The sequence below is a fragment of the Bdellovibrio sp. BCCA genome, assembly GCF_037996825.1.
Classification (GTDB): Bacteria; Bdellovibrionota; Bdellovibrionia; order Bdellovibrionales; family Bdellovibrionaceae; genus Bdellovibrio.
This window is the reverse complement of sequence record NZ_JBBNAC010000002.1, coordinates 1-54,660: the sequence shown is the minus strand read 5'-3', so window position 1 is coordinate 54,660 and position 54,660 is coordinate 1. Positions and strand designations below refer to the sequence as shown.

The following is a 54,660-nucleotide window of genomic DNA, read 5'->3' as shown; positions in this document are numbered from 1 at the left end:
GAAGTCATGAATTTTCACGATCATTGCGATAAAAGAGGGGGTGATTTTCATATTATTACTCTTTTGGTGTCTGTTGTTTAGACTTATATAGGAACTTGACACTTTCCTTCGCTCGCGCTAGCGCCTGTCTAATTCCATGTTGCTGCTCAAGGATCTGATCTGCAAGATGGGATGCATTCTTTCTCGAAGTATCAACGGGCACCACGAGAAGAATTTGTTCGTATGTCGTGCACGGCGGAGGAGTTACTGGGCATTCTTCTGTCATCTCCTCATAGAGAAATAGTTTACCGTCAGTGATACGCGCTTTTACGCCGAAAGCTTGTTCTACTGAGAGGGTAGAAATCGCCATCTGTTTTTGATACGGATCGTGAACAAATTCTTTATATAAAGAAACCGCAACTATTGTTGCGATAAAACACACACTTAAAATTTGTGAAATGGTTAAATTTCGCATAATCACCTCGATAGCGGGCTCTCAGTATTGTTTTTGTTTCTAGATAATTCAGAAAGAATTTCTGCCTTCGACGCTCGGATCTGCTCAGATAAATTTAAAATGTTTTCTTTAGAAGAATCGACCGCTACTCTTAAAAGAATTTTCTTTTTTTTCGGACATTCTCCACCTCCGATTTTCACACACGGAGTTGATTCGATTTGGTATAGAATCATTTGCCCTTCGGAAATGCTCGTTTTTACACCAAATGTTTCCTCGGCAACCTTTTCAGCTTCAGACAGCAAAAGGTTTTGGCGATGATTTTCTGTATAGATAAGACTTATTTCCTTTGAATAGATCACAATCAAAGAAAGAAGAAGTAAGACGAAACCGACTCTAGTTATCATTCGTAAACAATCAATCATGGATGCTCCTAGTTTATAGTTGCCTTGAGTGGACGCTTGCCGCGCCTTACAAGATTAGGGACAATCAATTCTCCGATCATCCCTGTGTGTCTGTTGGGTTTTCTGCCCTTGGGAGGGGAGTCACCCACGCTATCACCGTACAGGGCCCAGGCTATCTAGGCCTACCCAGTCGCTATCTCGAGCAACTGAGGTCCGGTGAGTACCACACCGCTATCCACTCAAAGCTAAAGCGTCTCACGACGCGTACTTGAGTTTTTCAGGAGCCTTTTGCGGAACCCCTGAAGTGGGTATAGAGGGTCAATAGCCCACTCTACCGACTCCGGCATTCTGCTCTCGCATAGGCATTCGGAGCGCACGTTGCATGGTCCGATTCTGAGCTCAGCATCCAGTTGCTGGCTATTTCCCGCGAGAACCAGAGTCTTGCCAACTTTCCGCATGGCAACCTCGTAGAAAGCGCACAGCATTGGATGCGCTACGGTCGGGTGATCTTTTCCGACACTCGTAATTTAAATTCTATCTCACGATTACCTATTTTACCATCTTTACCAGTTTATTGGTCAATTTGATACAATCTACATTTGCTGCTTGAAGTACCTGCTCGCAGGGGTAGGTATAAAGACCACTTTAGGTCCAGAAATCGCATTTCTCATTACGTCGATGTCTGCTTGTCGCAGAGCCATTCCCCCGACTACATCCAAATCTGGAAAGACTGAACAAAATTCTTGCCCTTCCTCAAACGAACACAGTTCCACTGACGCGGACATCGTTCCAAATAACGACGATTTAACCTTTACGAGAGCATGGTCGGCTTCAGGAAGGAAAAGCATGATTTGATCTTGTATTGCTCTCTCGCTGTCGGAGTGGATCCCGACATCATGGCGACCGAAAGTGTAAGTTAGGCTTGCATAACTCACAGCTGAAGAAACCATTGCAAAAATTACGGCAAACATTTTCATATTAGACTCCTTTGTTAATATTCACACTTCAAAGATTGAGTGGAGATGGAATCCAGAACGACCCTGTTGCTTCCACTACTTAGACGACTGTTCATCACCGAGGTCGAGGCGGCGCTGTGGTCAAGACCGAGAACGTGGCCAAGTTCATGAAGCATCAGGGCTTCGATGTTGACCATGCTCCAAATTCCTGGTGTTGCTGGACGAGTGATCTCATTGAATTTCCAATAAAACCCGTAGTGTGAACCGTTAATTGCAATGTCCGTTTCGTTCATTGCATCTCCGACCCAAGATAGTCGCGTTTCGCCTTGAATTATCATCTTACTTTCTGGCCAATCTGTTTTATAATAGATCACATTGACCATGTCTCGGTTGTAGTTATTTACACCGCCATATCTGGGAGACTCAACAATCTGAATGACTTGGCGGCCAGCGGCCACATTCCAACTTTCAGCGGCAGCCTTAATGGCAGGAATCATTTCTTCAGGAACCGAAGAATGAAGGAATATCTTAACTGGAGAGTTTCCTTTCCAAGATATTCTTTCGCCATAGACATTCTGTCTATACCCGCAAGGCTCTTCTCGCTGATGTGTCGGCATACAAGCCTGAACAAGCATTGAAATAAGCAACAAGATCAAGAACTTCACAAGGAAACTCCGGTCTTGGAAATCTTTGAAACGCTTCGATAGTCTTTCTGAAAATTGTCTTCTGAGACGCTGCGGAAAGTATCGTCCGGAAACTTAACTATCCAATCGCCGGGATTGACCTTTACTAGACCCTCTGGCGTTTGCATGTGTCTACCCTGGCGACCAAGAAAGGTAACGGCTTCACAATACGGAAGGCCCCAATCGTCTTCCATGTACATACATGAAATTTCATCAACGAACTGAGCTGCCTGAACGACCACTTCATTCTTATAAAGAAATTCCACACATACTCCTTGTTGACTATTTAATTTTATACCGCATTTACCGTGTTTCCCATGTTTACCTTGGTAGCCGATCAAGATGAGACATTTCTGTGATCTACATGGACCTCCATAGACTTGTGGAGGCTATTTTTCGAGACATTGCCAACCATCGGGAGTGTTATCCATTCGTATGCGGCAATCCAAAGGAGAAAATTTATTCTGTCAAAATGATCGCATTCATAATGTATTCAAATTGACAGAATATTATGAAAGATTCTCGGAGAGATTTTTTTAGAAAGATCTTAAGAAACGTGGTTGTATTTCATCCACGCCTTGAGCGTCGGGAGATTCAACTTCAAATCTTGAGCAATCTCTTTTGGCGCTTTACCTTCGGCGAGCATCTGCTTCACCATCAATTTTCTCTGTTCAGACTCTTCGCTCGTTGGTCGCTTACTGATCCTCTTAAGGATTTCTGGATAGTGCCGATTCAAATACCTGCCAAGTGAGTGCTCGTTTACACCCATTAATTTTGCCATATCGCGAAGGCTCTGTGATCTACTTGCAAATGAAATGATCGCGCTCTCATCTCCATACTTTCTTTGAGCAGGAGTCCTAGCTTTTAATCCGAGTTGCTTCAAAGATTTGGTAACAAAAGTATGCTTACAAGCCGTTTCCTGCGCGATCTCAGTGACTGTACGGCCTTTCCTACATAGGTCAGCGATCATCTCAAGTTTATTGGATCTGTTCGCGCTAACCCCTCCGCTGTCTCTTGATAGACCGTACATCTGAATAATCTGTTGTACCCTTTGGCGAGACACTCCGTACTCTTGGCCGATAGCCTCAAGGGTCATGCCACTTCGAAACTTTGCGACTATATCTTCATTTCTTTTTGAGCATTTAGACATACAATCACTCCTCAACTATTCAACAAAGACTGTTGTTCCTGGGATTACTTGATCGTCATCTGTTACCACGACGCTCGCATCATCGCGCGGCTTGATCTTGATGATGTATTCATCACCACGACAGATCGGGAAGAGAATCTTGTCTTCATTTGAAGATAGGTACTCCCCGTCCCAGAACCACTTTTCAGGATAGTCCTTCTTGACGTAATGACCGACATTTGGCTTTAAAGTCTTAAGAAGGGCTTTTCTGCCAATGTTGCTTTTGGGTATGTGCCTAGCAAGATCGGGATCAAGTTTGATCACTTCGCCATAGATGTCTGGGAAGACTTCCTTCAAGTGCGTCACAATCTTAGGAACTTCCTCCTTCTGGTAGGAAGCTATTTCACCACCAAAAAGCGCTTCTGGCCTTCTCTTCAGAAGGAAAAGAAGATTTTTCGCCGTGAAGTTGTCTTTGTGAATGAATTCGTCACGATGGATAAATTCCACGGTGTTCGAGAATGCATTAAAAAGAGAGTATGGCATGTAAACCCAGTCACCCACGATAACCATTCTGGGCCTTGCGCCCTTGAGTGATTCTTTGAATTTCGCAGATATTTCCTCTTTTTTATTTATCCATGAATAAAAGTCTTTTGATCTGGAGGTGTATCCGTATTCTTTTTTCTCGCGTCCGTATGGACAATGTTTTCCATTCAAAGAAGGGCATCTAAGAATACACTCACCACTTTTGAAAACTTCGCAATTCTCAGAATTAGTGCAATAGACCTCGGTGTGGACTGATTTTGCGTTCTTGCTTTGCTTAAACGGCGAACGAAGTGGATTGAATGTCTGAGCATAAATCATTTTACTATCCGACACATGAACTCCAATCTGTAAACCTTGTCTGAAAATTTACGAAACTACTTCTTATTCAACTTGTAAGTGTTGTCACTATTCATGTTCTTTGAATCTGGTTTCTCCAAAAACTCCCCAATAACCGTCCAACCTTCATCCATCAACTGCTTAAGCTGTGAATATGAAATTTCGTATGCATCTTTTGGTTGATAAGTGCTGGAATCTCCAAAGCCTCCAATGGTGTAACTCGCTTGCTTTAATGACAAAGCCTTGCTGATTTCCGAAACCTTCTCTGGGGTATTCATGTACTGGATTTCCAACTTATCCTTGGAAGGTTGTATGTAGTATCCGGAAACAAAACCGTAGTTGTCGTAGTAGCTGATAGTGATAGATTTTTGATTGATCTTGATTTTAAAATCCAAATACTCCTGTGTTTTCGGATTATCTCTCACAAGATCATATACATTTTTAATTGCAAGACTCTTAGTTCTTCCTACTTGCACAGCCTCAGTTTCAAAATGCCCTGGTTTATTCTCAATAAATTCCAAGACAGCGGATGCTTTAAACCCAACTTCTTTAGCAACAGCGCTGACAGTTACAGGCTTACCTGGAGAAAGCTTTTGAAGATACAACTTAGCTTTTCCGAGTCTCGCGACTGAAAGTGCAAGAATGTTGTTTTGCCCTTTTTGTTCCATACCGATAACAAAAACTTCGTATTCAGCTTTACCCTCTTCGCCCCAGGATTTTTCTATTTTTGGATATGCGACGGTTTCTTGGCCTTTGTAACATTCGTAAATCACCTTTTGCGCCACCTCAGCGGAGTCCGTTGTCCAAACTGGCATTCCTGATGTCACATCAGTCATTTCTTCAACGAAAAAAACAGGTCGCTCATAAGTCATGTATGCGGGACCAAAGGTTTCAAGTTCGTAGTTCAAAACCATAACGACTTTCGTCTGTTTGTTTCTGATTCCGAATCTCATAGGCACCTCTTTCGCTAGAGACCTCAGAATAACACAAAGCTTCATTAAAATGTATTAACTTACTGTTTTTGCGTCGTTTTTTACCAAAAGTATACATTTTACAAAAATTTGTTACCAAATGAGGCATTTTAATGTCTTATCATTTACATACGGCGTCATTGTTGATATAAATTACTGATAGCGAGGAGAACTATATGAATAGCTTCTTTAAAGCCAAAAACAAGCTCGAGGCTACTTCACAAATTTGGGAAAGAATCGCGATGGTTCCTGATGAGCTCAAGGGCGCCGTTCTTGACGCGATCATGGCCTATTCAAAGAATAGTAGAACACTCAAAAAGTACCCCATGTCGATCAAATGTCATTATGAAAAACCAAGCTTCGCCTTGAGCGATGGGGATCTTCTTTATGGATTCGCCCTAAAGAAACTTGGTGCCCTCTCTGTATCAACAGAAAGAGTTTATTGTGGAAGTTCAGACACAGTCCTCTGGCACCAGGCGGAACAACTCTCTGAGGGACAGCGAGCTCCCGCAGGTCAGGTAGGCGTATTTGTAGTTGAATGCGGATCCGGAGGAAGTGGTAATCGTCCTTGGATGGTTGAATTGTGGATTGGTCAAAATCAACAAATTTCAAACTCAACAATTGCCATATCAGATGTCAATGCCACGAAATCTTAATGAGTAACTCCAATCAACAATTCTAAGGAGATCCTATGGGCCTACCTTCAAAAATCACACTGATCCGTCACGGTGAATCTGAAGCAAATATCTTTAATAGGTTGTTGGATTCAGGAAAGATCAAATCGGCTCCGGACTTCGTAAAAAGAACTCCAGATCGAGAGGTTAAATTAACCCCGGTAGGAGTCAAACAGGCCAAAGAAACGGGCCTTGCGCTTAAACGTGATCAGCAAGCAGACATTGACCGTCTATCTTTTGATTACATTGTTTGCTCAGATCATACAAGAGCTAAGGAAACGATGGGGCACATCCTTATTGAAGCGGGAATGACGTCAGCAGAAGTATCAATAGATCCACTGATTGGCGAGCGTAATTGGGGCGACGTTCTTGAGCTATCAAGCGAACAGCGGGCTCATGTTAAGAAAATGAGAAAAATCGATCCATATAACTCATGTATGCCAAATGGCGAACACATTCTGATCACTAAGCTTCGCGCTAGAACCCTCATTGAGAGACTTGTTAGGGGCGGATACGAGAACGTATTGATAGTTTCCCATGGAGAGTTTATTGAATCTTTCATTTCTGAGATTTGTAAGATGAGGACTGAGAAATTTAAAGAGTTCTTCCATGACTCACAGGTTGGAGACATAAAGAACTGCCAGGTGATCACCGTTCTCTCGGAAGGTGGCAAGGCTAAAAAGATCCACTCTCGCAACTTCTTCTATGGAATAGATCATGGGGAGATAGGCATTCCAAAGGAGAAAATGACACCAAGTGATTTACTTGCCGAAACAGCGAAAGTGCAGGGCTTCTTGGACAAGATTCCTGAAGCCAACCAAGAGGAAGAAGCTTAAGGGAGTTTTTTATCTTCGGAAAGGGCCTTTTCGGCCCTTTTTATATCTCCCTTGCACGCGTCTTTCTCAAATACTTCAGCGCGAGTAAGCGTCTGTTTAGCTTCAAGGACTGCGAGGCGTTTTTTTGTTTTTTCGAGAAAATGCTTAATGATTTCTTTTTCTGAACTACTCAAACTTCCCTCCTTTGCTTAGCGACTCTTCCGTCTTTACCTCATTAATTATTTCTTCACATTCGCCTTTCAGCTTTGACACCATCGAAATATGATTTCCAGCTGTCGTACTAATGTGCAGAGAATACATTCTATGAGAATGATCAAGGGCGCGTCGCAATCTTTCAATCTGAACATCCTTAGAGAATTCGGGATCTGAAATGTTGCTCCCCCAATGCTTCAAAGTATGCGGACCATCCTTCCCGATGTCCTGGGCATCAATATGACACTGAATCAATCGATCAATTCGGTCTTTCTGATGAATTTTGTATTTTGAAGGAAGTGCGGTGTCCTTTAGTGAAAATCGATCATTCAGCTCATCCATAGTCCACACTCTCGCACAACGAATGTCACATGTGTACCCGGAGTCGTTATTCGCCCACCAAAGCAGAGAGTTCCCTACAGTATCCCTTGTGTCCTGAAGATAAAAGAGCTGGCCCTTAACTTCAGATGATTTCTTGTGGTCACCAAATGGAGATCCAACAATTTCCATAATTTCAAAATGGTCCTTTGGGTTTCGGCTGTACTGGGTTATATCAAGGTCTTTGATTATCAATTCTGCTCTTTGGGCCACCAATAGGAGACAGGAATTGGTCTGCTTTACAAGTTCTATCAAAAGCCTCAAAGATCTTTCTGTGCCCGTGTCTCCACAGAACAATTGAGATTCTTCAAGAACATATAGAGTGCACGTTTTAGACAGTTTTTGTTCTATGTCGGAAATGATCATTTCAAGTACGGAAGCTGGATCCATGTCTTCTTTCAGGAACTCACGGCCAGTCAGAAATTTCATTTCCCCCTGAATGCCTCTATACTCTCCTGCTCCCTTATAAAGGTCCACTATCACTACTTGTGACTTCATCAATCTAATAAATTCTCCAACCAAGCTTGCGCTAAAACGAGACTTGCCAGATCCGGGTTTTCCATGAACAAGAAGCACCTTTTCTTGGATTAATACCTGAAGTGCTGTTGTGACATTGGCGTCTGAAAGATGTTTCATGCGATCTCCTTTGATTCACGTAAAAAATCTGAAATTATAGGCATTACCAGAATAACAACCATTCTGGCGTGAACTGATGTCGGAGCTCCATTAAGTCGATCAACAAAGTGCTTCCAAGCTAGTTCTAGCTTTACTTCAGCGTTTTTGGCGAAGTTTTTTCCTGAAACATTTAGAGAAAAGACATCTCGCATTTCTTCAAATTCTTTTGTTCGGGACTTGAAGGCTTCAGTATTCCTACAAACCTGCGCAAGTTCATGAACAAGCACTTCGCTTCCTGAGAGGCATTTACTTGTAGATGTATCTTTTGCACAGACTTCATCTAAGAACTTAGTCACCAATTCATTAAACTCCATAACTATCTTTCTTCCATGAATTGGTGAGTTTCTTTGATGAGATCAGCGGCCATTTCATGATTTCCAGCAACCAAAACCAATTCATTTCGATGAAGTTGATCTAATGAGGCAACCTTCAGCGCAATTAAGATTCTACGCTTCTTCGCGCCATACTTTTCGATGATAGAACTAACATCGACATACTTATCAATGGCATTTCGCCGTTTTATGTCGTTGAGTATGACTTCAATAGCTTCGTTGTCATACATTTTAAAAATCGAGATCGGAACTGCCAGTGGCCATCCGATCAATTGAACCACCATGAGACTAAGTTCTTTTATAGCCTCAAAGGGTCTTTCGAATAGAGGGGCAACCATTTCCTGGATAAGCATTACATACGCGATTAACAATTCAATTGGATGTGCAATCAAAACGACCAGGAGAGGAGAAACCTTTTTGTGAATTAAGGTATCAGAGTAATCATACTTCGCGTTTTTGAACTTCACCGACACCATCTTTGATAACAAATACGATAGGCCCAACCCCAAAGCAAAATATCCCAAGATCGCATACTGAAAACCATAAATTTCAAAAACCTCAGATGCTCTATTAAAAAAATCCATCAAATCTCCTATTTGATTTCGCTTAACTTAAAGCAAACACCTAATAATCTGATATGAGTTCCGCTGTTAAGTTATAGAGTCAGCAATTCCTCATTTAATTGAATCTTGTTGTCCCTTGTCTTGACGATCAAACCAAGCGTGTTGAGCTTTGAAATAGCTGTGGCAAAACCTCCGCCTTTTGATTCGTAACCAGTCTCTGTGCCCAAATCTTCTTTGGTGTATGCCTGATCGGGATTATTTAGTAAGAACTCGTAAATTACGCGCGGAGCCCTATCAAGTCTTTCGAGCCACCCTTCAAGCGCTGCCCTTCCGGTCTTTATTGAAAGGTTATTGTCAGTACAGTATTGCAAACCTTCCTCGGTGATTTGCAGAGCATTCGGCCCACCCTGTAAATATCCAGCAGTTCTTAACTCGCTGACCGCTGTAGCAAAACCTCCGCCTTTATGGGCGTAGTTCGTAAGAGCGCCAACTTTATCCTTTGCGAAAGATTTGTCTGGTCTCATTGCAAGGAACGCTAAGATGTCACGAGGTGCCTTACCGAATTTTCTGTCACCGACGACCACCTTAGAATTCTTCTTATTTTTAGGGATATCATATCCTATTGCACTTCTGGGGACGACGGATCCGATTTCAATACTTCCCAGCTGCTTTGTTGCATTAACGTCTACTGAAACATTCCCAGTGAACCCACCAAGCACCTTAGCGAGATCAGTTTTCAATTTTGAGAACTCTTTCTTATATTTCTCCGAATATGCTTTATCGAACTCTTTGCGAACCCTTTGTTCGATGGTGTCCTGAATTTTCTGAAACTCTTCTTTTGAAACTGAAGCTTGTTTCTGAATTGTCTGTGGTGATTTTTCAAGCTCGCGAATCTTTTGTTTCAAAGATTGTATTTCCGCAGTCATAGCTTCTTTATCGCGAAGATCTTTCGTCGCTTCAGCTGGCAGATTTGCGAGTCTGGAAAGCATTTCCTTAACCTTAGCAGTAGGTTTTGCTACAACAGAAGATCTTTTCGCCTGTTTTCCGTGTCTGGTCACTACCGGATCAATTTTAACTTTCATGATGTCATCTGTAAGGGCAGTTCCATAAGCAAAAAACTCCCCATCTTTCAAGTTACGAAGACTTATTTCTTTTTCTCTTGAATTGAAACCAAGTTCGTCGGAAGCTCTTTTTCTATCGATATCCAGAACTGTTCTTCCGATAAGTTTATTCTGGCATTCTGCAACTACGTTTTTCGATAGTTTAGAAATTCTTTGCGTGCCAAATACGCCACAGAATCCTCTTTTGCGACCAAGTGAGGCGAGTTCTTCAACTGCCTCCTTGCACAATAACGCCTCTTTGCCAACTTTGGCCTCTGGGGCAAATTCATGAGCCTCATCAATGACGACAATAACATCTCGCCAAAGATCTTTCTTTGAAGAGATCATTGAGTTAAGAAAATGATAGATGTATTGCATCTTTTCCGGCTTTTTGAACTCAGATAAATCGATTATCAATGAGAACCCGTGTTCAAGAGCCTTCTTTGCTAAAATCTCAGCAGACTTGATATCGGCAGGGATATCGCCATCTGGTCCAGATAAAACAAAGTCATATTTCTCACGAAGAGTTCCGAATTCGCCCTCGCGGTCAAATGCAATTACCTGGTACTTATAATCAGATGCTACTTCAACTAAGCGCCGAATGGTGTATGACTTTCCTCCGCCGGAAACAGCCTGAATGACCAGTTTTGAAGTGATCAGCTTCTGTAGATCAACTGCATACTCTTTTCCCGTTTCGACGTTCATTCCAATTTTAGCTTTCATTCAATTCTCCTAAGACGCTTTTTTATTCATAACCTGACTACCGAGTGGCAATTGGGGCAGCGTTTCAGTTAATATTTCCACTGTAGGTGTTGGCTCTCTGTATTCTTGAGACGGATATCTCATGTCCATAGCATTTGAAAGACGAGGCTTGGCGGCCATTTCCTTCGCGCTCCGCTCTGTTATATCCACTTTCGCTTCGCTTACCACTGACTCCCTAGGGATTTCTGATCCCCATTGTGACAATGGAAGATTTCTAAATTTCCAAACAAGATCATGCTTCCCGTTAGATCCAAATAATCTTGCGAGCTCAGAAATGTAGATTTTTGCTGTCGCAACGGACAATCCAGCCTTTTCAGCGATTTCCTTGTATTCAAGCCCCAGAATGGCTAATTTAAATACTTCCCGCTTTCCATGGCCTAGCGACATGAATTTCCTTTTAATCTCAAGAATCTCATCGGCTGGATATTCTGGCGGCTCAGCAAATTTACCAAGAAACTCAGCGCGGCCCTGTACATTTAATTTTTTGTAGATATTCGCAATGTGAAATTTTACGGTCTTCTCTGAAATATACAAAGAATTGGAAATTTGGTTGATTGTCTGCCCTCTCTGTAAACGCTCCATCACTTCAGATTCCCGTGTGGATAGGTCGGAGCTATTGGAGTTCTCCGAGCTTTGCGTCGCGGGGCTTACTTTATATTGAACCTTCGCTGCTACCTTCTTTTCCGATTCATTCAAAAGATCAGAAAGTCTCTTAAGATCTATAGGCATACGGAAGAATTCTTCAAACGAAGACCTTCCCTTTATATTCAACCTTTTCATCAACGCACATTCATAGACATAAAGTGTCGCTAAACCAATATTCATTGTTGAAGCAAGCTCATTCTTTCTCATATTTGAGAAGTAGCCGAAGCAAATTTTCAAATCTCTGTTTGTCAGTTTTGCTGTTTCAATAACCTCAATAGCATCCACTTTGATAAGTTCTGATGATAGAGACGAAATTGGACCTCTTTCGGGAATTGAATTGATTTGGCTTAAATTCAAACCAAGGACTATCGCAATTTCGTTTAGATTCTTTGCTGCTAGTTCCACCGATTTTTTAATCGCGGTCATTGCAGTGGGATTTTCAACTCGTTGACGGAGATCGGCGATAATTCCATCTTTTTCTAAAAGTTGTCTCTCTAAAGCAAGAATCCTTTCAGCACGAACGGAAAGCTCAAGTGAAATTTCATAATTAGCCCGATTTGCTTTTTCCATAAGGTCATTATCAAGGATGTTTGACTTACTTGATTCATTGTTGTCGCTCATACACTCTCCGTGAGATTTATATCCCTTCCACTCTACCATGTTAATTTGGTTTATTATGGTAAAACTGGTATTTCGTTTCAATGCGATACGCAGGTGTATTTACTATTGATGTTCTTTCTGAATAAGATCGACTAATCTTGAAGCCAAAGAAGATGTATTTTACCCTTAATCTTTCATCTTTTGAATGGCCTTTAAACATTTCGGGCAGTCAACCGCCGACTCTTCGTATGACGAGAATCCATTTGAGCGCTGACCAGGCTTTTTGCCACATAAAGCCTTTCCAAAAGTTCCGCCGATCACCGCATGAACCAGTGTTCCCCTATCACCTTCAGTGCCAGACAGGCATCTGCCAGTGAGGCGTCGAAATTTGATCTCTGGTCTCGACTCGCCACTCATGAAGCGTCCTTTGTTTAATTTCTAAGACAGGATACGAAATATTCGTATATCTTTCAATTTAAATGTCTGTTATAGCGACGTTTTTCAGTATAATGAAACATTTTTATAGCATTTTGTTTCGAAATGACATAATTAACTATAATACTACGACATTATGTAATATTTTGTTACTATGTCCGTAACCAAGGAGAACATATGAACGGGACAAAGTCCTCGACCGAATACTCGGTATCTCAGATCAAAAAGCATAAAGCCTATACTGATGCCAAAGTGAAGTGCTCTAGAAATCTCACTGGGGATTATGCTCACCAGGTTGTTCGATATGCGCTACTTGGCCTGCAAGCCAAACTTGGAACCAAGGCCGTGGGGCTATTGGCACGAGAGGTTCCCGGAATTCAAGACCTCGTTGTCGTTCCTCAAGAATACATCGACTCAGCCGCTTAAAAACTCACACCTCTTTTACCAGGAGAAGTCATGAGCAAGAATAAAGAATCAAATTTCCGGCCCGATGAGTCTCGCCGTGTTTCTATGGGAGTTAGAAGCTTTTCTGATATTTGCAACTCAGGTCTTGATTTCAATGCCTCATATCAGCGAGGCGATGTGTGGGACATGGAAAATCGCGTGAAATTTCTTGATGCCATTTTTGCTGAGATTGATACCGGGTCGGTGCTGCTTGCTGAAATCCCTGCCGAAGTTTCAGTTAAAACTGGGATAGATTACGAGGTAGTAGACGGAAAGCAGCGCCTTTCAACGATTCAAGACTATTTGAAAGATCAATTCGAGTACCGTGGCTATAAATTTTCCGAACTTTCTCGCCAAGACCAAATCTTCTTGCGAAGAAGCACTGTTCGCGTCGGTGTTCTCCCAGAAGATTCAACCAAAAAAGAACGAGCTCAAGCTTTTCTTGCAACTAACGACACAGGTGTGCCTCAATCAAGAGAGCACCTGAATATGGTTCGTAAAATGGTTGAAGAGATGGATTGATGACCATGTCAAAGCCAAATGATCTTAAAAAACCAGATCCAAAACTGAAAGAACTCATTGATAATTATAACCGAGCAAGCAAGACTTATTTTGCTCATCATAATGCGTTTATCATCAAATACAGAGAGCTTGCTGAGTATCATGACGATGCAAATAGGTCTAAGCTGCAAAATGCCGTGGACTCCGGAGTAATTTCATCAGAGATTGCAAAAGATTTGACAGACAAAAGTATTCATCTTTGGGTCGCTCCGGAGATGGTTCAAAAACTTGAACAGTTTGGTGTTCGACTTCACTCTAGAGATATTAGTAGAAGTTTCGTTAAGAATCTTCCTGAACAAAGTATGGCTTTCTTTCAAGAGGATGTATCGAACGAAGTTAAAACCCACGCTCTTTTTCTATGGATGCGCAAAGATAAGATTAGTTTCAATGAGCAAGACGTTTACTTTTTCCAGCCCCCGCAAATGCTTGTTGGAGACTATAAGGCGCCGACACTTCTTGAAGGCGTTGACACCCGGTCCGCTGGTTTTAAGTCAGTGATTAAGCCACCAGAGGGCTTAGAACACGATGAAATCAGTAATTGGATTTCTGCAAAAATAAAAGATCCTCAGTATGTCACTCTGTATCGAGTAAAAACAGACCGTCTACTTCATAATCCGTGGACTCCAAACCTTCATGAACTTAACAAGGTATTTCAATTTACTGATGGGTCAACGATTGATGGCGGATCTTTAGAGAATATTGAGGTTGCTTTCTTTAAGGTTGAAAAATAGGAGCAGGGCCATGAATGACAAAAAGCTAATTATCGCCGAAACGAACACTTCTCAGTGGAACTATCATTTACGAGAAATTAAACCCGGCGAAGAGAGGTATTCAGGTGGAGCTGGGAATTCTTTGTGCGGAAGAAGTCTTGGATGGGACACGCACATTCCATTGTCATCTTGGGGATTGAAGGGTAATGTACCATCATCGTATTGCAAGAAGTGTCGTGAAATCGCGACGCAAAAGGGATATTTGGTCGGGGGAGAAAATGAAACAGATCAACAAAAAATCAGCAAGTAGAAACACATCAAGCCCCTTTGCTGAATTTTTCGAGGAGCTGCCGCGCGGAAGTGGCGAGACCACTTTGGCGACCATTATCCCGGCAAAATTTGAGGATTTTCTTGTCGTTCTCTCTTTATCAGAAGATATCCCAAAAGCTCGAAGAGCCTTCTTTATTCTTTTAGCATGTGTCGGCCCTACTCTTGAAGAAATTCAAATGGTATCGAAAAGTAGTCTAAAATGGACTGAATCAGGCAATACAAAGTCCCTGATTGTAACGATTGGAAAAGGGGCCAATCAACGTACTGGAATTGTTAATCCAGTAGTTCAAGATTTCATTTGGGATACGTTGAATCAACTGGTTGGCAAGCGCCCACTCAAATGGACACGAAGAACAACAAATTCTTTCCTGGATCTTTACTTCAACATCGAAGGAGTGAAGACAATGAGCTTTAGAGAGTCCGGAATGAGATATTTAGTGTCAGTGAAAAGCTTTGACGCTCTGACTGCCGGAAAGTTAATGGGCATGAGCGCTGAACAGTCCTTAAAGCACGCCAAAGAGAGTGATATTGATACACTCGCTGCCAGATTTACCTACTAAGTCCTTATCGTAAAAACATTCCTAAAAAGTGCCATATCAGCATCGCTTGTAATGGCTCAAAGTGATTCAAATTTACATCTTTACCGTATTTTTCATGTTTACCATGTTATAATTAGGATGCGACCATAGCTCAACAGGATAGAGCTTCGGTTTCCTAAACCGCAGATTCCGGTTCAAGTCCGGATGGTCGCACCAAATTTAATGAGGGAATCATGAAGCGCACTCAAGTCATATTTTGGTTCATGAACACCATTTCTGTTCTTATGATGGTCGCGCTTGCGATTTCTCTAAAATTTGCTTTTGAAGAAGGATACGCCCGTACATCAACGAACAAAGGCGAGGCTTTCTGTGCGAAATAAACTATCCATCTTCGATTACGAACTATCTCAGGAAGGCGAAGAGCTCATTCGAACTTCAAATGCTATGTTTGCCTCTTCTGTAGTTTTTGGTTTTCACCTGATTCTCGTGTCCTTGCTAGTAAGCGACACCTCCAACATCGTACCAATTACGCTGGCTGTTTTGACTTCGGTAAGCTACATGAGCGCTATTTCGATCAGTGGATACGTGACAAAAACGCAGTACGTGCGTGTTCCAACGGTAAAGATCGGCGACTTCATCAAGTCCAAATACGCAGGCACCATTACCACCGACGAAGAACACACACGTTTCCGCGTAAAAGAAATTGATATCGAAAGCCAAGGAATCACCGTTCAAAATTTTCTTATTACAACCAGGTTGTCCTTTGACAGAGCAGAGCAACATTTCTTGAAGGAGTCCGCATGATTAAGTCTGCCGAAGAAGGATCAATCCTCATCACCTACGGTAAGGTTGGCAAAGACATTAGTCCTTTAACAATCCTCAATCTGCTTTTCGTTACCTATGCAGTCTGTTGTTTCAAGATGTACAACGACTCACATCCACAGAGCCCAGAATTAACGATCATTCTCGCAATCGTAGCTTGGACTTATCCGCTGGTCCTTCTTGGTGCAATTTATCTGAGTCAGAGAAAAGTACTGTCGGTAAAACCAACTGATGTTGTCTGCCTTATCGACTACCAACTTAAAACAGTAACGGACTATGTGATTGTTGATGTTGACAAGAACGAGCAGCTTGTCACCCTTTACCGTCAAGACAGAGGGACCTACGAAGAAATCACCTATGGCCGATTGATACGTAAGTACCGGAAGTATCCAGGGAAGAAAAGGAAAGTTGCATGAGTGAGACGACACAACAACCCGCAAGTAAATCCGTCGAAATACCAACTAAGTTCAATTTTGAATACGCCTTCCGAAACACTGATTTTGGATCAAAAAACTATCCGGTTATCGTCTACAAAGGCCTATTGAAAGTTGCGTGCGGATACGGAAATGGTTCAACCCTCCACAGTATCTTAATGGAGCTGGGATATGCTGAGGATCCTGATCGTGACCACAAACTTGTTCTAACATACGAAGGGCGCATGGCTCTTTATGAACTGAGTGAGATCCTCATTAAGGTTTAGCATGGAATTACTTTCAAAACTCAAAATTCCATACATCAAAGCTCTCCAATTTTGGCTCGCACAGGTTGCTGCCTTGAGTATTTTAACTGTGGGATTTAGTAGTCAATTGATCCATAGCCTAACTTACGAATTGCTTTTGTTCGTGATTTTTGCTTCCTCCATTGTTCCATCACTAATTAAGTGCTTTGCATTTATGACGAGGGTCTGCTTGGAACTTCTTATGTACAATCGTCTAAATATCGAGGCACATGGACTATTTAGATTCGCTATTAAAGCAACACTTGTCACAGCTATCGATATTTATAACTGCTTCATCGTGCTGATTACTTTTATGGTTACACTGAGCATCTTCTTGGCCTTCACTCTGCCAAACATGACTCTATCAAATTCGATTGTAATACCAACCATGGTGATAGGTATTGTCATTGGATATCAGATTGTAAAACTTCAATACTACGTTGGTAGCAAAATGTACTTACTGATAGCACATCGATTATTTAGAAAGAATTAATTTAGCTCAATTTCGGGGACATCCCCATTGAGCAGAAGTAACGGAGAGAGCGCGACTCATGAGCCAATGCGTAGTTAAAAGCTAACCTTCCGGCGAAAAGCAAAGGACGCAGCAATTCAAGGGTCTTGAGACGATGACAAAGCGTGGAGCGACGGCTCCAATCCGACGGGAAACGCTTGAGCCACACGTCTGACAGCACAGGAAAGGGGGAAAGTCTTTTGTGGCTCCCCCATTATTGGAGGATCATTGAAGAACTCTGACAAGAAACTTTCACGCTCAGAACTTGAAGCAGAACTGCGAAGTCAACGAGCTGTAAATCAGATCCTAACATCAGCTCTTGTAAATTCATCCCGAAAGTGCGCTGAACTTAGTGAAGTCACTAAGGATCCACTTGCATATGTTGAAAAAGAAATTTGCCGCCTTAAAAAATACCAAGATGCAAGATTCAAAGTTCTTAACTCAATCCTAGAAGAGAGCAGAAAAGCAAAAGTTAATAAAGAAATCTTTACAGATGAACTAGATAAAGCATCTAAATCTCAATCGAGCGATTTCAAAATGATATCGGCGGAATATTGGAAGCATGTTCATCAAACTGAAGAAGATCCAATGGCCTGCTGGAGGCCTGAAATTGACTACGTCACCGGATTTCTTATTTGGTTTTTCGGAAGGCCCAAAGAAGTAAGTCAACTAGGCAACCCACAGGAAGACTTGGATTCCGTCATGATGGAAGTACGCCAGGAGTCAAATGAGAGGCTTATTAAAGGATTAGAAAGAACCATAGAACTAATCAATGAAGCCCTCATGAAAAAGACTCTTAAGGAAGAAATTGATACGGCCAAGATCTGGAAATTGACACAGGCTTTAAAATTAACTCAAGACCCAGATTGGTACTGGAAAGAAAGACCAACATCTGAACGCCCTTTCGGCACCTTGAAATCTTGGGGCGATATCAGGGCTGAACTTGGCAGATATCTTAAAGGTGGCAATAAGTGATTTACGTTCTATTTGTAATGGTTATGTTCGACGAAATTCATTCCGGGGGACTTGGAACATTTCAGTATGAGTTTTCTGATAAAACCCAGTGTGAAAATTCCCTGACAGTTATGAAACGGCGATTTGAAAACTCCCTTAAAGCCACTGACGTTAAAGTGATCGGATACTGTCAGGAAGTTCGCAAAACGAAAACGACACAGAAACCTTAACTGTCTATAAGGAGCCCAATATGGATGTAACACATGACGGAAGCAAATTCGATGGACCTGAAGGTATATATTCTTGCGACGAACTTGGGGCGATTCTTATCCTTTCAAATAGGCAACTTCAGATGGCAGAACATCCATACAAACCTAATTCAGTCATTAGTTTTTAAACCTACACAGTGGCGCACAATGGGAATATTGATACCAATTGGACCGTTGAAAATGATTTGAACTTAGAATTTATTGCAGCCATCGAAGATGAAATGAATCCCCATGAAATTATCGATGCCGTTGATCCGAATGTTAAGCTCTATTCACCGGAAGAAGTTATAAACCTCGAACTAGAGCTGGAGCTAAAAGAAGAGAGGAAGGATGAATAGCCAACTTTCTAAATTTATTAAGAGCTTATCTAAAAAAGACAGCAAGAGTTTGAGTCAAAAGACATTGAAAGCAACAGAAGAACTTGGTGAGCTTGCTAAGGCAATTCTGCCGTATGAAAATGCTCACTCAACCAATCATCGTTTTACGTCAAAGGAAAAGATACTCGAAGAGATCGCCGACACTATGTTATGTCTGCTTTCAATCGGCCACGACATAGGAGCGAAAGACTCTGAACTCGAAGAAATGTTGTGGAAGAAAGCGGAATATTGGGGAGCACTACAAAAAAGAGAGTATAAGAATGCATTTCCGCTACCGTATGAGATTCACATTACGGTCGAGAATGTTGAAGCCACATCTTTCACGGATGCTTGTGAAAAGATTGGTGTAAAAGCAATTACTTTGGATCTTCAAGACAAATCTGGAAAACTGGTTCTTAAAGATGCGCAAACATCATCAAAGTTTGTGGGCGATAATCACGGTGCATATATGGAGACCGAGCGTATCGCAAGAGATTTAACTCTCATGGGATATTCGGTTGTGCGTAAAAAAATAGAAACAGTGCCGTGGCATCCAGCTGCACCATCAACAGAAGGTGGTAACTCCAAGATCAGAAAAGATGGCTATTTCGAGAGTCATATCGAAGTAATCTTGAACGACACTGATGAAGAAAGACAAAAACTTATTAAAATCATCGATCCATTTCATGGGCACCTTTCTCGCAACTCCAGAAAAGTATTGGAATGTGGTCGGAATAAATTGATGATCACCGTTCGAGACAACAACACCTTTTCTGAGCCGTTCCAGAATAAAATTGATGATCTGTACAATCAATTGCAATCCAAGGGATATGAGTTAGGAGAAAAAATTATAGAATTTTCAATTTATGATACCAAAGTATCTCACGATGCGAGCTGGTTAGCAGGCAACCCTAAGGCGGCATGAAAGTACAAATATGACCAAACAAAATTCCAAATCGAAGAACTCGAGAACGATAAACTACCGGAACTATCAAATCAATGTGTTGCGAGAAAAAAGTCTTGGAGGCATAGAAATGATCTTTTGGTCTATCTTTAGAAATAAAACAGGCACTGAGTGTGCAAGCAGTTTCGAAGATAGTGATGAAACTGTTGACTCCATGATTGATCATTTGAAGGCACGAGTGGATGAGAAAACATCCAGAATGGCAAGGTAATCTGTCAAATCGGCCACATATATAATGTGGCCTTTCTGTTAGATTTATCTGAGAACTTTTATGGTTTCTTTGTCACCGAAGAAGGTGACAGCAAGATCGGCCTCAATCGTATCCCTTAACCAAACCGTGCGATTATCCCCATCCAGAGAGGCCATACTCCCTTCTGGATTGTTTAATATGAGTCTTAGCGCCTGATTGTTGATCTCATCCATAAGGAGCCTTTTTAACGCGGCCTGATCACTCATGGTATCAATTGGCACTTCAAGCCTGCCCAGGCCCGTTAAGAGATGAATTTTGCCATTCTGGCATTCAACTGTGACATTTTGATCTACTACCGTAACCACATTTCCTTTTTTGACCCCTACGTTCAAAAATAGCCTGACTCTTATATCGAGAACGGCACTGTTCCGAATGCTTGCACAGTATGCTGATTGTTTGAATTGCTTTAGTTTCTCGCTACTGCCTATGGAGCCCTCGGGGAACACATTGTAGGTGGCAAGCCATACGAGGATTGCCGTTAATGCCAAAGATGAAATTACACGATTCATAAAAAGCCTCCAGGCCGCAAAAGCGGCCATTCATGGTCTTAATCGTGAAAGGGGAAATTTCAGTAATGATTTCTTTAGTATTACCACTTTGGCAAATTGTCGGCTCCTCGTACCTTAACTACTTGGGAGATATTCATGCTTTGAAGATCCTGGGAAGTCTCCAATTTAGTTGTAACAGAAAGGGTGAGTTTCCTACCACTGAAGACAATGTCGAGATCCTGTTTTAACTCTTCATTGATTTCTTTTCCTTCTTTACGAAACTTTTCAACCGATAGAACAATTTTATACCAAAACATGGAGGCCGTAGCCCAATTGGTTCCGTGAAGAAGATCATCTATAAGTCCAGTGTAACCATTGTTTCTATTACCCTCCTCTCGCAAAGATACCGATGATAACTTTAAACCATCCAATTGTTTGACCGCCTTGTCGATCTCAGCATCATTTTCAATTACAATTCGATTTATGATCGTCTGTTTTGTACCTTTCACTTTATCGACTTGATGATCTTTGACCGTTGCTTTGAAGATGAATTCATATCCAATCTCATGGTCAAAATTTGATGGGAATGCTACATACTGGTTTCCATCAGCGTCAGCCATAACATAGACGGTCGTCATGCCGTCAGCTGTCCATCTATTATATCCACCAAAGGTTCTTCGATCTAGGATGGTTACTCGGCGAACTATCCTTTCTCCCTTTGAGCCTTGGAACTCTGAAGGCTTGGTTTCTCCGGAGGCATTTTTAAGTTGAAATTCAATCTTGATCATCTCCGCCTTGCAAACCTCTAAAGCAAAAGCACATAGATACCCAATTTTACTTCCACCAATGTACTCTGAGCCAACAGCAACCCTGATGTTATTCGCATATGATGGATCACTTACTTTCTCAAGGTATTTAGACACCTGAGAGTGCGCTTTGTGGGCGATATTCCTGTGTCTGGGCTCGATATTAATCGCTGGCTGATTGGCGTCGGGGGCCTCAAATAGCGCATGGCGAACCATATTCACGGTAGAAATACCAGCTAAAGAAATTTCCGCCGATTTTTGTGAGATGTAGCCGTGTTGCTCAATGAATGAAATGGCAGCAGCCAATGCTTCAGCCGTTTGAACTAGCTGCGGAACATAGTCGAACTCCAGATCCATTGAAAAAGAGGATTTTAGAACGTCGAAGTCAGAGCAGAATTGAAGGATGGATTTCAGTGTTTTCTTTGGGAGGAATTCTTCAAGGCAACTCTTGCCAACCGAGATCAGCTTCGAGTTAGGCTTATGGTATAAAATGAAGATCTCATCACGCCTTCTCTTAGTTCCACAGTGGTCACATTTAAAATCGTGAGATTCCCACTTCGGATCATAAGAATACTTTCCGTCCACATGAGTGACATATAGCCCTTGTGAAATCTTGTCCTCCGGTCGCGTGATCATTGCAACCATCTCGTAGTCTGGAATTGCAGGCATTGTTCCTTTTATGACAATATCGACTGCCCGGAATTCGCGATCTTTATTTACCCCATCAACCACGAACGTGTGTCGCTTCATGTACACAGGAGAAATTGCCTCGATAACAATTGGATCTAGTTCAAGCTTGTTCTTTTTAATTAATTTGTTTAAATCGGAAATTTTTTCTTCTACGCGCGGGAGTTGATCGAGGTAAGCCCAAATCGTCATGGCTTTCGTAACCCCATCTTTGGTTTCAGTTACAGATTCCGCGATCACATTTGATTTTTTCAACATATTCTCTCCCGCTCTATTCACTCCGAACTCTTCTATTTGAGCTCACAAGTTTGTAAATAGGTGCGGCCTAAAAACCCAGGTCATGATATCTCAAATAATGACGGTTTTGGCGCTTATCTCAAAATTGAGCGTATCAGATTTTCACGATATCATGGTAATCGTGGTAAACATGGTATATTCGCCATATACTGATAGTGTCTGGAGGTCATAATGGAACTTGTTTTCGCCACAATGATCCAAGTAGCTATCTCTCTGGTTCTGTTCAGTCTTTATTATTTCCGTCATGGTTCTGACGCGAAAAACCTAAAAGTAATGGCCTGCTGCGCCCTTGTCTTTACACTATCCACACCGATGCTGCATAAAATGATCGTTGGACAGATTGCTGGGGAGATCTCCTCCTACGTGGCTTCTGGAGCACTTATGCTCATGATTTCAATGTCCTTTATGAAAAAGAAAGCGGCCCAAGAGAATATCATGAACCGCTTTCGAAAAGCACACATTGAACTGGATGCTCTACGCAGAGCTAATTGAATTACTTCTTTCTAGCATGAAGAGGTCAAGGGCTGCTTTCTCGTAGATTGAAAGATTTTCCTTTTGCTTCAACTTTTGTTTTGCCTGAATGAGAATAGTTTTAGCACCACCATGTTGAAGGACCTCAATTCTCTTTCTGGATTCTGTTGAGAAATACGGAATAAGCTGCTTTCTAAGCCGCTGCTCTATTGTGTCAAACTCCATATCTGGCGTCTTCTTTAGTTGTAGACCAATTTGCACGTCCTTCAGGATTAATGATTGTTCAGACTCTTCATTAAGTTCCTGACCTACATCTGGAACTGCGACAATGGAAACAATTGCTGCCGCTAAAATACTTTCCAATCGAATTCTTTGAAGTACTGTATCTTGCATAAAACCTCCTACCCTGCTTCCCGCTGTTTGCGCTTTTCGGTCGCTGACCGAACAACTTCAACATCAAGGGCAATTTTACAGTCCAAAAACATTTCCAAAGCGACTGAATATTCAGCTAAATCTGACAATAGAGCATGAGAAATATTCCTAGCAATTGGATCTGAAAACTGATTCGTAATGTGCGTCTGACCTTCACCAAAACAATTAAAGACGCCGGGTAGATGATTGGTGAGCATATCTGCATAAGTTTTTAATCCTTGAATTTCATCATCTCCACTCAGGACCGAAATCTCTGCAACGTGTTTTCGAGCGCTATCCATGTATCGCTTAATGATTTCATTAGTTGCATTAAGTACCTTTTGAACACCCGATGAAATTCGATCAGAAACCTGCTTTACTTCGACATCATTAGACTTGTTGGCAATCTTTTCAATCATCGAGAAATTTGATATAGCTCGATCTTTCTTCTTTGCCATTTCTTCAATGCGCTCGTGCGCCTCTGCAAGAATTTCTTTAATAGATACATCACGACCCCTACATATGACTCTTTTGTTCACATCTAAGGTGAGTAACTCAATTGATGCACGAAGGTCCTTAGTATTAACTCCGAGATTCTTTAACATGAATTCCCTCTTTTTCTGGCCTTCCTGGCCTACAGGAACCTAAATGGCTACGAGCTGAAAAATGAGTACAAAAGGGGGAGATCATCCCCCCTCTTTGGAGATTATGAAGCCTTCTTGTCGTCTTTAGTCTCGTTCTTTAAGATCTCAAGATGAGCCTCTTCAATTACTCTGATCAATGTCGACGTATCGATCAATTCCTTAGCTTCGACGTGCTTAGATCCAAGTTTCGAAGAGATTCGTACCTGTTCAATGTCCGGCTTCTCCTCCTTCTTGACCGCGAGCTCAACTAAAATTCTCGCATTTTCAATGGAAGGTGAATCTTCACACAAGGCAACCAGGACGGTTTTTCCCAAGAATGATTCATCGTAATATGAACCGACGGTGTCAACACACCAGCCGTGTTCACTTCCTAAAGCAATAAGATCAGCTTTATTCTTAGGGAAGAACAGAGAAAGTCTCTTTGGTTCGTTTATGAACCGTTTGCCTGCCTCTGTTAGCTTGAGAGTCTCGCACTCTTCGGACTTACCGTCGAAATTAAGGATCGAGACCTTCTCCTTCTTAGTGAGGTCGCTGTACTTCTCTAAGCCAGTTGGGTCTAAAGGATCGCCGGACAACGAGCCCGCAATATCATATAGTCCATCATGAAGATCATAGATATCTGCCTTACCAAGAGTGATTTCCATCTTCTTACTCAAGCTTACCAAAAGTTGAGAAAGGGGCTTTTTAGCTTCGTCGTTAGTCTCATTTTGAAGACTTCGTCCCAAATCAACAATTTTAGCAGATGCCTTCAAATACAGAGCTACCGTATCGCGAATCTGGCTTTCACCGCCAAGGGAACCCAAGAGCTTAAGCAAGTGACTGCGTTTTAAGTGCTTTCTTAGTTGCTGGACAAAATCTCCAGAAGAAGACACAAGTAAAGAGACTCCTGAGATTTCGACCCCCTTAAACCATTCAGTGAAACTCAACTCCCCGCTAATATCTGTGTCGAATACTTCCGACATCTCAAGTTTCGTACCAAGAATTTCACTCAGAGCACGGCTCTTTCTAAGGATAGTGTTACCATCCATTGCGATAATCGAGTTGATGGATTTGAAAGTCTTAGGGTTGGACTTTACAGATTCCGGAACTTCTATGACTTTTGCCAACGTATCCAGAGTCATACCAGAACTTTCAACAAAGTCTTCATATGAGCCGACACTTTCAATGTTGTCTAGGTTCATTTTTCTGAGATTGATTGCTTTAAACCTAGGATCAACTACTTCCACGAGTGTAACGAACTCTGACCGAAGATTTCTTCCAGGGACCTTGATATCTTTAATAATTCCACCTTTAAGAACAATTCCCTCTAGGCCACAATCATCAATAAAGTTTTTGAGAACTGCTAAATCAACTCCAGAAGCCTTGTGAATGAATTCAATTCTTTGAATCATTGGGTGATCAAGTTTAACCTTGAATTCAACTCCCTTTTTGTAGATTTCGATCATTCTTTCCGTAACTGGTATTAGGCCATAACTCCTCTCCTCGATAGAAATTCTTCCGAGTGGAATCTTATTAAGATTGACTGCCAGAAGGGTCAGATGGTTTTCATTCATATTCTCGATTTCTCGATTACCAATACTAGTGATTTTTAGAGAGCCACGCGAAACCATCAGGTCGATCATTTTTTGTGACTTCAGCATCTCAAGATCGAAGTACAAGCTCTCAAATGGAACATTAAGTCCAAGTTCAATACATTTGATCTTGTCGACGTTTCTTAGGTCGTAGTATTTACTCTTGAAATGCTGTACATCCTCCACCGTTTGAATCCTAGAAATTGTAATTTCTTGTGGTTTCGTAAGCTTCCTGAAAGAATCCTTTAATTCGTCATTGAGTCTTAGGACTTTATCCTCAAAGTACTGTGGTTTCTCCTCATAGATCTGCTTTAGCAAAGGAAAGTCAGACATGGAAAGCCATTTTTCGTTTCTGATTCGAGCCATCAATGCAGTTCGTTCAGGATTACTAGAGACTTTCTTTTCTTTAACTTCAACTTTTACATTGAAGCACGACTCAAGAACGTCTTTTTCCTGAACAAGTCTACCGCCAAAGAATTTTTTATCCTTCTCCACATATGCCGCTTTTACTAGGCCGAAAAGTTTCTTTCTGCTCTTTTTCACCTGCTCAAGCATGTATTGATTTATGCGCCCAGTCGACCCCGTCAATCTTTCGCAAAGCTCCTCATCCGAGAACGCAAGATTGCCGTCTTTGTCAGTAGCCGTCACAAGAGCCTTAGAACCACTATCACCCAAGTTCTTAAGTAAGGTTTTAATGTCCTTCGAAGACAAGAGCTCTAGGATTCCCGCTTTTTCGTAATCCTCTAAGCTTGATGAGGAGTAACGATCATTGCGGAATGAGCGTGGATTCTTTATTAGTTTCAGAATCTCTTTAGTTAAATCCTCTACCGACAGACCAACTTTCTTACGAATAGTTATGATATTAACGAGCTCATCCAGGTCCCCATCACAATAGTCAATAAGTGATTTTTCACTCAAGACGCGAGCGACTGTACTTCCATAAGCGTTCTTAATGAGGGTCTGAGCCTTCTTATACACTGAATCGCTGATTTCTGATCTTTCAGAAATTTTGTGAGCGATGTCTTTTTTAAGGTGTTCGTTTGCATCTTCAAACACTGGCAACTTTTCGACCGGAATAGCTTTTTGTAGGCTATTTCGATAGAGAGTGTCGACGTTTTTCGATTTCTGTCTGGAGTCCGTAACAAATTGATCAATGCTGTAGCCAGTATCCTTTTCAATTGCTTCCATTGCAGCATATCCACCGCTGTATAACGCCTGAAGCATTTCTGTGAAAAAAACTCTTTTTGCGGCTGGATTCGAGCCCTTTTCTCTCTTCGGAAGAAGTCTTGTTACCAACGGCCCACATTCTTTGTGCTTTTTCATGGATTCGATCTTCTCATCCAAATCAAGCACTTCAGACACCTCAAGAACAAGTCCACGTTGTCCTGAAATGTATTTCTTAGAAAGGCACTCCATTGCACGAGGAAATGCTCCCTCGGCCTTCCCGAATTTAAGGATAGACATTAGATAAGCCTGAACCTTATCCTTCAGCATACCGTTGTAAGCAAGGTTCTCAGCAACGTAGATTGTCGAGTCATGGAACTTATGCGATCCATTTGGCGGATTGAAAAGTTCGTAAAGAGAACTCCCCTTTGGGATTGTTTTTGGGTTCAGAAGTGAAATGAAATGGATGGCATAGTGTGCATATCTAACCACATTCTCAATGCCTTCTACATAACTCATTGAACCATCAGGGAATCTGTTAACAATGCCAAGATTGAATGCGTCGACAATTGTTCCTTCAAACTTCTTTGGAGCATTGTCTCTGTCGTAATATGACTTCCTAGGAGGACCCTGACGACCCGAGTTCAGGGTGACTTCAGCCTTACTACAGGCATCAATTAGAAGCGCTGAGAACGAATCTCGGTACTGTAAAGTGCGCTTTACGGCCTGCGCCAGTTCCGAGTCGGGACTTCCGTCAGCAATTAGAGCTTCCGCCACAACTCTTTCAAATTCCCCGTCAGTCCTGTGGGCATAGGGAGCCAATAGGCGGGAATCGCGAGACTTAACACAAGTCATCCATAACGTCAGAAACAACTCATGTTGCTTGTTATTGCTTGCCTGAATCAGGGATTCTTTTGGGAATTGATAGTTGTTTAAGGCTTTCACGACTTTAACAAGTAAAGCTTCATCTTTAGATTCATCTAAAAGCTTTTGAGCGATAGACACGCTCGGGACAAACTTTTGCTCAAGCATCACATTTGCGGTGATCTCAGCATCCTTGGTGGTCTTAACCAGGGATTTTTCAATTACAGGACTCCAAACTTTCTTATTCGCCAGCAAGTCGATCACTTCGGATAAATCTAGAGTCCGAAGGAATTCAACCCCTTCTTGGGCCACTTTTTCCTTTAACTCTTCGGTTGATAGCGCCTTTAAATCTTTGATTTTCATTAATCCCCCTAAAATTCTTCCTGAGACGGTAAATAGGTCCACGACAAAAATTGATCGAATAATGTATCGGTTCACCTGGATGAAGGCTGAAGGGGTTGTTACCATTTTTACCATCTTTGTCCCAATATAGCACGTTTATCATGTTTACCTAGAGAAAGGTGGCATTGAGGAGTTATCCTATCCACAGTCACTTTGAAAAAGGGGAGATGCCATGCGTGCATATGGACTTTTTAGAAAACAAGTGAACGACAACGGCAAAGGCAACGATCACGGTCGTGAGTCGAAGAAGCGGGCACGTCAACACGGGAAGAAGCTTTGCGCAGGCCACTCTCTATCGATCCCCGATTGGATTGGTGGATTCTCCCAGTTCGCCAGAGGATCCCTTAGAACAGTCGAATAGCAAAAGTCTTCGTTTTTTGTACATGGAGGTAATATGAAAGCTATTTTTCCAATCATTCTTCTGTTATCGCTTCCAGTTCAAGCAAAAACAGATTGGCCCAAACTATTCAATGAAGTGATTATTCCATGTGCCGCAGGAGTAATCGTGGCTGACGTTTTAGTCAAAGAAGAGGGCGACACGAAAGGCGCGGCTCGGATCCTTATGTGTGGAATTATTACTGGTACGGCGCAACACCCCTCATCAAGTTCTTATGGCTCAAGCGGGAAATCACGCAGCGAATTAGAACGTCAACTTGACGAATGGGAGAGAACACCAGCCCTGCAAAATTTAATGCCTCCCAAAAATTAATTGTCTCACTCTGAATCCTCGCGTCGTCTCAATATTGTATCGTTTAAATTCCTGTCTCAAAAAGTATCTACCTAATCCACCTTATCGCGTTTACCGTCTTTACCTTCTTTATCATGTTAACCATGTTTTTGGGTTGGTATACTGATAGCGTAACGCAGGAGGTATCCATGAGCACAGTAGCAACAATGATCGTAACGATCTCTATCAGTATGGGTTTCGACCCAAATGTTGCTTTAAGTGTTGCCATGACTGAGTCAACATTAAACCCTAACGCCATTGGCACAATTGGCGAAGTGGGATTGTTCCAGTTGCGCCCTGAATACTTTGCTAAATCTTGTACGGGCATCTCTAAAGCCTATGTCGAGCAAGATCAACAAATGCCTTCTATTGAGGAAGCTTTAAAATTCTCTTTCTCGAAACGTACCGTCGATCCTGGTATCGATTCGATCATCTATTACAAGTACAAGAAACGCAAAACACTGATTTGTGGTCAAGAATTGTTTGATCCAGAAACTAACATCCGTACCGCAATTGCCTATTTAAAAGAGACTCAAGAGAAGTTTCAGAAGCATGATGGAGACCTCTCCTACCTGGCTGCTTATAACCTTGGCCACAGCGCAGTTAAGAAAATCAAAGACCCATCAAAGTTCCCATATGTTGTGAAAGTATCAAAAAAGTACGCCAAACTTTCAGCTTCCAAAGCAATGTCTTTGACTGCTCTGTAATTACCCGCGAGGACGTTATGAAGATAAGAAACAGAAAGATCCGCCGTATCGTCTACCAATTTGAAGTCATTTGTGGGCTAGGAGTTTTCTGCATCACTATCGCCATCATGATCGCGCGATCCATCCCGTAGTTGGTCAGTTCCCTTGTCGACCCATTTAAGATCATAAGGAGACTAATCCAATGATCAAAGTTAGAGAGTGTACTAGATTAAGCATTCTTTTTACCTTCATGATGGTAGGCGTTTGGTTTTATCAAAAAGATATCGACCGCTATGTGATCAAAGAGAAGAATGTTCCAAAGTCAGTTAAGAAGTATTTCAAAAAGAAGAAATCATTCAAACCTCACGAAGTAATTTTGATATTGATCGGCAGTTATACTGGATACTTCATTGTTCGTCGGCTTACTAACACGTATGAACTTGATCCATCAAATTTAATCGTGAATCATGGAATTATTGAGCGGACACGAGATCCAGTGGAAATGGTGAAAGTGACGGATATTTCCGTTAAAACGAATCCGATTTTGAGCATACTGGGAATGTCATCAGTCCATGTGTCATGCCCAAAAGATGAATCACACAAAAAAGGTGTTTTCATGCGCTTTCTTAAAAATAGTGATGCAATGTTGGTTGAAAAACACTTACGTGACCACGGTGTAAGTACCATCACGGAAATCATCAAGCAACGTCAGACTCAGTCTCTTGAAAAGAAGGCCGCCAAAAAGAATGCTGGCGACCAGAAGCTACTGGAGAATGCCAAATACAACGAAAGCGGGGAAAGTGAAGATATTATGGATGGAGACGAAGGCTGATTATTGTATCTCATAATATGCAAATAGTTTAATTTGTGCAGAATGAGAGACAGATTGATTAAAGGCGGGGTTACTCCCGCCTTCCTATAGACTGAATTCTTTAATTGTTCTTTCGATGCTTTCCAATGCCGACCCGGCAGCTAAAACTGTCACGATGTCTTGATGCTCAAGGTAAGCTTTGGCGATAGAATAGCTTTTATTGGCCGGGGTAAGGCCTGATTTATTCAAAACATCATCGATCATAACAGGACGTGCATACTGACGGAACTCACGGTCACCCCTTTGAACCACAACTGCAATCATTCCCCGATCCAACGTAAGCGAAGCCTTCATTTTCTCGAGACGAGCTCCGATGTTTTCAATTACCTTGGTAACGCCTACAACTCTCATGAGCCTTGTTACCTTGTCAGAGTCGCTCGAGATAAGCTGAGTTTTAACTTCCATCAATGCGGTAGCATCATCGATAGAAGTATTCTTCGAGGAGATTTTGCCATCAATCAATTTCAGGTTGTGCGAAAGTTTCTTTAGGGAAAGTTTACTTACGGTCTGCATCTAATGCTCCTTATTGCTTTACTGCTCTTGTGTAAGATCCGAATACGCGCTTATTCGAGAGAAGTTCTGTCATGTCTTTCGCCCTCTCTGCCACCAAGTGGATATCCAAAAGAACACCACTTTTTTCCTGCTCAAGACTTAGCTTTGACTTAAGAGTTCGTGAGACCCTCTCTACGTTTGCAAGGATACCACGCAGCTTCGTAATGGATTCATCGTTACTAAAACCTCTGAGCTCACTCATTCGGTTTTCGAGAACTTGAAAATATGTTCTAAGCTCACGGTTCTTGTCGTCGGCGAGGACTCTTTTAAGATTTCCATTTGGATCTACTAGAGTGCTGAGTGATTTACGCAATTCCCTTATCTCGCCGTCGATCAGATCAGCAAGAGCACTTCCATTTCCAGAGCCGTCAATTCTTGAAACGTCAGCGATTGTCGATGCATATCGTTCATGTTCACTGATCTCAGCTCTTGCGTCTGGAGAAAAGCCAACCGAAAGAGTTGCAAGCAGTGCTAGTGATGCAATCTTTGCTTTGTGTTGCTCGGCTTTTTCAGAAATGCCATCAAGTAGAGTTGAGTTGTTTAGTGAGTATCGAACACCGTTCACACTCTTTTTCAGAATCAACTCTTTAGGGATCATTCCCGAGTCTTCGAAGATGGTGTCAAGGAAACCTTGCACCTTATCTGAGATCAAAGAATCATGACCTACAATCACTTCGCTACCAAGAAGGATCTCTGCAAGTTGGTTTCCATTCAGAGACTTCACGACTTTGAAAGTGCGATCTTTCACTGAATAGTTTCCAACAACCTTGATTCCCTTAACATCTTCCGTGACTGAATCCAGGAAAGTCTTCACGTAAGGTTTCATTTTGGCGTGACATTCAACATCGCGCTCGCGGATGAAGTAAATTGATTTACTTGTTGGAACTTTCATGATTGAGATGCCGTTAAAAACGGCTTCAACAAAACCTTCATCATAAGAGTTGGAAGAAAGTTTTAGTGCATGGGCGATCTGTCTTTCGGCGATTGTGGATGCGACAACTGACTTAGAATTCAGGAACTGATTTGAAACGACAGGGTTGTTTCTTGCCAGGATTTCATGGATCACTTGATCATACCCATCAAAGGATCCGATGTCGAAGATCTCATTTTCATGTTTCTCAAATGACTGAATGATTGATTCGAGATCTTTACCGCGATTGGAAATGATGAACTGAGTTGCGAATTCAGAAAGTTGCTTGTTCTTTGAGGCAGCGAGAAAGAACCCGTACTTAATATCCTCAATGTTCAAAAGGATATTTCTGGCAGCCTCAATGGCATCTGGCCCCTCTGTTTGACTTTGTGCCAAATCCTTTGCCAGTGTGTTTAGGTCGTCCTGAGATAGACCTCCGGCGCCCCGCGCAACTCGTGCAAAATCGTGTTTTTTCATCATTCCTCCCAACCTCGAGTTCATAAATGGGTTGAGGTGGAAAATTGACGAAATTAAGAAATCAAGACCACGGCTACATCCTCACAGAAGATGCATCGCAAGTCATGCCTGGGACCATCTTGAATCGCCTTAATTCCAATGATTTCAATAGCTTGATCGCCTTGCTTAGTGACAGTTCCTGTCTCGGAGTATAGATTCTGAGATGCCAAAATTTCTTCGAGCGAACTGCGGCTGAAGATCAGTTCCTCGATATTTACGTTTATGTTAAACCGCTGCCTAAAGGCCTCTTGGATAGCGGCGTCACTCATTGAACAGAAACTCCTCACAGATGTCCCCCTGTGAACAGAGCATCCTTCAGGTTTTGTCGAATCGCAAGTTACTGCGATCAATTACTGAAAAAAAGATGCTTCGCGCAAGGTAACACAATCTTTGTTTAGTTTTTGTTGAGTTTTGTCCTCAGGCGGCCCCTGTGCGAGTTCGTCGAATAACATCTCTGAGAACGACGTTTTTCTGCACATTCGTGAGGTGATTGTCGTAAATTTTCTTTGATAAGTTCGAAAGCTTGTAAACAGAATGGCCATCCTGGTGCTCTGAGATCTTCGTCAAGCCCATCATTTCGCAAAGATGTGCGCCAGCAGCACTTACGGCCATTGCACTCACCTCTGTGACTTTACAGCCTTCTAATAGGCGTTCCCCGTAAAAGGATATAAACTTCCTCATTAGACCGGATAGAATGCGGACTCGATCTGAACTTTTCTGATCGCAAGTAATAGAGCAAAAGTACAACTTTCTTACTCCTGGGCTCTTACTGGATGCAATTACATCTTTACTCAACTCGTCTTCATTAAAGTCAGGCGAGATAGTTCTGTTGAAAAAGTCATCTTTAACTGGAATGGCGACGATGCATCCTACGACCTTTTTTGTCAGAGTATCCATCGCAAAAAAGAAAGAATTAGGATTTGCTTTGAAAATTTCAATGTGCTTTGAGTGAGAAAAAACGTGTTCACCACGATATGTTTCAACTGCCAAGTTGATAGCACCAAGGAGCGGAAGTTCGCCGTACTCTTCACCTGTTACGAAGTCATAGTGGTTTTTCATCTTTTCCTCATTGCTACTTGATAGTTACCGTCAACGATAATGATGTCGTTATTACTGAATCTGTAGATAGCGATGGTTCGATCAGGTTCTGTGCGACAATATTCAGAAGTAACACGCTCTACGACAGTCAGTTGAACGTAATACACTTTGAGTTTTTCAGTGGTGCCTTCGGTGAGGTTTGTTCCGTCATCTTCGTTAATCACATCAAAAATGGAGTATGGAGTATCACCCTTTTTAATTTCCTGTTTGCTGACCTGTTTAAATTCCTGAACGATTTTACCCGAGCAGAAACAAGTTTGCCCTACCGGACAGGATCCTTCGGTGAATTCACTCCATACGCGCGTGATCTTACCTTCCTCGCCATCACTGTCTTTCTCTCCTGTAAGAAGGAGATTTAAGATCCCAGTGGTGCCTGACCAAGAGTGATTAGGGTCATTTCGTGTTGAAACGACTTCATATGCGTACCCAAAGATTTCTGAAAGAAGTCCTTCGTCCGACATTTTCTCTTCCTGAGCACATCCGCCGAGAATTACCGAGAAAATGATAACCAGAGTGATTAAAAGGTGTTTTATGCTTCCCATATGTATTCAATGGGGAGAGGCAAAAAACCACGAAGTTGCCTTTCTAGCGGCAAATATCGTGGTCTAAATCTCAATTTGAGAAAGGTGTCCAGCAGGCCACTTCGTTAGGTTTCGCGCCACACGCGAACTTTTGCCTCGAATGTGAAACCATTGTGAGCTTCCGGCGAGAAGTTTCTCCACGTCCAGAATCTCGCTTCTCGTAGCTCGCCAGTGAGTTCCAATGTCGAGATGGGAATTGATTGTTCTAAACTTCCGGAATACCCCACACTGAAATCACGCCCAGCAAAGAAGTCGTTCCCACAGGGCTGGAGTTTGTCACAATGAACTTCAGTGATTCGGCAAACTTTACCATCAGACCTTATCAACATCTCACCGTTCATTGGGCCACCCTTGAGATTAGCAAAGTGTTCTCTAAATTCAGCAAGGAAACGCTCCATGCGTTCGTCTGGGCGATTGTAAATCTCGCTCGCCGTCAACTTGTTGCCATCAGACCCCGATAGAACACACCAAACTGAATCGCCAGGATTGGATTTCGGTGTTTCATTTCCAGTTTTGTAGTTGTTTAAAAGCAAAATTACAGAACGTCCCGAGTTCTTCGTCCTTCCCTCCCCGATGCCTGTATTGTAATTAAAACTTTCGATAATGACCTCAACCATGAATAATTCCTTTCGTCTCTCCAAAACGACCTTTCACAAAATGATTTACATCCAGAATTTCACAACCCCTTATTTTTAAAGAAATTCAATTTGAGAATTAGATAATCTTGGATGCTTCTGAGATTCGTTTCCGAAACCAAATGAGAGAATTCTTTAGAGTGAACTGCCTTGTAAGCAATATCAAAAATTCTCTTTTCGATTTCTGGAACATCATCACCTTGAATTCGCGATTTAATCTGTGACTCCATCTCATTTAAACGAACTCTAATATGATCATTCCTTGCGCCCCTCTCTCTTGAAAAATCAATCACCCTTTTGATAATTTTGTTCACTTGGTTCGCAAGATCTTGCCCGGAACTTTTTGCTTCTTCTTCAGAGAGTTCTAAAGAAAGGGTCTTTGCTCCATCTATCGAAAAGGCTGCACTCTCGTCGTCAATGCAATACATCGACACGTCTTTACCAGACTGTGGATCAAAGAAGTCCTCACCCAGACGCCCTCCGTTTTCAACAACGAACTCACCCGGTGTTGCATATCGTAGCGCAAGTTGAATTGTACCTTCAGCGTGGATATTGATACCTCCATCGATTTCAGAATCTTCCAGTCTGATGTCTTGATGCTCAATAACTTGATCAAACGCTTCCTTGAAGACTGCAATAAGATTTAATAGCTTCGCTTTCATTATTACTCCTTGTCTTTCAAATTGATTTGCATATTTCTTAACTGAGAGAGGACTTTTCGAATGTTATAGCGCGACTCTTCCAACGCGGACCTAGTTTCAAAATCCAAATTGAATCTACTATCTTTCTCCATTCTGGAAAATGAGTCAGAGATAATTTGCTCAGCATTTGTCAATTCTTCAAGATGGCGCTGTATAGCTATAGTTTTATTATTGTTTGCCACTATTCTATCCTCCTCCAATTGAAATCACACATCGTATACGGTCGTAAAAGATATTCCCCCATCACGCGGTTATCATTTATCACTTGTTCTAAATCTGGCACGTCAATGAAAGTTCTTTCTTCGACAACTCTGGATAGAAACATAGAAACCATATTGACATCTTCGCAATCACCGATTCCGCCAATTAAATTCATCAATCTACTCATTGTTGGTTGAAGATGAATTCCATCTCGAATGCCAGTTGTGATCAAGTCTCGCACTCTGCATAACAATTCTTGATGCTCAATTGACATGATTCGAATCATTTCTCTATAGAAGTGCAGGAACTTAGCATGAGCGACTTTCTGAGCGGCTGACATCTCTATCTTGTTCTCTGCAATTAAATCTGAAACGACTTTATCGAAGAATTTCTTCGGCACATCAAAAGATGCGCCTCCTGGAAAAGTGATGGTTTCAAGCTCTCTTCGCATTTCCATATCCCCCTTAGATCGTTTTTTTCATCACACCGAGAAGACTTTCCATTTTAACTGAAATCTCTGTTAACTCCTCCTCAGTTGGATAGAGTTCGCTTTCTACATTCGCAACAAGTACATTGTTGCTGATTCCGTTAGCCTTAGCCTTTTTGTTCACGTATGCCTCAAAACAACGTGCGAATGTTTCTTCAGGAGAAACAAAGGTCTTTTGCGATTTTGGAGACAACAATCCGAAGCTTTTTGTTGATCTGATTCGCTTTCCATATTCCTGCATAGACAAGCCCAGATCTGCATATGCTTTTTCAGGCTCAGAAGAGTAAGATTCTGAATTTAGTTTTGTTTCGCTCAAAAATTTCTTTTTAAGCTTCTTGCCAAGATGATGATCAAAAAAATGTCCCATTTCATGCGCAATTGACCCCACCGAGTTCGCATTAATATTGATGTCAGTTGTGCTTGGCCAATACGTCGCGAGGGAACCAGCGACACCCTTGACTCCAATAAGAACGCCTAGATTTCCTCTCCCCGTGAGTTGCTCTGGGGTAAGACCTGTAATTTTAGATAGATCCTCAAAAGATTGGGCAGCTGTTCGGATATAGTCAGGTCTTTTTGAATCCGAAATCCCGTTTCCGAATTCAAATCCCTTTACTTTCATCTTTTTAGTAAAGAACTCGTATGAGTCATCATATCCTTTGAAACGAATTTTCTTCACTTCAGGAATCATGCCCTTATAAAAGTCAGAATGTTTGAATGTTGCTCTTTTTGGTCCTGAGCTTTCACGAGACACCGTTTTACCAGTGAGTTTTTTAATACCTTCACCTTTCAAATAACGAATAGAATAGTCTTTCAATTTTCCTTTAACTCGATTCAAACGCTCCGCTGCTTCTTCTGGCTTCAAGTAGTACCAATCGCTTTTTTCACCATTAACAAAATCGATCATTTGCAAAAATTCTCGTTTTGCTGACGTCTGTTTATAGTCCAAGCTATTGTAAAGATGACGACAAAGGTTCCTGTACAAACCACGCTCTGCCTTAGCGTGTGCACTCTTAAACATGTCCTTGGCCCGATTAAAATAATCCAATGGGTTAGTAGACTGTAGTTTTAACGCAAGAATGTCAGAGATAAGAAGTTTTGCCTGCTTGTGATAGTCACCAACGTCCTTCATTTCAGGGAGCTTCTTCGGAAATTTATTTAATATCAAACCAAGAATGAGTGAATCCATCTCGTTTGTCTCATCAACAACACCAGCCATTCCACGTTGAACATTTTTGATCACTTCAGGGTAAAGGACGTTCTCATCTAAAGCTGCCTCGTGAGCATTATTAACAACGTCTCCCCATTCGCGATGTGCATTACGTTTGTGGCGAGCGGCACCACGAGTCTCTTCACCAAAGTTTTGGAATTTAGATTTGCGGGCCCAAGTAAAGTTTGAGTCCGTTTCGTAATAGTCGTTACCTGTTCCGGCATCTCTCTTTTCAATATCAATTTCTACTGCTTCTTCAGGGTTAATTTCAACCCCAGTTGCGTCTTTTAAGTTAGACGTTGCCTCTGAACGATAAGCTTCCTTTTCCATTTCCTTAATTTTGTTGGGATCAACGTCATTGAAAAAATCCATCTGAACTGGTGAAGTCATCTCAGGCCTGGAAGAGACTAAAGTTAGCGCGGGACCAGATTTAACAGAAACTTCAATTCCCATCTTTTTTGCGCATGTAGCACCATATTCGGAAGTTGCACCCTCTGCCGAAGGATCAAATCCTCTACCACAACGCAAACATTTAACTTTTCCGTTGTGATCCCCGCATTGTTCTTTTTTTGATTTTTTTACTTTAATTGCACCCATCCCCGTTTCTCCCATCAGAGCGTAAATAGGTAGAAGCCAGGAAATGAGCGAAATCGGAAGACAACTGGTAATTAAGCGACCTTTTTACCGCTCATGTGTTGCAAAGAAGAGTTGGGAGGCATTTCAGAGCCCACCGAAGCTTCAAATATCTGTCGAGTAAGCTGCTCGGGTTCTTTGCCGTACTTCATCGCGACATTGAATTTTGTTCCGTCGCCATAAGGTCTGGCGCTGATCACCTTAAAGTCCTCAACCCAACCATCATCTTCTCCACTGACACCATCTGGCATCAAGGCATCTGTCACCACTTCGAAATATGCACCTTTGGCGCAGCTAGAGCAGTGATACTCACTCTCTTCAGGTTCATACACCACAGCATTGCAGTGAGGGCAACTTACTGAAGGAATCTCCTCAACAAACTCAGCCCTTTCTGCCTCAGCTCTTCTTTCGAATTCAGCCTTGGGTAATTTTTTGATTAACCTGTCAAATTCATCACTGGCTACACCGCAGTTATGGAACAATTTAATGGCCCACAATGAGTAGCCATGAGACATGCACGCAGTCATTGCGCAGGTATTGTTTTCGCATCCGCCATGTTCTTCTTCGAACAACTCAACCAAGCGATCTGTTATTTGCTGAAAGGACTTTTCGTTCATAAACTCTCCTCCGCTGAAAAGACTTGCCGTCATTCCGTTGACATCTAAATAGGGCCACTTATAAAATTGAGTGAAATTAACAGCTGGAGATATCAATAATTGAGTGGTTCGGCCACCTGTTCTAAAAAAGCTTGTAAATCCGAAGAAGATACACCAACAACAACGCTGATTGAAATTTCTGCGGATCCACCAATGAAGTCTAGGATAACCGGGGATTTTCCAAGATGGCGCCTTGCTGCGTTCTTAACTGTAGCTTTGTATCCGCCATTCATAACTTCCAATGTGGCCTTATCTTTAAGCTTGGAAAACGTAACAATCATCTCGCTTGTAGGAACGCCAGTCATAGCTTTGCAGTCAACTTGAGGTTTTAATGTCGCTCTGATTCTCTCGACGACTTCAAGAATTTCAGACTTATTTAACGGTGTAGTTCTACTCATAACAAACTCCCTCTGATCAATATACCACGGTTATCATGTTTATCGGGTTTACCATGTTTTTTCTTGAGTTCTTTTGTAAACAAAATTGCTTAACCGAAAGTGTCTATTCTTGAGGCGCCGTAGAAATGTCTTCTTCTAGCACGTCATCTTGCCCAAGCAAGAATGCTCTGTACATTTCTGAGAACAGAAGAGGAGACATAGGCGGACCGTATTTCCATGACACCTTACCATCGGGACGAATCAAAACTTCATCGCCTAGGACGCTCACTCCAATACAAGGCAAATCACCAAATGATCGCGGACGAACTGTGGGATACCCACGAAGACTTTTAAATTCATCGATAGTCATACCATCTTCAATTAGAGGCTCTCTGAAATCTCTAAGAAACACCTTATCGTAGTAGTGTTTTAGCTGATCAATATTCATCAGCTCAGGGGGCTCCGCATCAGATGTTTCGGAGATGATAAGATCTAAAAATGAGATCGGAACCACAGGGTCAAGTCTTGTTGAAAGATTTGCTTTCAGAATTCCCAGATAGTTCGAAGGAAGGTTCATTGCGTGTGAAATCGCGGCACTCTTAACTTTGGAAAAGCTCTGGCTCTCTGGATCTAAAGAAAACGGTAGGACAATTGCGCCAAGATAAGAGCTTACCGCAATTAAGCACTGGTTCTCGCGCTCAAATTTCCATGATTCATCTTTCAATAGCCTATTGAAATCTTCGGTGATAGTGGGGAGTTTATTAATTTTGAAAAAGTGAGGATATTTGTCGCGGAGCTCATTTATTCCATTTTCGAGTGCGGAAGGGGAATTTGCTTCTACAATTAGGTCACTCAACTGTCCGCTCATCAAAAAGAATTCACGAACCAACAGTCTTTTTGACTCATTGTCAGGAAAATTCATGCGACCACCTTTCCCGTTTTTACCATATTATCCCTATTTACCATGATATTAAAGTGGCCGTATCGTATTGGGACTGCTAAAGATTCGTGTTCAACTCGTAGAATTTGGAGTCCATCGGATCGACAATGTAGAATTTCTCCGAGGCCTTCTCGATAACAATTGAGCTCGTACCTTTTAGATCCGGCATAACCGTTCCTTTCGAAGATAGTTGACCAGATGGGTCCTCAATTCTTCGGGAGTATGCTGTTGTATTATGATAGGCGCCAAAAACATACAGCGCCGAATTAAACGGACTTATCGCAACCAATGATTGGTCGGTAACATCAAAATCAGAAATATAGTCCATCCCGTAACTCACGCTGAGAAGATAATCAGCTCCAGCCCCCATGCGAGGAAGAACTTCCGGGTTTACAATTCCCAAATGCGCAATCGCAAAACATCTTGCAAAAATCTCATCATCAAAGTTGGAAGTTGTGCAGCTTGGAATCTCTTTGGCGATGGCAGTTTCATCAAATACAACCAACCTCCCCTTTACGATGTTGTGATATCCACCATCCACATAGGTGTAGTTTTCAAAGGCTGAAATGATCAACTTATTATCATCAGTGAATCTGAATGACGTTGGGTTACCAAAGTGATTTTTTAGAAAATTCTTGTATTGCGGAACGAACGCACTTTCGTTACCTGGCGTCCCAACAAATAGTCCTGATGATGGAAGATCTGACATACTCTCGCGCGAGAATAGGTTACGCTGCCCCAGAACAGCAGTGAATCTACAAAAAGACGTGAGCCAGTTTGTTTCCGTACAATTGAATGACAACCCCTGGTTGTACTTACCCACCTTCAACAGTCTGTGATTTCCAGAATCAAGAATATATAAGTCATCATACCGCACTTTAACATCAATAGGATTATTGAGTGTTCTGTCGCCATATGATGCGAATGAATAGGCTGACAGGTCATATAATGATTTTTTTCCGATGACCGTAGTCGCATCACAAAAGACTTTATTTGAAACCATTGGATTTACAGACGGATCGCATCCAGCATCTGTCGGGATTCCATTATAAATGAGAACGCGGTCATTTCCTGTATCTGCAATGATGAGTCGATTTCCGATCTCATCCACAGTTACGGATTGTGGCTTCGTCAAGCAGCGACGGTAATCTACCAAAGGACCCTGATGTTCAACGAATTTTCCACCCCGATAATTAGTTCCCGCAAGATCGTGATCTTGACACGATTTGTTGGAATATTGATCAGGCTGACCAAGAATGTTTATAGGTTGAAGCGGCATTGATGACTGAACCTGAAGACAGAAGTTGAAGGCATCATCATCCATTGCCTCACGGTTGCACATACCATTACCGCGAGCGTAAATGATTACCCGATTATTATCTGTGTCCGCGAGATAAGCAACGGCCCCATTTTTGGCAAATACGAGTTTTCCGGTTACTTTAGATTTGCCAGTACCAGTATCAAATCGCGACTGCCCAGGATCCAACGTAAACAACGTGGCTGCATAGGCTCCTCCATATCCGGAAGCACTCTGTCCGGTAATCATGCTGATCTTTTCCCAAAAATCGACTGGAATTGGAAGAATGTTTTCAGATAGTTGGTTGAGTGCTGTTCCTTTAGAAGCTTTGCATGGCCCCTGTTTATCTCCCAGGTAAGTGCACGCAAAATACGAATAAATCTGACCATCAACTAGATTGGCGTCGTCTACCATGTTTGCTTTCGAGTTCTGAACCATGATGACACCAGGTGTTTCAGAGTACACATCGCTCAATTTACAACCTTGATCTACCTCGAAATCACACTCCATACGATAGAGGCCGACAGTAAAATTGACATAGTCATAACCCATAGGGCTTTTCCAAGACACACGAAGCGTGTTTGAGAATGAATTCAATGTGGTCATTTTTGTCGGCGGTTTGATTAAAAGGTCAGTGCCAATGATGCCTGCTGGAATACGCGGATCAAATCGGTCAGGCATCTCCTTCGCGGTCTCGTCAGTCGGGGTGCAGGAGCATACGAAAAGTACAACCATCCAGGTAAGGCAGAACCACAGGACAGATGTTCGTCTATTCGCTTGGTTTTTTCTATTTGCAATGACTGTTTTCATAAACTTCCCCTTGCCTGAACTAAATGGGGCGAGGTTAAAAATTGAGTTAAAAGCTGAGCTCGGTAACAGTGATTTCCGGAACCTCTTTAGTTTTTCGATTCGAATTCTTATTTTTCGGATATAGTTTGTCTTCCGGGATGATTTTGCCGTATTTCTTTCGAAGATCTTTTAAGCGCTTTTCTTCTTTCTTGTCCTCGGCCTTCTCCATCAATTCATCAAAGAGCTTAGCGAAGTCATAACCGACACTCGATAGTTTATGTGAGAGCATAAGACCCAAACCCGATGCATCCGATACGTTGTCATCGGTAACAGAAATGTTCAGTAGTTCATTGATGACTTTGATCATAATTGACTTATCGACATTGCCTTTTCCAGTGATGTGCTTCTTTAAAGATGTAGGTTCAATTTCTATAAATGGAATACATCTCTTAATAATCATGAGGCGGATCATTCCTCCAATCTCAGGAAGATCAGAAGCTGCCCGCCCCTGCGACTTAAGAGCATACCCTTCGATTGCGATAGCATCCGGAGAATGTTTTCCTAGGAGGGATTCAATTGCGGAAACAATGCGCAAAAAGCGACCAATTCGTTGATGCCTGGCTTTGGTCGGGGGAGTTGATATCAAATAGAGATTCTTGAGCTCTATAGAACCCGTTTCTCGATTGTGAGTGAAGACTGAAAGTCCAGTTCCAGTAAGAGACACGTCGAGACCAATTATGGTTAAAATTGGTTTGGTTAAAATTGCGCTGTAGGACAGTGTCGCCATGCAAAGTCTTCCTTATGAAGACTTAACTCTCTGACTTAGAATTTCCTGAATGTTCGTCTATAGAATTTTCCATATTTACCGAAAAGACTTGTAATAACATGTTTACCATGATTATCTCAAAATGAAACACAATAACCCTTTTTTCCATGGAGGAATGATGGGAGACAATTCAGCAATAAAATATCCGCCAGGCGACTATAGATTGAAGCCATTCGGAAAATCAGTTGATACTAAGTTCGCCCAAAAGACTCTCAAGAAATCACCAATTAGCATTTCCAGATATATTTTGAAGGGTGCAATTAGGGCAAGAAAAGGTGGAAGAGGTTACGAGTTATCTTATAACGATGTGATGTATCTAAAAGAGCATCCTTTGGAAACTGGTCGCCCTCGCGGACCTCGTTCAAAATCATCCCTTTCTTTGGTAAATGGATCAACTACGGTTACTCTAAGTGTTGCATCCTACAAAAAACTTCAGGTCATCGCGATTAGCAACGAAAAGTCTATGGAAGAGAATCTTGAAATGATGATTGATGAGTCTTTTCAAGCAGCTGAAAAGAAGGTTCGTAATTTGTAGTAAAAACGAAGAAAAGGGGCTTTCGGGCCCCTATTTCATCATCAGTCTCATCGCTTTTTCCATGCGATAGTTTTTTCTGTCTTTCTTTCCCTTTTGTTCGGGTTTTTTCTTTCCCTGCTCAACAATTTCTTTCATTTTTTTGGCGATCTCATATTCGTCAGCATAAGGTGTGCTTTCAATGAGATCGAGATTTTCTTGAACGGTGTAGTTGGCACAATCTTTCCAATCACCTTTTTCTGTCTTCTCTTTCGGTAGAAATACCATCTTAACAATCTTATGGGCCATCAAAGCGAAAGCGAGTTTGTAGGCATTAATCTCAGCACCTACCTCCACCATAATAACAACTTCTTTTGCTTTTGATGAGAGCATTAGGGAGACCTGTTGATTTGATACATTGTTTCCGTAGGTGGCTGTAGCGTCTTCACCACAAAACATCGCTGAAATGATACCTTCAGTGACGATCAGTCTGTCTGAGTTCTTAACGCGATCCCAATTCCATAAACAATACTGTCTCCAGGATCCAACGCTGTTTAAGACTTTATTCTTCTTATCTCGCTTACCAGTATAGTCACGAGAAATATATCCGACAATTTTTCCAAGCACCTTTTGAACAAAGATGACACGCCCACTGTGCGCATACATCTCTTTGATTTTTTCCTTACTTAGTCCAGCTGCTAGTCGCCTCAAATCATCAGTACTGCTTGCCGGGACTTCATACGCGTCAAGCTTTGCAAGTTCAGCCTCAGAAATATTTCGAACATTGTGAAGGTAACGATAGGCTGGAGACCCCTTTTCCATTTTAATCGCGTGCGGTGGAAGCTTAATCTCGGGAAAGTCGTAGCAATCCATATTGTTTTCATTTGCTACATTTGGAGCATAGATACTCTTAACCTTTTCAAGCAGTGCTGAACCGTCGCCTTTACTGTCTGAGAAGAGTTTTGAGATGGTTCTTCCCGAATTGATCCGGGCCTGACTTTCTTCATATGTTTCTCCGCGACAAAGCGAGACGAAATATGTCAGGCCGCCTTTAATATTTTTACCATCGCCGACGCAATTATGACAAATGAATCGACCGTCGCGAAGATCCGCGAAAAACTTATTCTTCTGACTGCAAACCGGGCACGCCAACAAGACAGCGTGGGTTCCCTGTGCATTAACGCGATAAGGGATTCCAGTTTCCTTTAAAGTTTCATGAATAATCTTTTCGTAGTACTTCGACATTCAATCCGCCGCTTATCGCTATTCCTCGTCCTCGTCGCCGTCTTCAGGTTCATCTTCTTCAGGACTTTCTTCCGCGTCATCCGAATGGTCATCTGAATCTTCAGGATGCTCACCCTCAGTTTCGGAGTCTTTATCTGACTTCAAATCATCAACACCTTCTTTTACCACATTCTTCTTTCTCTTAAGGTCATTTCGAACTTCTTCAATGGAAGGAAGGCGCTTAGGGTCATCAACAGAATAAACAGTGATTATCTCCCCTTCCGTGACCATCGGACGGTACGCACTACCTTTATTACCGAAGGCTACCACCGCGTGGAGCAAGACCAAAAATGCATAAATTAGATTTTTCATGAAGTCCTTTCAGGATCGCGATCTTCAATCGCAAACCGAATTATTAAATTAAGCTGCCTCATCATCAGAAGAATCTTCAATACCTGATTCTTCGATCTTTAAACGGACATAGCGACGAACATCTCTACGCTCTTTTCCCTGCTCGGTGTATCTATCCACCATTCCGAGAATCTTCATCATATCTCTTCCGCGAAGACGATTTTCGATTCGCTTATAGAAAGTGTCTTCACTGACTTCCAAAAGTGCCGCCAAAGCCACACGTTTTCGAAGCATAAAAATGTTGATGTAATTCATCATTTCGGTGCGATGAGCGTAGTATGATTTTCCGACCAGACCTTTAGCTTCAGAATACTTATATCCCTCTGCAAAACGGATTTTCAGCAGTTCCAGCGCCTGGGGAGAGAGGAACATCGCAGCATCGTTCAGCAACATATCGCAAACTTCGCGGTACTGTTTACCTCTCTCTGCTACAACATCGAACAATACCCACTCATGAGAAATGTCGTCACCGTACAAATCCCGGTACTTTTTCTTTTTCTCTTTCATATCCTTAGACATTTCATTCAGCTTTTCACAGAAATAGTTATAAAAGAACCAATCAAGAGTTTTAGTGCCAGTCGCGCCTTCAACGCTTTTCGAGCCAATAGCGCCTTTATATTTATCCTTATCGAACTTCTTACAGAGAGCTGAAAAGAACAGGAAAGCACTTCCATCAATAGATCTTTTATCTCCTCCGTCTTCAACCTCAAGTAAACCAGATCCTCTGATTCTACTGGCATAAGCTGAACAACAGTCTTCAAACTTCGCTTTAAAAATGAAATCAATTTCTTCCTTAGTTAATGGAGAAATAGGTTTCAACGAATTCTTAGGGTCGAAGAAAGTCGGGAATTCTGGCACTTCAATTAGTTCCTGACCTTCTTTTGCATGTTTTGGAAGTTTGCGCTTTGGTTGTTCCATTCCCTCTTAATGGTCAATTGAAGATTTTTGAACATAAAAAATGAAGATTGGCCCGATTTATTTTGGGCATAGAAAGGGCCGGAAATCCCGAACGGCGTATTCGGGTAAATTTTGATAGACTCCATCCTGATCGAAGTCCGGTTGGACTGTAGGATTGTGGGATGCGATGCTCTTGTCCCTATCGCTACCGCTTCGGGACGAGCATCAAGCTCTTTTCCGTGTCTTCGCAGTAAATTCAGGGCGGAATACGGCTAAGATAGCCACTAAATATAATAGAGGCATCGGCGAATCAAAAAATTTTCGCCTGTCTCGCAAAGGGACGTTTAATCTGCCGTCACAGCGTCACCCTTCGGTCTTCTTTCTCTCGTCCACGCGTGGCCAGCTTATGTTTGCCACAGGAGAGCGACGCCATTAAGGGCTGGCGCTGCCACTTACCCTCACATCATTAACGATGCGAGTAGTGCTAAGTCGAATTTTGCTGTGAGCTTTCTTTTAGGCGCACTCACAAAGGGCTATTTCGCACCCTCCACTACGCCGCAGATTTGAAAATCTGCAAAAACAATTCTCAATACTGCGATCTTGCCTGGTCCACTTCTCCGCTACCATCAACCGACTACGGATTCTTATACGGTGACAAGATCACATTATTCAAAATTGTTTTCCGACCTACGTTAAATAGGAACGAGAGCCTTTTTGAGGACCCTCTTTTCATGACCTTAAGTAAGAATGGTGGATTTTCATTACGAAATTCTTTATCAAAAACTTTTTTCTGCCAAAAAGACGACATTATTAAGTTTTCTCCGTAACTATTTCTTCATTTTCCGGCGGTAAATCCTGGGAATCCACTTCGGTTTCCGTTGCTTTTTGAGTCACTTTCTTATTCTCCGGATCCACTTTCATGATATTTGGACTTGAATGATCGTCCTCATCGCTCATCTCCAGAAGCTCATCAATAGATGGTAATGTAGAAAAGTTCCCATAAATTACTGCGGTTGGCATTTGAGTCTTTCGGCGAATTAGAAACACGTTCTGATCATCCGAACTAACACGCGCGGGCTGTGGCGAAAAGTTGATCGTCGTCCAAAAGTTCTTCTTTCGAACAAATTCATCAGCGACTATGCCATAGCTTCTGAACATAATAAGATCAGGAGTGTAGACAAACTCCCATGGTTCACCTTCAGCATCTGTAAATTTGAAATCCTTTAGAGCCTTTTTTATCTTCTCTGATTGAGAGAAAATTGGGTTTGACGAAAGAATAAAGGCTCCTCCAAACGACAGCACGAAGAACACCGGAATACCAAATAGTAACCATGGCTTTCCACCCTTCTTCTCAACTCGTTCATACAAGCGAGTTGCAGCCCGTTCAACATTTAGGAATGGCACTTTGGTTTTCCCTACTCTAATGACCTTCTTCTTAACGTCTTTCTTGTAATAATTTTTCCAGCTGATCTGGGTGGCCGCATATCCAACTTGAACAACACTGACCGCGCCAAATAGAAGGCCAAAGTAGAGAGGGATCATCACCATGAACTCGACGAGCTTTTTGTATGATGACTTATATGCATTCATTTTTTCTTTAGTGTCATCCCAGCGATTCTCGATCTCAGAAAAGCCCTTGATTAGAAAACGGTATCTCGCCGCAAGAGTCTTCGGAAAGAAAAAGAACGCTTTAATAGCTTCTTTTCGCTTTCGGCGTTTCTCAATCATTTCTTCAAACTGTTGCTTTTTCATATTTATTCAATGGTTTGGGGAGAAAATCGAGCAAATCAGGCACAAAAACGTATTATTTTGAGACTCTCAAAATTTATTTCACTCATTTTTAACCATGACCCCATTGAGATTTCTGACGGTTTCTAAAAACAGAAAATAAGGAGAACTCAATGAAACAATTACTTATCTTAACAATTCAATTTACCATCGCCATGATGGTATTCTCGTTTTTGCCAATGGTAGCTTACGCTGGCCCAGTGGCGGACGTTGCTGATGGCATCGGCCAAGGGATCTTCAAATTCATCTTTGCCGCAGCTGCTGGTATCTTCATCATCTACAAAATCGGTATCTTCGTGTTCAACCTAATGGGCATGACAGATCAAGTTTCCAGCTTGGGCACAATCGTAATGACCACTGTGATCGCAATCATTGGTTACATGCTTTGGACTCCATTCTGGGAAGGTGTCGCCGGATTCTTTGCTTCAATCGGTTTGTAATCCGTAACTAAGAGGTATCAATGTTTTTTCTACCACTTCAGACCAAAAGAGGTCTTTTCGAAGTTACCGACCAGTTCTATATCATGTTCGGTATTCTTCTTTTGATTGAAGTGGTTTTCATTCCAGTCGGATATCTCTTGGTCATTATCATCGGAATAACCCTCATGATCTGCCGTATTATGGATACAGCGGAACCACGAGTGAATTATTTAAAGACGCTTTATAGAGCCACAGCTCCCAGGCTGACAGCGAACTACTCAGACAGCGTAAACCCGCTGTATTTCAGATCAAAATTCATGGACGAATTTGAAAAACCGGAAGAGGAATATCACGGATGATATCCCTCTGGCCGTTAATCGGCAGATTGGACTCTTCCTAAATTAGGACGATTCCACCCTATACTAGGTTAATGAATTTCCTAGAATTCCGCCAAGGATGGCTTACTTTGATGGAGATTTTATGAGTGAAACACAAAATCAAACCAGCCTTGAGCGTCTTAAACAGACTTTGAATACGCTCGGTAAAATTCTAAGCTACATTATTCTCCCCTACACTCTCTTTCTTCGATATCGACGCTACAAAATTGCTGACGAATGTATTTCCTCATCAGGCAACAGCGAGTTGATCAAACAATCAAATACCCTTCGGCGTAAATTTTTAACATCTGCTATCGTCTATTCCTTCATTTCCATGAGCTTGATTTTTGGCGGTGCGATTACCGTCGTCAGCGAATCGAAAGAGCCAATCATTAAGGTTCTAGAAAAACAGAAATACAAGAAACAAACTTCAACTAAAACAAAGAAGTACCTCACAAAGAAACTGAACACTCGCATGAACTATTTTGGCTTGGCATTATTGGTTGGTGGAATTTTAATAAACGTCGCCGTTATTCAGTTTGACCGTGACGCCGAAAGAACAAAACAATTCCGAAAGTTCCTAATCGACAAACAGTCGACCGAGTACAATGGAACGAAGTCGTTCTACTGTTTTGGTGGCTATGTGGCTTTTCTGACCACCCACACTCAGCGCGAAGTCGCAGAGAATAAAGCCCTCTGGGCCGCCCTTGGCACTACAGCATCTGTCGATTCTACCCTTTCACATCCAACAAACCGAAAGATTGCAATGTTTAGAAAGAAATTCGAGTTGGAAGACAAGTACATTTTCTGATTCGTTTTGAGACACACTTTTCCTTCAGGGAAAATAGCATTTATGCGCTAAGGGGTTGTATGAAGACTTTTTTCATGATTTTCACAATCCTACTTTCAATCACGGCTCGCGCAGAGTTCGCCGAAGATATGTTTGGCGACAAAAAAATGGACTGGGTTCCGAAGGACAAAGTTTACGACGCATTCTGCGTTACTAACTATGAAGCAAACCAATCTCGTTCATTCACGAATGCAATTCTCAGAAAGTTTTCTTCGAAGTCAGGCGAGGCTATTATCGACGTCAATGACAAGCGATACAAGGTTGACTTGCGCCACTGCTACCTTCAACAAAGACAAAAAGAGCAAGTGGCCAGGATCGAATTCCTGGATGCGATTTATTCAGTTGAATGTAAATACGCCGTCATCAAGTTTAACAATGCAAATTTCCGCCTCTTAAACTTAAACAAGTTCTTTATTGCTGCAAAAAGGCTCAATGATGGCGCGGTCTTCATTTTCTCAAGAGACCTGTGCTCCACAAAAATGCAATCACCTCAGCTTGATGCACTAACTCGCCAATCTGGGGCAGTGAAGACATATTTCACTCCTGAGGGAGGAACTGAGGTGAAGCCATGAATAAGAAAAACAAAACCTTACTTCTAGGCCTTCTTCCGTTCGGAATCTTAATATTTTTTATGATGGCCGCATATGAAGCAAGAACCATCTACAAAAGTGCGATCAATCCTGAAGTGATTAATTCGCTTAATAAAAACGCTTACTATCAAAAACACTTGAAATGTTTGTCTTTCGCGGAAGCCCTTCAGAAATCAAATCTTTCCATCCTGAAGAAAGACTCAATTAAGACAACAGATACGGTAAACGAGATTAAAGAATGCCAGAAGCATTCTGTCGCCTGGGCAACCCTGTCAGAAGCAGATAAGAAATTCTTAATCGAATACACAAACGCCGAACCTCAGAATCAATATCTGCGTCAAATTTACTTCGCCGCAAATGATCTTCTCACGAAGAATTATGATCGCGAAAGTAGCTCCTACCAGAGTGCGCTGGTAATTCTCAAGATGGAGATCCCTAAGACTCATTTAAAGAAGGGTGTCGGACCACTGTCTCTTATGTTCCTTTTTAGCTTATTCATTATGTTCATATTGTTCAGAAAAAATCCAGACGCTCAAAAGATCAAAAATGATGGGCGCATCTTCGGAATCTCCTATCGAGGGTTGAACCCTTTTAAGAGGACCAAGGAAGGAAAATAGTCTATGATCACATCAACGCAAACAAAGGAAAACAGAAAGCGTCTCTTTATGATGTTTTTGGTGGTTGTTTTGACTGCCATGGCTTCAATTACGTCATTTGTGACAGCAATCTTAGGAGAGCGCTGGGCAAGTCGAAAAAACTTTGTCGCCGTTTCTCCGAACCACTTGGATCTTCCATATCCTTTTACCTATGTTGATACTTATTCAAGCAATATCAACGAAGATTCCGAGATCAAAAACTTTGTGTATCAATATCTGAAGTACACAAGAGACCGCTCAATCATCTCAAATTACCAATCGCTTTCAACTGACACTCGATATGCAAGCTCTACGAGCTTCTCAACAAATATTCTGAAAAGTATCGACATGACTGCGCCAGGGTCTCCTGAGTGGTTATACGTGAACGATCTCTACAAGAGGTCAAATGAAGACTACAAACTTCTCGTTGAAAAAAAGGTATCTAACCACTTTTTGATTCACTTCATTGGAATTTATGGGCTTCCAGAGATGGGTGGAATTCGCGCGGTCGTATTCGGCCAGTATGAGAACTACTTTGACGAACAAAAGAGTCCACTCCCAGCTGAATTCCTTGGCGGAAGAGTTATCGAAATGATTATCGTAAAAGGCGAAATCTCAAAAGATGTCACTGGAGAAGTTGTAAATCCATATGGATACTACGTGTATTCGACGGTGGATCAATTCGTAGACCGGGCCGTCCTTGAAAAGCTTATCCAGGAGCGCAAAGAAGCGAAATCAGTCGATTTTTGAGAGATCTTAGCATCATCTAAAATAAATTCTCCGAAAATAGCCTTTCGTCATTAAGGGTTTATTAGGGTCGACTCATTTTTAGAGTCGATCCATTTACTGTTGAGGAAAGACGAGGCTATCATGAAAAAACTCCTTCTTGCTCTATTGTCAGTCACCGTAATTATGACCACCGGGAAAGCTCAGGCTGGATTCATTTTTGAATCAAAGTGGACAGAGCCAGTGCTTTTGTCAGTCGCAGCTTCAGTTCTGGCAGTCGCAGCTGCACCTAAAGGTTCCGACCCAATGCAAGTCGGCGGAATCGGCGCCGCAGTGGGTTTTGGCATTGGCTGGGGAATCAACTCTTACTATGAAAGTAAGTACGAGTCCCGCTATATCTCGGAAATGAACAAGCTTGATAAAACCATCCAGCAATATCGTATTCGAGATGCCCAAAGAGCCGCTTCAAAAGACATGACGACGCGATTCGGGGTAATTAAGCAAGAAGTTGTTCCTGCCCAAGATCTTGGAAACGGCCAAATATCATCCCCGTATATTATTGAGACACACACTACTCCTGACAATTCAGATGCAGATTTTATTGGAGAATAATCCATGAAAAATATGATCGTACTTATCCTGATCTTATTCACTTCACTGAGCGCTTTTGCATCTAAGAAAGAGTTCCTTAAGAAGATCGAAAATGGCGAGGAACTCCAAAAAGGATACATGCTAAGTGGTGTTTCTCAGAACATTCAAAGGCTCGTCATTCAAAAGCACAAAGGTCAGTTTCCCAAATTTAAAGAGAACATGCTCTATGTTCATCAATGGGATGATGGCGACGTTATTCATGTGATCAGGTACTTGTGGGACGACAACGAGTGCAGCTACACCTACTTTGTTAAGAACCAAGACTTTTCAAAGGCGCCAAAGCAACTTTCTGAAGTAACGACACCTTCTCCTATGGGTGGTGTTCGTCAGGTAATCGACGCAAATGCGGAAAAGGTCGACATGAAATACTGCCGATCACTATACGGATTCTAATATTTGGAGTTTCAAATGTCCGAACTGAATACAGGAAAAAGATTGCAGGCAAGCGAATTCGTTTTCGATGAAGAGGGACCGATCTTCAAAGAATGCAGTATTGCCACAATCAAGAAATACAAAAACAAAACTCCGATGATCATTCATCGCGGAGGCCATGTATCAGTCGTCCTGAAATTTAAGGGCGTGGACTGCTCACCTTTTACGTTTGAGAGATTCCAGAGTTTTCTTGGTTCTTGGAAAAGTGCTCTAAATATCTGCAATGAGGATCTATCTCTTAGCGTTACAACTGTAAACAGATCGGCTACAAAGAAGAATCTGAAACCACAGCATCCTTTACTGAAGGCCCGTGTTGATCACTTTAATTCAATGAATTTAAAGCAAAGTGATTTCTACATCACCCTTTTTTATCGAAACAGAAAGACTAAGGCGGCTGCAAATACTTTCTCATTGAAGAATCTCTTTGCTGGCATCGGTAAAATAAAAAAGTCCCTGTCTGAGTCAGACTTTGAGGGACTTATGGATCGCGCTGAATACATTGAAACAAAACTGGTTGAGCTAGGATCCTTGCTTGCTTCTCTTCAAATTCCTTATGACCTCATTTCTTCAGAGGAAGAATATACTTCTCTTTTCCGTCACTTTTACGCAGGAGAGAGCGCCGGAGCTAAGGTCACTTTAAAAGAGTCATCATCAAACACCTATCGAAAAAACATCCTAGAAGGCTGTTCAGTAGGAACATACCCTACTCACTTTGAATTAAATGGTGATGTTTATCTCCTTTTTGTTGCCGACGTGATGCCAGAAAATAGAGAGGTCTATGGCGGTGAAATCGGTGTGTTCCTCAATATGCCATTCGAATACATATATACAGTGTCTTCGAACAAATACTCACTTGAAGACACAGATACAAAGCTAAAAAGATCTATCAAGAAGCAAGCAGAAGATCTTGACGGTGATGATGTAACTGGAGCTGATCGAGACCTAATCAAAGACGAGCGTTACCGAACATCTCAAGAGGCTCTTATGGAGTGGTCAAAAAACCCAACTCCAGTTTGCGACGTTACTATTTCCATGTTTGTAAAGATCCCTCGAATGCAGATTCTTGACGAAATGGCTCGAGAGAAATCATCTAAAGAGAAAATTATCGCCAAGAAAGAACATGACATCATCAACAACTACTTAAACAGATTTGTTGGATCAGTATGGAAAACTGAAGGAGAGTCTTCATGGTTTGTATTCAACAAATCAATACCAGGTCTTTGTCACGCTACCGCTGTTGAACACAAAAAATTCCTAATGCGCCAAGAAGAGGTAGCTTATATCCATGGAATTTGGGCTACGGGCGACACCGAAAGACACAATGGCTTCAATCACCTAATTGATGATTTCGGTTCAATATATCCATTCAGTCCATTCGACGGCAAAGAGAACTACAACGGTCTCATTTCTGGCGGGTCAGGTTCGGGTAAATCCGTCCTAATGGATACTATTATTGGGATGGCTCAGGGTGGCGCTTATGGAGATGTTCCTCCAAAGATTAGAATCATCGATAATTCTGGTGAAAACGGATCCTATTACGCCTTAGCGAAGTTATTTAATGGGACCGTAATTAATTTCTCTGGATCCGAAAGGCCGATCCTTCCTTTAATGGATGTCGAGCCGACAATGTGCATTCCAACTTCAAAGAAACAGGCTCAACTTGTTAATTGGTTGAAAGACAATGGCGTCAAGACGAACGAAAAAACTCCAAGTGCCATCACTTCGTTCTTCCTTTGGATTATCAAAGAAGGACTTGTAAACATTACGGATGGCCAGTTTAACGATAAGTTCGTTGAGACATTTGGCATCCCTGCCCCATCAACGGCGCGAAACTCTTTCACTCTTAAACCTGGAGAATGTAAGCCGTTCCAAAGGACACTTTCATTCATCGTGGGACTTTTGGACATTATCTTTACTTCATCTGGAAAAAAATATCAGTCCTCTATCATTGAAGGATTTGTTTCTGAACTTTTCGAAAGAACAACCGGAAGAATGCCAACCATGACGGATCTTCATGCATTCTTGGTTGATATTCTCGACGAGGACGATGAAGACAACAGAAACCTTATTATGACCGTAAAAAATTGGACGGGTTCAGGAGCTTTCCCATACTTTGAAGGCGAATGCACTGTAAATCTTGACGCCGACATTGTCGTTGTCGATATGAAAGGTATTGAATCCGAAGAAACTCTTGCAGCCGTTTACATGCTACTCTTTAACGAACGATTCAGTCGAGATCTGTACTTTACGCGCGGGCGTGCAAAGTACATTATTCGTGACGAAATCTGGAGACTCATTAGAAGTGCTATTGCAGCTTCTTACATGGAAGAGGATGTAAAAACAGCGCGTAAAAATACAATTTCCACTTGGTTTATTTTGCAGCAGATTCCGGAATTAATGGACAAGAACCCTACCCTTATTCAAGCACTTTTGGATAACTCGGAGTTCATCTTTATCGGATCGATTTCATCCGGACCAACGAAGGAGAGACTTCGCCAAATTCTGGAAATTCCACCCCAGGTGTACGAACAGGCATTTCGCGAGGAGATTACGCTCGGAAAAAATGAAGATAAGGACCATCG

General features: G+C 41.9%; 69 protein-coding genes and 1 tRNA gene (1 of these 70 only partly in view). 32 read left to right on the top strand and 38 right to left on the bottom strand.

The window, feature by feature from the left end:
• The 9 genes from AAAA78_RS18805 to AAAA78_RS18765 all read right to left on the bottom strand — a co-directional run.
• Positions 1 to 51, bottom strand: the 5' end (the start) of a protein-coding gene (locus AAAA78_RS18805) for a hypothetical protein (RefSeq protein WP_340593738.1). It extends 570 nt beyond the left edge of the window; only the first 51 of its 621 coding nucleotides appear in the window; it begins with the start codon at positions 49 to 51; the stop codon falls past the left edge of the window.
• 4 nt (positions 52 to 55) lie between these two features.
• A complete protein-coding gene (locus AAAA78_RS18800) occupies positions 56 to 454 on the bottom strand; it encodes a hypothetical protein (protein WP_340593737.1) in 399 nt (132 codons plus the stop codon).
• A 2-nt stretch (positions 455 to 456) separates the two neighbouring features.
• Positions 457 to 855, bottom strand: a complete 399-nt coding sequence (locus AAAA78_RS18795) for a hypothetical protein (RefSeq protein ID WP_340593736.1) — start codon at positions 853 to 855, stop codon at positions 457 to 459.
• Positions 856 to 1,427: 572 nt separating this feature from the next.
• Positions 1,428 to 1,811, bottom strand: coding sequence for a hypothetical protein (locus AAAA78_RS18790; protein WP_340593734.1), 384 nt, complete (start codon positions 1,809 to 1,811; stop codon positions 1,428 to 1,430).
• 14 nt (positions 1,812 to 1,825) lie between these two features.
• Positions 1,826 to 2,455, bottom strand: coding sequence for a matrixin family metalloprotease (locus AAAA78_RS18785; protein WP_340593733.1), 630 nt, complete (start codon positions 2,453 to 2,455; stop codon positions 1,826 to 1,828).
• On the bottom strand, positions 2,452 to 2,739 hold the full coding sequence (locus AAAA78_RS18780) for a hypothetical protein (RefSeq protein WP_340593731.1): 288 nt from the start codon (positions 2,737 to 2,739) through the stop codon (positions 2,452 to 2,454). The genes AAAA78_RS18785 and AAAA78_RS18780 overlap by 4 nt, the downstream gene beginning before the upstream one ends.
• 281 nt (positions 2,740 to 3,020) lie before the next feature.
• Complete coding sequence (locus AAAA78_RS18775) at positions 3,021 to 3,623, bottom strand: hypothetical protein (protein ID WP_340593729.1); 603 nt, start codon at positions 3,621 to 3,623, stop codon at positions 3,021 to 3,023.
• Positions 3,624 to 3,638: 15 nt separating this feature from the next.
• Positions 3,639 to 4,316 carry a hypothetical protein gene (locus AAAA78_RS18770; protein WP_340593728.1) on the bottom strand — a complete coding sequence of 226 codons (678 nt, stop codon included), beginning with the start codon at positions 4,314 to 4,316 and terminating at the stop codon, positions 3,639 to 3,641.
• A gap of 203 nt (positions 4,317 to 4,519) precedes the next feature.
• The gene (locus tag AAAA78_RS18765; protein ID WP_340593727.1) at positions 4,520 to 5,434 is read right to left on the bottom strand and encodes a hypothetical protein; all 915 of its coding nucleotides are present in this window, start codon (positions 5,432 to 5,434) and stop codon (positions 4,520 to 4,522) included.
• A gap of 194 nt (positions 5,435 to 5,628) precedes the next feature.
• Here AAAA78_RS18765 and AAAA78_RS18760 point away from each other — a divergent pair, with 194 nt between their 5' ends.
• Together AAAA78_RS18760 and AAAA78_RS18755 are read left to right on the top strand one after the other, a co-directional pair.
• Positions 5,629 to 6,108, top strand: coding sequence for a hypothetical protein (locus AAAA78_RS18760; protein ID WP_340593725.1), 480 nt, complete (start codon positions 5,629 to 5,631; stop codon positions 6,106 to 6,108).
• Positions 6,109 to 6,143: 35 nt separating this feature from the next.
• Positions 6,144 to 6,962, top strand: a complete 819-nt coding sequence (locus AAAA78_RS18755) for a histidine phosphatase family protein (RefSeq protein WP_340593723.1) — start codon at positions 6,144 to 6,146, stop codon at positions 6,960 to 6,962.
• Here AAAA78_RS18755 and AAAA78_RS18750 read toward each other — a convergent pair.
• From AAAA78_RS18750 to AAAA78_RS18725, 6 genes are all read right to left on the bottom strand, one after another.
• The gene (locus tag AAAA78_RS18750; RefSeq protein WP_340593722.1) at positions 6,959 to 7,135 is read right to left on the bottom strand and encodes a hypothetical protein; all 177 of its coding nucleotides are present in this window, start codon (positions 7,133 to 7,135) and stop codon (positions 6,959 to 6,961) included. The genes AAAA78_RS18755 and AAAA78_RS18750 overlap by 4 nt on opposite strands.
• Positions 7,128 to 8,168 carry a hypothetical protein gene (locus AAAA78_RS18745; RefSeq protein WP_340593721.1) on the bottom strand — a complete coding sequence of 347 codons (1,041 nt, stop codon included), beginning with the start codon at positions 8,166 to 8,168 and terminating at the stop codon, positions 7,128 to 7,130. The genes AAAA78_RS18750 and AAAA78_RS18745 overlap by 8 nt, the downstream gene beginning before the upstream one ends.
• Positions 8,165 to 8,521: a hypothetical protein gene (locus AAAA78_RS18740; protein WP_340593720.1), complete on the bottom strand. Its 357-nt coding sequence runs from the start codon at positions 8,519 to 8,521 to the stop codon at positions 8,165 to 8,167. Before AAAA78_RS18740 ends, AAAA78_RS18745 begins: the two co-directional genes overlap by 4 nt.
• Positions 8,522 to 8,523: 2 nt before the next feature.
• Positions 8,524 to 9,123, bottom strand: coding sequence for a hypothetical protein (locus AAAA78_RS18735; RefSeq protein WP_340593718.1), 600 nt, complete (start codon positions 9,121 to 9,123; stop codon positions 8,524 to 8,526).
• Positions 9,124 to 9,194: 71 nt separating this feature from the next.
• Positions 9,195 to 10,925 (bottom strand): helicase HerA domain-containing protein, encoded by a 1,731-nt coding sequence (locus AAAA78_RS18730; protein ID WP_340593716.1) that lies wholly within the window; start codon positions 10,923 to 10,925, stop codon positions 9,195 to 9,197.
• Positions 10,926 to 10,934: 9 nt separating this feature from the next.
• Positions 10,935 to 12,230 carry a LuxR C-terminal-related transcriptional regulator gene (locus AAAA78_RS18725; RefSeq protein WP_340593715.1) on the bottom strand — a complete coding sequence of 432 codons (1,296 nt, stop codon included), beginning with the start codon at positions 12,228 to 12,230 and terminating at the stop codon, positions 10,935 to 10,937.
• A 591-nt stretch (positions 12,231 to 12,821) separates the two neighbouring features.
• On the opposite strand from AAAA78_RS18725, the gene AAAA78_RS18720 reads away from it, so the two are divergent.
• From AAAA78_RS18720 to AAAA78_RS18650, 15 genes are all read left to right on the top strand, one after another.
• Positions 12,822 to 13,070 carry a hypothetical protein gene (locus AAAA78_RS18720; RefSeq protein WP_340593713.1) on the top strand — a complete coding sequence of 83 codons (249 nt, stop codon included), beginning with the start codon at positions 12,822 to 12,824 and terminating at the stop codon, positions 13,068 to 13,070.
• 30 nt (positions 13,071 to 13,100) lie between these two features.
• Entirely contained in the window at positions 13,101 to 13,610 is a 510-nt protein-coding gene (locus tag AAAA78_RS18715; RefSeq protein ID WP_340593712.1) for a DUF262 domain-containing protein, read from the top strand.
• A 5-nt stretch (positions 13,611 to 13,615) separates the two neighbouring features.
• Entirely contained in the window at positions 13,616 to 14,380 is a 765-nt protein-coding gene (locus AAAA78_RS18710; RefSeq protein WP_340593710.1) for a hypothetical protein, read from the top strand.
• 10 nt (positions 14,381 to 14,390) lie between these two features.
• The gene (locus AAAA78_RS18705) at positions 14,391 to 14,669 is read left to right on the top strand and encodes a hypothetical protein (RefSeq protein ID WP_340593708.1); all 279 of its coding nucleotides are present in this window, start codon (positions 14,391 to 14,393) and stop codon (positions 14,667 to 14,669) included.
• Positions 14,638 to 15,249, top strand: a complete 612-nt coding sequence (locus AAAA78_RS18700; protein ID WP_340593707.1) for a hypothetical protein — start codon at positions 14,638 to 14,640, stop codon at positions 15,247 to 15,249. The genes AAAA78_RS18705 and AAAA78_RS18700 overlap by 32 nt, the downstream gene beginning before the upstream one ends.
• Before the next feature lie 119 nt (positions 15,250 to 15,368).
• Positions 15,369 to 15,444: transfer RNA gene (locus AAAA78_RS18695), tRNA-Arg, on the top strand.
• A 17-nt stretch (positions 15,445 to 15,461) separates the two neighbouring features.
• A complete protein-coding gene (locus AAAA78_RS18690; RefSeq protein WP_340593706.1) occupies positions 15,462 to 15,608 on the top strand; it encodes a hypothetical protein in 147 nt (48 codons plus the stop codon).
• A complete protein-coding gene (locus AAAA78_RS18685) occupies positions 15,598 to 16,032 on the top strand; it encodes a hypothetical protein (RefSeq protein ID WP_340593704.1) in 435 nt (144 codons plus the stop codon). Before AAAA78_RS18690 ends, AAAA78_RS18685 begins: the two co-directional genes overlap by 11 nt.
• Positions 16,029 to 16,466 (top strand): hypothetical protein, encoded by a 438-nt coding sequence (locus AAAA78_RS18680; RefSeq protein WP_340593703.1) that lies wholly within the window; start codon positions 16,029 to 16,031, stop codon positions 16,464 to 16,466. Before AAAA78_RS18685 ends, AAAA78_RS18680 begins: the two co-directional genes overlap by 4 nt.
• Complete coding sequence (locus AAAA78_RS18675) at positions 16,463 to 16,750, top strand: hypothetical protein (RefSeq protein WP_340593702.1); 288 nt, start codon at positions 16,463 to 16,465, stop codon at positions 16,748 to 16,750. The genes AAAA78_RS18680 and AAAA78_RS18675 overlap by 4 nt, the downstream gene beginning before the upstream one ends.
• Before the next feature lie 757 nt (positions 16,751 to 17,507).
• Complete coding sequence (locus AAAA78_RS18670) at positions 17,508 to 18,254, top strand: hypothetical protein (RefSeq protein ID WP_340593701.1); 747 nt, start codon at positions 17,508 to 17,510, stop codon at positions 18,252 to 18,254.
• Positions 18,251 to 18,463: a hypothetical protein gene (locus AAAA78_RS18665; RefSeq protein ID WP_340593699.1), complete on the top strand. Its 213-nt coding sequence runs from the start codon at positions 18,251 to 18,253 to the stop codon at positions 18,461 to 18,463. The genes AAAA78_RS18670 and AAAA78_RS18665 overlap by 4 nt, the downstream gene beginning before the upstream one ends.
• Positions 18,464 to 18,639: 176 nt before the next feature.
• Entirely contained in the window at positions 18,640 to 18,840 is a 201-nt protein-coding gene (locus AAAA78_RS18660) for a hypothetical protein (RefSeq protein WP_340593698.1), read from the top strand.
• The gene (locus AAAA78_RS18655) at positions 18,833 to 19,783 is read left to right on the top strand and encodes a hypothetical protein (RefSeq protein WP_340593696.1); all 951 of its coding nucleotides are present in this window, start codon (positions 18,833 to 18,835) and stop codon (positions 19,781 to 19,783) included. Before AAAA78_RS18660 ends, AAAA78_RS18655 begins: the two co-directional genes overlap by 8 nt.
• 109 nt (positions 19,784 to 19,892) lie before the next feature.
• Positions 19,893 to 20,033 (top strand): hypothetical protein, encoded by a 141-nt coding sequence (locus AAAA78_RS18650; RefSeq protein ID WP_340593695.1) that lies wholly within the window; start codon positions 19,893 to 19,895, stop codon positions 20,031 to 20,033.
• A gap of 44 nt (positions 20,034 to 20,077) precedes the next feature.
• On the opposite strand, the gene AAAA78_RS18645 is transcribed toward AAAA78_RS18650, so the two are convergent.
• On the bottom strand, positions 20,078 to 20,581 hold the full coding sequence (locus AAAA78_RS18645; protein ID WP_340593694.1) for a hypothetical protein: 504 nt from the start codon (positions 20,579 to 20,581) through the stop codon (positions 20,078 to 20,080).
• Between the two features lie 80 nt (positions 20,582 to 20,661).
• The gene (locus tag AAAA78_RS18640) at positions 20,662 to 22,311 is read right to left on the bottom strand and encodes a hypothetical protein (RefSeq protein ID WP_340593693.1); all 1,650 of its coding nucleotides are present in this window, start codon (positions 22,309 to 22,311) and stop codon (positions 20,662 to 20,664) included.
• Between the two features lie 210 nt (positions 22,312 to 22,521).
• Here AAAA78_RS18640 and AAAA78_RS18635 point away from each other — a divergent pair, with 210 nt between their 5' ends.
• Positions 22,522 to 22,842: a hypothetical protein gene (locus AAAA78_RS18635; RefSeq protein ID WP_340593691.1), complete on the top strand. Its 321-nt coding sequence runs from the start codon at positions 22,522 to 22,524 to the stop codon at positions 22,840 to 22,842.
• Here the strand turns inward: AAAA78_RS18635 and AAAA78_RS18630 are convergent.
• The 3 genes from AAAA78_RS18630 to AAAA78_RS18620 form a co-directional block, all read right to left on the bottom strand.
• Entirely contained in the window at positions 22,825 to 23,214 is a 390-nt protein-coding gene (locus AAAA78_RS18630) for a hypothetical protein (RefSeq protein ID WP_340593690.1), read from the bottom strand. The two genes, AAAA78_RS18635 and AAAA78_RS18630, sit on opposite strands and share 18 nt — an antisense overlap.
• 8 nt (positions 23,215 to 23,222) lie before the next feature.
• The gene (locus tag AAAA78_RS18625) at positions 23,223 to 23,837 is read right to left on the bottom strand and encodes a hypothetical protein (protein WP_340593689.1); all 615 of its coding nucleotides are present in this window, start codon (positions 23,835 to 23,837) and stop codon (positions 23,223 to 23,225) included.
• Positions 23,838 to 23,938: 101 nt separating this feature from the next.
• The gene (locus AAAA78_RS18620; protein ID WP_340593688.1) at positions 23,939 to 27,838 is read right to left on the bottom strand and encodes a hypothetical protein; all 3,900 of its coding nucleotides are present in this window, start codon (positions 27,836 to 27,838) and stop codon (positions 23,939 to 23,941) included.
• 211 nt (positions 27,839 to 28,049) lie between these two features.
• On the opposite strand from AAAA78_RS18620, the gene AAAA78_RS18615 reads away from it, so the two are divergent.
• The 4 genes from AAAA78_RS18615 to AAAA78_RS18600 all read left to right on the top strand — a co-directional run bounded on the left by AAAA78_RS18615 (position 28,050) and on the right by AAAA78_RS18600 (position 30,122).
• On the top strand, positions 28,050 to 28,238 hold the full coding sequence (locus AAAA78_RS18615; RefSeq protein WP_340593687.1) for a hypothetical protein: 189 nt from the start codon (positions 28,050 to 28,052) through the stop codon (positions 28,236 to 28,238).
• Positions 28,239 to 28,271: 33 nt separating this feature from the next.
• Positions 28,272 to 28,586 carry a hypothetical protein gene (locus tag AAAA78_RS18610; RefSeq protein WP_340593686.1) on the top strand — a complete coding sequence of 105 codons (315 nt, stop codon included), beginning with the start codon at positions 28,272 to 28,274 and terminating at the stop codon, positions 28,584 to 28,586.
• Positions 28,587 to 28,753: 167 nt separating this feature from the next.
• Positions 28,754 to 29,311, top strand: a complete 558-nt coding sequence (locus tag AAAA78_RS18605; protein WP_340593685.1) for a transglycosylase SLT domain-containing protein — start codon at positions 28,754 to 28,756, stop codon at positions 29,309 to 29,311.
• A 181-nt stretch (positions 29,312 to 29,492) separates the two neighbouring features.
• Positions 29,493 to 30,122 (top strand): PH domain-containing protein, encoded by a 630-nt coding sequence (locus AAAA78_RS18600; protein WP_340593683.1) that lies wholly within the window; start codon positions 29,493 to 29,495, stop codon positions 30,120 to 30,122.
• An 84-nt stretch (positions 30,123 to 30,206) separates the two neighbouring features.
• Here AAAA78_RS18600 and AAAA78_RS18595 read toward each other — a convergent pair whose 3' ends face one another.
• The 14 genes from AAAA78_RS18595 to AAAA78_RS18530 all read right to left on the bottom strand — a co-directional run bounded on the left by AAAA78_RS18595 (position 30,207) and on the right by AAAA78_RS18530 (position 42,528).
• On the bottom strand, positions 30,207 to 30,674 hold the full coding sequence (locus AAAA78_RS18595) for a hypothetical protein (protein WP_340593682.1): 468 nt from the start codon (positions 30,672 to 30,674) through the stop codon (positions 30,207 to 30,209).
• Positions 30,675 to 30,684: 10 nt separating this feature from the next.
• Positions 30,685 to 32,100, bottom strand: a complete 1,416-nt coding sequence (locus AAAA78_RS18590) for a hypothetical protein (RefSeq protein ID WP_340593681.1) — start codon at positions 32,098 to 32,100, stop codon at positions 30,685 to 30,687.
• 53 nt (positions 32,101 to 32,153) lie between these two features.
• The gene (locus AAAA78_RS18585; RefSeq protein ID WP_340593680.1) at positions 32,154 to 32,408 is read right to left on the bottom strand and encodes a hypothetical protein; all 255 of its coding nucleotides are present in this window, start codon (positions 32,406 to 32,408) and stop codon (positions 32,154 to 32,156) included.
• A 148-nt stretch (positions 32,409 to 32,556) separates the two neighbouring features.
• Complete coding sequence (locus AAAA78_RS18580) at positions 32,557 to 33,198, bottom strand: hypothetical protein (protein ID WP_340593679.1); 642 nt, start codon at positions 33,196 to 33,198, stop codon at positions 32,557 to 32,559.
• Complete coding sequence (locus AAAA78_RS18575) at positions 33,195 to 33,698, bottom strand: hypothetical protein (protein ID WP_340593678.1); 504 nt, start codon at positions 33,696 to 33,698, stop codon at positions 33,195 to 33,197. Before AAAA78_RS18575 ends, AAAA78_RS18580 begins: the two co-directional genes overlap by 4 nt.
• Before the next feature lie 185 nt (positions 33,699 to 33,883).
• Positions 33,884 to 34,435: a hypothetical protein gene (locus tag AAAA78_RS18570; protein WP_340593677.1), complete on the bottom strand. Its 552-nt coding sequence runs from the start codon at positions 34,433 to 34,435 to the stop codon at positions 33,884 to 33,886.
• Positions 34,436 to 34,494: 59 nt separating this feature from the next.
• The gene (locus tag AAAA78_RS18565) at positions 34,495 to 35,115 is read right to left on the bottom strand and encodes a hypothetical protein (protein ID WP_340593675.1); all 621 of its coding nucleotides are present in this window, start codon (positions 35,113 to 35,115) and stop codon (positions 34,495 to 34,497) included.
• 220 nt (positions 35,116 to 35,335) lie between these two features.
• Complete coding sequence (locus AAAA78_RS18560) at positions 35,336 to 35,812, bottom strand: hypothetical protein (protein WP_340593673.1); 477 nt, start codon at positions 35,810 to 35,812, stop codon at positions 35,336 to 35,338.
• A 7-nt stretch (positions 35,813 to 35,819) separates the two neighbouring features.
• Positions 35,820 to 37,646, bottom strand: coding sequence for an LPD1 domain-containing protein (locus AAAA78_RS18555; protein ID WP_340593672.1), 1,827 nt, complete (start codon positions 37,644 to 37,646; stop codon positions 35,820 to 35,822).
• A gap of 71 nt (positions 37,647 to 37,717) precedes the next feature.
• On the bottom strand, positions 37,718 to 38,299 hold the full coding sequence (locus tag AAAA78_RS18550; RefSeq protein ID WP_340593670.1) for a hypothetical protein: 582 nt from the start codon (positions 38,297 to 38,299) through the stop codon (positions 37,718 to 37,720).
• A gap of 92 nt (positions 38,300 to 38,391) precedes the next feature.
• A complete protein-coding gene (locus tag AAAA78_RS18545) occupies positions 38,392 to 38,736 on the bottom strand; it encodes a hypothetical protein (protein WP_340593669.1) in 345 nt (114 codons plus the stop codon).
• Positions 38,737 to 38,839: 103 nt separating this feature from the next.
• Entirely contained in the window at positions 38,840 to 39,637 is a 798-nt protein-coding gene (locus tag AAAA78_RS18540) for a hypothetical protein (RefSeq protein ID WP_340593668.1), read from the bottom strand.
• Positions 39,638 to 39,713: 76 nt separating this feature from the next.
• On the bottom strand, positions 39,714 to 41,762 hold the full coding sequence (locus AAAA78_RS18535) for a hypothetical protein (RefSeq protein WP_340593667.1): 2,049 nt from the start codon (positions 41,760 to 41,762) through the stop codon (positions 39,714 to 39,716).
• A 46-nt stretch (positions 41,763 to 41,808) separates the two neighbouring features.
• A complete protein-coding gene (locus AAAA78_RS18530; protein WP_340593666.1) occupies positions 41,809 to 42,528 on the bottom strand; it encodes a crossover junction endodeoxyribonuclease RuvC in 720 nt (239 codons plus the stop codon).
• Between the two features lie 121 nt (positions 42,529 to 42,649).
• Here AAAA78_RS18530 and AAAA78_RS18525 point away from each other — a divergent pair, with 121 nt between their 5' ends.
• The gene (locus AAAA78_RS18525; protein WP_340593664.1) at positions 42,650 to 43,102 is read left to right on the top strand and encodes a hypothetical protein; all 453 of its coding nucleotides are present in this window, start codon (positions 42,650 to 42,652) and stop codon (positions 43,100 to 43,102) included.
• Positions 43,103 to 43,132: 30 nt separating this feature from the next.
• Here AAAA78_RS18525 and AAAA78_RS18520 read toward each other — a convergent pair whose 3' ends face one another.
• From AAAA78_RS18520 to AAAA78_RS18505, 4 genes are all read right to left on the bottom strand, one after another.
• Complete coding sequence (locus AAAA78_RS18520) at positions 43,133 to 44,323, bottom strand: hypothetical protein (RefSeq protein ID WP_340593663.1); 1,191 nt, start codon at positions 44,321 to 44,323, stop codon at positions 43,133 to 43,135.
• Between the two features lie 18 nt (positions 44,324 to 44,341).
• Positions 44,342 to 44,674 carry a hypothetical protein gene (locus tag AAAA78_RS18515; RefSeq protein ID WP_340593662.1) on the bottom strand — a complete coding sequence of 111 codons (333 nt, stop codon included), beginning with the start codon at positions 44,672 to 44,674 and terminating at the stop codon, positions 44,342 to 44,344.
• A 48-nt stretch (positions 44,675 to 44,722) separates the two neighbouring features.
• Entirely contained in the window at positions 44,723 to 45,631 is a 909-nt protein-coding gene (locus AAAA78_RS18510; protein ID WP_340593661.1) for a hypothetical protein, read from the bottom strand.
• 789 nt (positions 45,632 to 46,420) lie between these two features.
• Positions 46,421 to 47,362, bottom strand: a complete 942-nt coding sequence (locus AAAA78_RS18505) for a hypothetical protein (protein WP_340593660.1) — start codon at positions 47,360 to 47,362, stop codon at positions 46,421 to 46,423.
• A gap of 149 nt (positions 47,363 to 47,511) precedes the next feature.
• On the opposite strand from AAAA78_RS18505, the gene AAAA78_RS18500 reads away from it, so the two are divergent.
• The 9 genes from AAAA78_RS18500 to AAAA78_RS18460 form a co-directional block, all read left to right on the top strand.
• Positions 47,512 to 47,838: a hypothetical protein gene (locus tag AAAA78_RS18500; RefSeq protein WP_340593659.1), complete on the top strand. Its 327-nt coding sequence runs from the start codon at positions 47,512 to 47,514 to the stop codon at positions 47,836 to 47,838.
• 20 nt (positions 47,839 to 47,858) lie between these two features.
• Positions 47,859 to 48,176: a hypothetical protein gene (locus tag AAAA78_RS18495; RefSeq protein ID WP_340593658.1), complete on the top strand. Its 318-nt coding sequence runs from the start codon at positions 47,859 to 47,861 to the stop codon at positions 48,174 to 48,176.
• Positions 48,177 to 48,297: 121 nt separating this feature from the next.
• Positions 48,298 to 49,005, top strand: a complete 708-nt coding sequence (locus AAAA78_RS18490; protein ID WP_340593657.1) for a hypothetical protein — start codon at positions 48,298 to 48,300, stop codon at positions 49,003 to 49,005.
• Between the two features lie 59 nt (positions 49,006 to 49,064).
• Positions 49,065 to 49,616 (top strand): hypothetical protein, encoded by a 552-nt coding sequence (locus AAAA78_RS18485; RefSeq protein ID WP_340593656.1) that lies wholly within the window; start codon positions 49,065 to 49,067, stop codon positions 49,614 to 49,616.
• Positions 49,613 to 50,251 (top strand): hypothetical protein, encoded by a 639-nt coding sequence (locus AAAA78_RS18480; RefSeq protein WP_340593654.1) that lies wholly within the window; start codon positions 49,613 to 49,615, stop codon positions 50,249 to 50,251. Before AAAA78_RS18485 ends, AAAA78_RS18480 begins: the two co-directional genes overlap by 4 nt.
• Positions 50,252 to 50,254: 3 nt before the next feature.
• Positions 50,255 to 51,019 carry a hypothetical protein gene (locus AAAA78_RS18475; RefSeq protein ID WP_340593653.1) on the top strand — a complete coding sequence of 255 codons (765 nt, stop codon included), beginning with the start codon at positions 50,255 to 50,257 and terminating at the stop codon, positions 51,017 to 51,019.
• Between the two features lie 120 nt (positions 51,020 to 51,139).
• The gene (locus AAAA78_RS18470; RefSeq protein WP_340593651.1) at positions 51,140 to 51,607 is read left to right on the top strand and encodes a hypothetical protein; all 468 of its coding nucleotides are present in this window, start codon (positions 51,140 to 51,142) and stop codon (positions 51,605 to 51,607) included.
• 3 nt (positions 51,608 to 51,610) lie between these two features.
• Positions 51,611 to 52,039: a hypothetical protein gene (locus AAAA78_RS18465; protein ID WP_340593649.1), complete on the top strand. Its 429-nt coding sequence runs from the start codon at positions 51,611 to 51,613 to the stop codon at positions 52,037 to 52,039.
• Positions 52,040 to 52,054: 15 nt separating this feature from the next.
• The coding region (locus AAAA78_RS18460) for a TraG/VirB4 family ATPase (protein WP_340593647.1) at positions 52,055 to 54,660 on the top strand (2,606 nt) is incomplete at its 3' end.

Bases quoted from the DNA above. Each gene is read 5' to 3' on its own strand.
- AAAA78_RS18800 (WP_340593737.1), bottom strand. From the start codon at position 454: ATGCGAAATTTAACCATTTCACAAATTTTAAGTGTGTGTTTTATCGCA.
- AAAA78_RS18795 (WP_340593736.1), bottom strand. From the start codon at position 855: ATGATTGATTGTTTACGAATGATAACTAGAGTCGGTTTCGTCTTACTT.
- AAAA78_RS18790 (WP_340593734.1), bottom strand. From the start codon at position 1,811: ATGAAAATGTTTGCCGTAATTTTTGCAATGGTTTCTTCAGCTGTGAGT.
- AAAA78_RS18775 (WP_340593729.1), bottom strand. From the start codon at position 3,623: ATGTCTAAATGCTCAAAAAGAAATGAAGATATAGTCGCAAAGTTTCGA.
- AAAA78_RS18765 (WP_340593727.1), bottom strand. From the start codon at position 5,434: ATGAGATTCGGAATCAGAAACAAACAGACGAAAGTCGTTATGGTTTTG.
- AAAA78_RS18760 (WP_340593725.1), top strand. From the start codon at position 5,629: ATGAATAGCTTCTTTAAAGCCAAAAACAAGCTCGAGGCTACTTCACAA.
- AAAA78_RS18755 (WP_340593723.1), top strand. From the start codon at position 6,144: ATGGGCCTACCTTCAAAAATCACACTGATCCGTCACGGTGAATCTGAA.
- AAAA78_RS18745 (WP_340593721.1), bottom strand. From the start codon at position 8,168: ATGAAACATCTTTCAGACGCCAATGTCACAACAGCACTTCAGGTATTA.
- AAAA78_RS18740 (WP_340593720.1), bottom strand. From the start codon at position 8,521: ATGGAGTTTAATGAATTGGTGACTAAGTTCTTAGATGAAGTCTGTGCA.
- AAAA78_RS18735 (WP_340593718.1), bottom strand. From the start codon at position 9,123: ATGGATTTTTTTAATAGAGCATCTGAGGTTTTTGAAATTTATGGTTTT.
- AAAA78_RS18730 (WP_340593716.1), bottom strand. From the start codon at position 10,925: ATGAAAGCTAAAATTGGAATGAACGTCGAAACGGGAAAAGAGTATGCA.
- AAAA78_RS18725 (WP_340593715.1), bottom strand. From the start codon at position 12,230: ATGAGCGACAACAATGAATCAAGTAAGTCAAACATCCTTGATAATGAC.
- AAAA78_RS18720 (WP_340593713.1), top strand. From the start codon at position 12,822: ATGAACGGGACAAAGTCCTCGACCGAATACTCGGTATCTCAGATCAAA.
- AAAA78_RS18715 (WP_340593712.1), top strand. From the start codon at position 13,101: ATGAGCAAGAATAAAGAATCAAATTTCCGGCCCGATGAGTCTCGCCGT.
- AAAA78_RS18710 (WP_340593710.1), top strand. From the start codon at position 13,616: ATGTCAAAGCCAAATGATCTTAAAAAACCAGATCCAAAACTGAAAGAA.
- AAAA78_RS18705 (WP_340593708.1), top strand. From the start codon at position 14,391: ATGAATGACAAAAAGCTAATTATCGCCGAAACGAACACTTCTCAGTGG.
- AAAA78_RS18700 (WP_340593707.1), top strand. From the start codon at position 14,638: ATGAAACAGATCAACAAAAAATCAGCAAGTAGAAACACATCAAGCCCC.
- AAAA78_RS18690 (WP_340593706.1), top strand. From the start codon at position 15,462: ATGAAGCGCACTCAAGTCATATTTTGGTTCATGAACACCATTTCTGTT.
- AAAA78_RS18680 (WP_340593703.1), top strand. From the start codon at position 16,029: ATGATTAAGTCTGCCGAAGAAGGATCAATCCTCATCACCTACGGTAAG.
- AAAA78_RS18675 (WP_340593702.1), top strand. From the start codon at position 16,463: ATGAGTGAGACGACACAACAACCCGCAAGTAAATCCGTCGAAATACCA.
- AAAA78_RS18655 (WP_340593696.1), top strand. From the start codon at position 18,833: ATGAATAGCCAACTTTCTAAATTTATTAAGAGCTTATCTAAAAAAGAC.
- AAAA78_RS18650 (WP_340593695.1), top strand. From the start codon at position 19,893: ATGATCTTTTGGTCTATCTTTAGAAATAAAACAGGCACTGAGTGTGCA.
- AAAA78_RS18645 (WP_340593694.1), bottom strand. From the start codon at position 20,581: ATGAATCGTGTAATTTCATCTTTGGCATTAACGGCAATCCTCGTATGG.
- AAAA78_RS18640 (WP_340593693.1), bottom strand. From the start codon at position 22,311: ATGTTGAAAAAATCAAATGTGATCGCGGAATCTGTAACTGAAACCAAA.
- AAAA78_RS18635 (WP_340593691.1), top strand. From the start codon at position 22,522: ATGGAACTTGTTTTCGCCACAATGATCCAAGTAGCTATCTCTCTGGTT.
- AAAA78_RS18630 (WP_340593690.1), bottom strand. From the start codon at position 23,214: ATGCAAGATACAGTACTTCAAAGAATTCGATTGGAAAGTATTTTAGCG.
- AAAA78_RS18625 (WP_340593689.1), bottom strand. From the start codon at position 23,837: ATGTTAAAGAATCTCGGAGTTAATACTAAGGACCTTCGTGCATCAATT.
- AAAA78_RS18620 (WP_340593688.1), bottom strand. From the start codon at position 27,838: ATGAAAATCAAAGATTTAAAGGCGCTATCAACCGAAGAGTTAAAGGAA.
- AAAA78_RS18615 (WP_340593687.1), top strand. From the start codon at position 28,050: ATGCGTGCATATGGACTTTTTAGAAAACAAGTGAACGACAACGGCAAA.
- AAAA78_RS18610 (WP_340593686.1), top strand. From the start codon at position 28,272: ATGAAAGCTATTTTTCCAATCATTCTTCTGTTATCGCTTCCAGTTCAA.
- AAAA78_RS18605 (WP_340593685.1), top strand. From the start codon at position 28,754: ATGAGCACAGTAGCAACAATGATCGTAACGATCTCTATCAGTATGGGT.
- AAAA78_RS18600 (WP_340593683.1), top strand. From the start codon at position 29,493: ATGATCAAAGTTAGAGAGTGTACTAGATTAAGCATTCTTTTTACCTTC.
- AAAA78_RS18595 (WP_340593682.1), bottom strand. From the start codon at position 30,674: ATGCAGACCGTAAGTAAACTTTCCCTAAAGAAACTTTCGCACAACCTG.
- AAAA78_RS18590 (WP_340593681.1), bottom strand. From the start codon at position 32,100: ATGAAAAAACACGATTTTGCACGAGTTGCGCGGGGCGCCGGAGGTCTA.
- AAAA78_RS18585 (WP_340593680.1), bottom strand. From the start codon at position 32,408: ATGAGTGACGCCGCTATCCAAGAGGCCTTTAGGCAGCGGTTTAACATA.
- AAAA78_RS18580 (WP_340593679.1), bottom strand. From the start codon at position 33,198: ATGAAAAACCACTATGACTTCGTAACAGGTGAAGAGTACGGCGAACTT.
- AAAA78_RS18575 (WP_340593678.1), bottom strand. From the start codon at position 33,698: ATGTCGGACGAAGGACTTCTTTCAGAAATCTTTGGGTACGCATATGAA.
- AAAA78_RS18570 (WP_340593677.1), bottom strand. From the start codon at position 34,435: ATGGTTGAGGTCATTATCGAAAGTTTTAATTACAATACAGGCATCGGG.
- AAAA78_RS18565 (WP_340593675.1), bottom strand. From the start codon at position 35,115: ATGAAAGCGAAGCTATTAAATCTTATTGCAGTCTTCAAGGAAGCGTTT.
- AAAA78_RS18560 (WP_340593673.1), bottom strand. From the start codon at position 35,812: ATGGAAATGCGAAGAGAGCTTGAAACCATCACTTTTCCAGGAGGCGCA.
- AAAA78_RS18555 (WP_340593672.1), bottom strand. From the start codon at position 37,646: ATGGGTGCAATTAAAGTAAAAAAATCAAAAAAAGAACAATGCGGGGAT.
- AAAA78_RS18550 (WP_340593670.1), bottom strand. From the start codon at position 38,299: ATGAACGAAAAGTCCTTTCAGCAAATAACAGATCGCTTGGTTGAGTTG.
- AAAA78_RS18545 (WP_340593669.1), bottom strand. From the start codon at position 38,736: ATGAGTAGAACTACACCGTTAAATAAGTCTGAAATTCTTGAAGTCGTC.
- AAAA78_RS18540 (WP_340593668.1), bottom strand. From the start codon at position 39,637: ATGAATTTTCCTGACAATGAGTCAAAAAGACTGTTGGTTCGTGAATTC.
- AAAA78_RS18535 (WP_340593667.1), bottom strand. From the start codon at position 41,762: ATGAAAACAGTCATTGCAAATAGAAAAAACCAAGCGAATAGACGAACA.
- AAAA78_RS18530 (WP_340593666.1), bottom strand. From the start codon at position 42,528: ATGGCGACACTGTCCTACAGCGCAATTTTAACCAAACCAATTTTAACC.
- AAAA78_RS18525 (WP_340593664.1), top strand. From the start codon at position 42,650: ATGAAACACAATAACCCTTTTTTCCATGGAGGAATGATGGGAGACAAT.
- AAAA78_RS18520 (WP_340593663.1), bottom strand. From the start codon at position 44,323: ATGTCGAAGTACTACGAAAAGATTATTCATGAAACTTTAAAGGAAACT.
- AAAA78_RS18515 (WP_340593662.1), bottom strand. From the start codon at position 44,674: ATGAAAAATCTAATTTATGCATTTTTGGTCTTGCTCCACGCGGTGGTA.
- AAAA78_RS18510 (WP_340593661.1), bottom strand. From the start codon at position 45,631: ATGGAACAACCAAAGCGCAAACTTCCAAAACATGCAAAAGAAGGTCAG.
- AAAA78_RS18505 (WP_340593660.1), bottom strand. From the start codon at position 47,362: ATGAAAAAGCAACAGTTTGAAGAAATGATTGAGAAACGCCGAAAGCGA.
- AAAA78_RS18500 (WP_340593659.1), top strand. From the start codon at position 47,512: ATGAAACAATTACTTATCTTAACAATTCAATTTACCATCGCCATGATG.
- AAAA78_RS18495 (WP_340593658.1), top strand. From the start codon at position 47,859: ATGTTTTTTCTACCACTTCAGACCAAAAGAGGTCTTTTCGAAGTTACC.
- AAAA78_RS18490 (WP_340593657.1), top strand. From the start codon at position 48,298: ATGAGTGAAACACAAAATCAAACCAGCCTTGAGCGTCTTAAACAGACT.
- AAAA78_RS18485 (WP_340593656.1), top strand. From the start codon at position 49,065: ATGAAGACTTTTTTCATGATTTTCACAATCCTACTTTCAATCACGGCT.
- AAAA78_RS18480 (WP_340593654.1), top strand. From the start codon at position 49,613: ATGAATAAGAAAAACAAAACCTTACTTCTAGGCCTTCTTCCGTTCGGA.
- AAAA78_RS18475 (WP_340593653.1), top strand. From the start codon at position 50,255: ATGATCACATCAACGCAAACAAAGGAAAACAGAAAGCGTCTCTTTATG.
- AAAA78_RS18470 (WP_340593651.1), top strand. From the start codon at position 51,140: ATGAAAAAACTCCTTCTTGCTCTATTGTCAGTCACCGTAATTATGACC.
- AAAA78_RS18465 (WP_340593649.1), top strand. From the start codon at position 51,611: ATGAAAAATATGATCGTACTTATCCTGATCTTATTCACTTCACTGAGC.